The sequence below is a fragment of the Pseudomonas sp. stari2 genome (genome assembly GCF_040760005.1).
In the GTDB taxonomy this organism is placed as follows: Bacteria; Pseudomonadota; Gammaproteobacteria; order Pseudomonadales; family Pseudomonadaceae; genus Aquipseudomonas.
Window position 1 is genome coordinate 4,460,648 of sequence record NZ_CP099760.1, and the last position, 57,671, is coordinate 4,518,318.

51 protein-coding genes (2 of these 51 running past the window's edge) are annotated in these 57,671 nt (G+C 59.7%); 19 read left to right on the forward strand and 32 right to left on the reverse strand.

The genetic code is table 11. From position 1 onward, the window contains the following. Together galU and NH234_RS20335 are read left to right on the forward strand one after the other, a co-directional pair. Positions 1–285: the end of a UTP--glucose-1-phosphate uridylyltransferase GalU gene (galU, locus tag NH234_RS20330; protein ID WP_085733509.1), read on the forward strand. It extends 549 nt beyond the left edge of the window; the window shows 285 of its 834 coding nt (coding positions 550–834); its start codon lies beyond the left edge, outside the window; the stop codon is at positions 283–285. 31 nt (positions 286–316) lie between these two features. Beyond that, on the forward strand, positions 317–727 hold the full coding sequence (locus NH234_RS20335; RefSeq protein ID WP_085733508.1) for a mannose-1-phosphate guanylyltransferase: 411 nt from the start codon (positions 317–319) through the stop codon (positions 725–727). Between the two features lie 4 nt (positions 728–731). On the opposite strand, the gene NH234_RS20340 is transcribed toward NH234_RS20335, so the two are convergent. The 8 genes from NH234_RS20340 to NH234_RS20375 are packed head-to-tail and all read right to left on the reverse strand — an operon-like array spanning position 732 to position 10,215. Beyond that, positions 732–1,868: an SGNH/GDSL hydrolase family protein gene (locus NH234_RS20340; protein ID WP_367254087.1), complete on the reverse strand. Its 1,137-nt coding sequence runs from the start codon at positions 1,866–1,868 to the stop codon at positions 732–734. After that, positions 1,868–2,920, reverse strand: a complete 1,053-nt coding sequence (locus NH234_RS20345; RefSeq protein ID WP_367254089.1) for an acyltransferase family protein — start codon at positions 2,918–2,920, stop codon at positions 1,868–1,870. The genes NH234_RS20340 and NH234_RS20345 overlap by 1 nt, the downstream gene beginning before the upstream one ends. A 12-nt stretch (positions 2,921–2,932) precedes the next feature. Beyond that, complete coding sequence (locus NH234_RS20350; RefSeq protein ID WP_085733505.1) at positions 2,933–4,036, reverse strand: hypothetical protein; 1,104 nt, start codon at positions 4,034–4,036, stop codon at positions 2,933–2,935. Continuing rightward, positions 4,027–5,259: a phosphoribosylaminoimidazole carboxylase gene (locus NH234_RS20355; protein ID WP_367254091.1), complete on the reverse strand. Its 1,233-nt coding sequence runs from the start codon at positions 5,257–5,259 to the stop codon at positions 4,027–4,029. Before NH234_RS20355 ends, NH234_RS20350 begins: the two co-directional genes overlap by 10 nt. Then, positions 5,256–6,368: a polysaccharide pyruvyl transferase family protein gene (locus tag NH234_RS20360; RefSeq protein ID WP_367254093.1), complete on the reverse strand. Its 1,113-nt coding sequence runs from the start codon at positions 6,366–6,368 to the stop codon at positions 5,256–5,258. The genes NH234_RS20355 and NH234_RS20360 overlap by 4 nt, the downstream gene beginning before the upstream one ends. A gap of 14 nt (positions 6,369–6,382) precedes the next feature. Continuing rightward, positions 6,383–7,465: a glycosyltransferase gene (locus NH234_RS20365; RefSeq protein ID WP_085733502.1), complete on the reverse strand. Its 1,083-nt coding sequence runs from the start codon at positions 7,463–7,465 to the stop codon at positions 6,383–6,385. A 42-nt stretch (positions 7,466–7,507) separates the two neighbouring features. Beyond that, on the reverse strand, positions 7,508–9,736 hold the full coding sequence (locus tag NH234_RS20370; protein WP_367254096.1) for a polysaccharide biosynthesis tyrosine autokinase: 2,229 nt from the start codon (positions 9,734–9,736) through the stop codon (positions 7,508–7,510). 38 nt (positions 9,737–9,774) lie between these two features. Beyond that, positions 9,775–10,215: a low molecular weight protein-tyrosine-phosphatase gene (locus NH234_RS20375; protein WP_085733500.1), complete on the reverse strand. Its 441-nt coding sequence runs from the start codon at positions 10,213–10,215 to the stop codon at positions 9,775–9,777. Between the two features lie 303 nt (positions 10,216–10,518). Here NH234_RS20375 and NH234_RS20380 point away from each other — a divergent pair, with 303 nt between their 5' ends. Both NH234_RS20380 and tal read left to right on the forward strand, forming a co-directional pair. Continuing rightward, positions 10,519–11,463, forward strand: a complete 945-nt coding sequence (locus NH234_RS20380; RefSeq protein ID WP_367254099.1) for a glycosyl hydrolase family 5 — start codon at positions 10,519–10,521, stop codon at positions 11,461–11,463. Between the two features lie 192 nt (positions 11,464–11,655). After that, positions 11,656–12,582, forward strand: coding sequence for a transaldolase (gene tal, locus NH234_RS20385; RefSeq protein ID WP_367254100.1), 927 nt, complete (start codon positions 11,656–11,658; stop codon positions 12,580–12,582). A 72-nt stretch (positions 12,583–12,654) separates the two neighbouring features. On the opposite strand, the gene rssC is transcribed toward tal, so the two are convergent. The 3 genes from rssC to NH234_RS20400 all read right to left on the reverse strand — a co-directional run bounded on the left by rssC (position 12,655) and on the right by NH234_RS20400 (position 15,330). After that, positions 12,655–13,137, reverse strand: coding sequence for an anti-sigma factor antagonist RssC (gene rssC, locus NH234_RS20390; RefSeq protein WP_042560140.1), 483 nt, complete (start codon positions 13,135–13,137; stop codon positions 12,655–12,657). Continuing rightward, positions 13,137–14,318, reverse strand: coding sequence for a two-component system response regulator RssB (gene rssB / locus NH234_RS20395; protein WP_085713163.1), 1,182 nt, complete (start codon positions 14,316–14,318; stop codon positions 13,137–13,139). Before rssB ends, rssC begins: the two co-directional genes overlap by 1 nt. A gap of 322 nt (positions 14,319–14,640) precedes the next feature. Next, positions 14,641–15,330, reverse strand: coding sequence for a VacJ family lipoprotein (locus NH234_RS20400; protein WP_085713162.1), 690 nt, complete (start codon positions 15,328–15,330; stop codon positions 14,641–14,643). 186 nt (positions 15,331–15,516) lie between these two features. Between NH234_RS20400 and NH234_RS20405 the strand changes: the two genes are divergently transcribed. Further along, a complete protein-coding gene (locus tag NH234_RS20405; RefSeq protein WP_085733497.1) occupies positions 15,517–16,137 on the forward strand; it encodes a phosphatase in 621 nt (206 codons plus the stop codon). Positions 16,138–16,245: 108 nt separating this feature from the next. Continuing rightward, a complete protein-coding gene (locus tag NH234_RS20410; protein ID WP_085713160.1) occupies positions 16,246–16,509 on the forward strand; it encodes a DUF4404 family protein in 264 nt (87 codons plus the stop codon). A gap of 63 nt (positions 16,510–16,572) precedes the next feature. On the opposite strand, the gene queF is transcribed toward NH234_RS20410, so the two are convergent. Then, positions 16,573–17,403 carry an NADPH-dependent 7-cyano-7-deazaguanine reductase QueF gene (gene queF, locus NH234_RS20415; protein ID WP_367254102.1) on the reverse strand — a complete coding sequence of 277 codons (831 nt, stop codon included), beginning with the start codon at positions 17,401–17,403 and terminating at the stop codon, positions 16,573–16,575. Positions 17,404–17,464: 61 nt separating this feature from the next. Continuing rightward, positions 17,465–17,998, reverse strand: a complete 534-nt coding sequence (locus NH234_RS20420) for a cupredoxin family protein (RefSeq protein ID WP_085733495.1) — start codon at positions 17,996–17,998, stop codon at positions 17,465–17,467. A 155-nt stretch (positions 17,999–18,153) separates the two neighbouring features. Here NH234_RS20420 and NH234_RS20425 point away from each other — a divergent pair, with 155 nt between their 5' ends. Both NH234_RS20425 and NH234_RS20430 read left to right on the forward strand, forming a co-directional pair. Beyond that, a complete protein-coding gene (locus NH234_RS20425; protein ID WP_367254104.1) occupies positions 18,154–18,834 on the forward strand; it encodes a heavy metal response regulator transcription factor in 681 nt (226 codons plus the stop codon). After that, positions 18,834–20,174: a heavy metal sensor histidine kinase gene (locus NH234_RS20430; RefSeq protein WP_367254106.1), complete on the forward strand. Its 1,341-nt coding sequence runs from the start codon at positions 18,834–18,836 to the stop codon at positions 20,172–20,174. The genes NH234_RS20425 and NH234_RS20430 overlap by 1 nt, the downstream gene beginning before the upstream one ends. 30 nt (positions 20,175–20,204) lie before the next feature. Here NH234_RS20430 and NH234_RS20435 read toward each other — a convergent pair whose 3' ends face one another. The 3 genes from NH234_RS20435 to NH234_RS20445 form a co-directional block, all read right to left on the reverse strand. Continuing rightward, on the reverse strand, positions 20,205–21,449 hold the full coding sequence (locus NH234_RS20435) for a lipoprotein-releasing ABC transporter permease subunit (RefSeq protein WP_085713155.1): 1,245 nt from the start codon (positions 21,447–21,449) through the stop codon (positions 20,205–20,207). A gap of 63 nt (positions 21,450–21,512) precedes the next feature. Continuing rightward, positions 21,513–22,196: a lipoprotein-releasing ABC transporter ATP-binding protein LolD gene (lolD, locus tag NH234_RS20440; RefSeq protein WP_167443782.1), complete on the reverse strand. Its 684-nt coding sequence runs from the start codon at positions 22,194–22,196 to the stop codon at positions 21,513–21,515. A 7-nt stretch (positions 22,197–22,203) separates the two neighbouring features. Then, positions 22,204–23,454 (reverse strand): lipoprotein-releasing ABC transporter permease subunit, encoded by a 1,251-nt coding sequence (locus tag NH234_RS20445; protein ID WP_085733492.1) that lies wholly within the window; start codon positions 23,452–23,454, stop codon positions 22,204–22,206. Positions 23,455–23,548: 94 nt separating this feature from the next. Between NH234_RS20445 and NH234_RS20450 the strand changes: the two genes are divergently transcribed. Then, positions 23,549–24,130, forward strand: coding sequence for a PilZ domain-containing protein (locus NH234_RS20450; protein WP_085713152.1), 582 nt, complete (start codon positions 23,549–23,551; stop codon positions 24,128–24,130). A gap of 13 nt (positions 24,131–24,143) precedes the next feature. Then, positions 24,144–24,866 carry a glycerophosphodiester phosphodiesterase gene (locus NH234_RS20455; RefSeq protein ID WP_367254108.1) on the forward strand — a complete coding sequence of 241 codons (723 nt, stop codon included), beginning with the start codon at positions 24,144–24,146 and terminating at the stop codon, positions 24,864–24,866. 42 nt (positions 24,867–24,908) lie between these two features. On the opposite strand, the gene sthA is transcribed toward NH234_RS20455, so the two are convergent. Both sthA and NH234_RS20465 read right to left on the reverse strand, forming a co-directional pair. Next, positions 24,909–26,303 carry a Si-specific NAD(P)(+) transhydrogenase gene (gene sthA, locus NH234_RS20460; protein ID WP_065260713.1) on the reverse strand — a complete coding sequence of 465 codons (1,395 nt, stop codon included), beginning with the start codon at positions 26,301–26,303 and terminating at the stop codon, positions 24,909–24,911. A 201-nt stretch (positions 26,304–26,504) separates the two neighbouring features. Then, positions 26,505–27,551 (reverse strand): FAD:protein FMN transferase, encoded by a 1,047-nt coding sequence (locus NH234_RS20465; RefSeq protein ID WP_367257217.1) that lies wholly within the window; start codon positions 27,549–27,551, stop codon positions 26,505–26,507. Positions 27,552–27,626: 75 nt separating this feature from the next. Between NH234_RS20465 and NH234_RS20470 the strand changes: the two genes are divergently transcribed. Next, positions 27,627–28,919, forward strand: coding sequence for an MFS transporter (locus NH234_RS20470; protein ID WP_085733490.1), 1,293 nt, complete (start codon positions 27,627–27,629; stop codon positions 28,917–28,919). Between the two features lie 64 nt (positions 28,920–28,983). Here the strand turns inward: NH234_RS20470 and NH234_RS20475 are convergent, their stop codons facing one another. Next, complete coding sequence (locus NH234_RS20475) at positions 28,984–30,447, reverse strand: glyceraldehyde-3-phosphate dehydrogenase (RefSeq protein ID WP_085713147.1); 1,464 nt, start codon at positions 30,445–30,447, stop codon at positions 28,984–28,986. 354 nt (positions 30,448–30,801) lie between these two features. Between NH234_RS20475 and mfd the strand changes: the two genes are divergently transcribed. The 3 genes from mfd to NH234_RS20490 are packed head-to-tail and all read left to right on the forward strand — an operon-like array spanning position 30,802 to position 37,530. Beyond that, complete coding sequence (gene mfd, locus NH234_RS20480) at positions 30,802–34,251, forward strand: transcription-repair coupling factor (protein ID WP_367254110.1); 3,450 nt, start codon at positions 30,802–30,804, stop codon at positions 34,249–34,251. A gap of 10 nt (positions 34,252–34,261) precedes the next feature. After that, complete coding sequence (locus NH234_RS20485; protein WP_085733488.1) at positions 34,262–34,828, forward strand: CsiV family protein; 567 nt, start codon at positions 34,262–34,264, stop codon at positions 34,826–34,828. 11 nt (positions 34,829–34,839) lie between these two features. Beyond that, positions 34,840–37,530: an SNF2-related protein gene (locus tag NH234_RS20490; RefSeq protein ID WP_367254112.1), complete on the forward strand. Its 2,691-nt coding sequence runs from the start codon at positions 34,840–34,842 to the stop codon at positions 37,528–37,530. 41 nt (positions 37,531–37,571) lie between these two features. Here NH234_RS20490 and NH234_RS20495 read toward each other — a convergent pair whose 3' ends face one another. The 3 genes from NH234_RS20495 to NH234_RS20505 form a co-directional block, all read right to left on the reverse strand. Next, entirely contained in the window at positions 37,572–38,309 is a 738-nt protein-coding gene (locus NH234_RS20495; RefSeq protein WP_085733486.1) for an S-methyl-5'-thioinosine phosphorylase, read from the reverse strand. Positions 38,310–38,321: 12 nt separating this feature from the next. After that, on the reverse strand, positions 38,322–39,332 hold the full coding sequence (nagZ, locus tag NH234_RS20500; RefSeq protein WP_085733485.1) for a beta-N-acetylhexosaminidase: 1,011 nt from the start codon (positions 39,330–39,332) through the stop codon (positions 38,322–38,324). A 158-nt stretch (positions 39,333–39,490) separates the two neighbouring features. Then, complete coding sequence (locus NH234_RS20505) at positions 39,491–40,198, reverse strand: TetR/AcrR family transcriptional regulator (RefSeq protein WP_007953037.1); 708 nt, start codon at positions 40,196–40,198, stop codon at positions 39,491–39,493. Between the two features lie 230 nt (positions 40,199–40,428). Here NH234_RS20505 and lexA point away from each other — a divergent pair, with 230 nt between their 5' ends. Both lexA and sulA read left to right on the forward strand, forming a co-directional pair. Next, a complete protein-coding gene (lexA, locus tag NH234_RS20510; RefSeq protein ID WP_085713140.1) occupies positions 40,429–41,037 on the forward strand; it encodes a transcriptional repressor LexA in 609 nt (202 codons plus the stop codon). 10 nt (positions 41,038–41,047) lie between these two features. Continuing rightward, positions 41,048–41,521: an SOS-induced cell division inhibitor SulA gene (sulA, locus tag NH234_RS20515; protein WP_367254114.1), complete on the forward strand. Its 474-nt coding sequence runs from the start codon at positions 41,048–41,050 to the stop codon at positions 41,519–41,521. A 79-nt stretch (positions 41,522–41,600) separates the two neighbouring features. Here sulA and NH234_RS20520 read toward each other — a convergent pair whose 3' ends face one another. The 7 genes from NH234_RS20520 to NH234_RS20550 all read right to left on the reverse strand — a co-directional run bounded on the left by NH234_RS20520 (position 41,601) and on the right by NH234_RS20550 (position 50,048). Continuing rightward, complete coding sequence (locus tag NH234_RS20520) at positions 41,601–41,834, reverse strand: hypothetical protein (RefSeq protein WP_003226592.1); 234 nt, start codon at positions 41,832–41,834, stop codon at positions 41,601–41,603. 106 nt (positions 41,835–41,940) lie between these two features. Next, complete coding sequence (locus NH234_RS20525) at positions 41,941–42,465, reverse strand: DUF6586 family protein (protein ID WP_085733483.1); 525 nt, start codon at positions 42,463–42,465, stop codon at positions 41,941–41,943. A 171-nt stretch (positions 42,466–42,636) separates the two neighbouring features. After that, complete coding sequence (topA, locus tag NH234_RS20530; protein WP_085733482.1) at positions 42,637–45,267, reverse strand: type I DNA topoisomerase; 2,631 nt, start codon at positions 45,265–45,267, stop codon at positions 42,637–42,639. A gap of 114 nt (positions 45,268–45,381) precedes the next feature. Further along, positions 45,382–45,618, reverse strand: a complete 237-nt coding sequence (locus NH234_RS20535) for a DUF1653 domain-containing protein (RefSeq protein ID WP_007953059.1) — start codon at positions 45,616–45,618, stop codon at positions 45,382–45,384. A 99-nt stretch (positions 45,619–45,717) separates the two neighbouring features. Beyond that, positions 45,718–46,893: an acetyl-CoA C-acyltransferase FadA gene (fadA, locus tag NH234_RS20540; protein WP_007953060.1), complete on the reverse strand. Its 1,176-nt coding sequence runs from the start codon at positions 46,891–46,893 to the stop codon at positions 45,718–45,720. A 29-nt stretch (positions 46,894–46,922) separates the two neighbouring features. Next, the gene (gene fadB, locus NH234_RS20545) at positions 46,923–49,070 is read right to left on the reverse strand and encodes a fatty acid oxidation complex subunit alpha FadB (protein ID WP_367254117.1); all 2,148 of its coding nucleotides are present in this window, start codon (positions 49,068–49,070) and stop codon (positions 46,923–46,925) included. Between the two features lie 540 nt (positions 49,071–49,610). Then, positions 49,611–50,048, reverse strand: a complete 438-nt coding sequence (locus NH234_RS20550; protein ID WP_085733480.1) for a hypothetical protein — start codon at positions 50,046–50,048, stop codon at positions 49,611–49,613. Positions 50,049–50,166: 118 nt separating this feature from the next. Between NH234_RS20550 and NH234_RS20555 the strand changes: the two genes are divergently transcribed. Further along, a complete protein-coding gene (locus NH234_RS20555) occupies positions 50,167–50,604 on the forward strand; it encodes a universal stress protein (protein ID WP_047295289.1) in 438 nt (145 codons plus the stop codon). A 63-nt stretch (positions 50,605–50,667) separates the two neighbouring features. On the opposite strand, the gene NH234_RS20560 is transcribed toward NH234_RS20555, so the two are convergent. Beyond that, a complete protein-coding gene (locus NH234_RS20560; protein ID WP_085733479.1) occupies positions 50,668–52,590 on the reverse strand; it encodes an ATP-binding cassette domain-containing protein in 1,923 nt (640 codons plus the stop codon). Between the two features lie 213 nt (positions 52,591–52,803). Between NH234_RS20560 and NH234_RS20565 the strand changes: the two genes are divergently transcribed. Next, on the forward strand, positions 52,804–54,732 hold the full coding sequence (locus tag NH234_RS20565; protein ID WP_367254119.1) for a transglycosylase SLT domain-containing protein: 1,929 nt from the start codon (positions 52,804–52,806) through the stop codon (positions 54,730–54,732). Positions 54,733–54,812: 80 nt separating this feature from the next. Here the strand turns inward: NH234_RS20565 and NH234_RS20570 are convergent, their stop codons facing one another. Beyond that, positions 54,813–56,606 (reverse strand): ABC transporter transmembrane domain-containing protein, encoded by a 1,794-nt coding sequence (locus NH234_RS20570; protein ID WP_367254120.1) that lies wholly within the window; start codon positions 56,604–56,606, stop codon positions 54,813–54,815. 258 nt (positions 56,607–56,864) lie between these two features. Between NH234_RS20570 and NH234_RS20575 the strand changes: the two genes are divergently transcribed. After that, complete coding sequence (locus NH234_RS20575; protein ID WP_027611439.1) at positions 56,865–57,044, forward strand: PA1571 family protein; 180 nt, start codon at positions 56,865–56,867, stop codon at positions 57,042–57,044. Positions 57,045–57,101: 57 nt separating this feature from the next. On the opposite strand, the gene pdxB is transcribed toward NH234_RS20575, so the two are convergent. Then, positions 57,102–57,671, reverse strand: the 3' portion of a protein-coding gene (pdxB, locus tag NH234_RS20580; protein ID WP_085733476.1) for a 4-phosphoerythronate dehydrogenase PdxB. The gene runs 573 nt beyond the window's last position; 570 of the gene's 1,143 nt are visible here — the last part of the coding sequence; its start codon lies beyond the right edge, outside the window; the stop codon is at positions 57,102–57,104.

Sequence of the window (57,671 nt, forward strand, 5' to 3'; positions counted from 1 at the left end):
CGGGTCAATCACATGGTGGAAAAACCGGCCCCGCAAGACGCCCCATCGAACCTGGCGATCATCGGCCGCTACATCCTGACGCCCGACATCTTCGACCTGATCGCCGACACCGAGCCCGGTAAAGGCGGGGAAATCCAGATCACCGACGCCCTGATGAAACAGGCGCAGAACGGTTGCGTGCTGGCCTACAAGTTCAAGGGTCTGCGCTTTGACTGTGGCGACGCCGAGGGTTACCTCCAGGCGACCAACTTCTGCTACGAGAACGTCTACCTCAAGGGCCGTTAAACCGCCCCCGCGCACATCCGACGAGGCAACCATGAACATTGCACAACATTCGACAGACATTGAACGGGAGGTGGACAACCTCGGGGTGATGAGCTGGTTGTCTCGTCATCAGCCGTTGCCCAGCGCCAACGAATCCTGGCTCGGGACCATCCTGCTGGTGGAGCGGATCGGCATGTTTCCTTCATCCGGGGACATTCGCCGACCAGTGCGCGATCCCTATCCCCTGCTCGCCCATCTGAAATGGATCTACGGCGAACAGGCGCTGGAGGTCGATGACCGCGACGGCCTGAAAGTGATTTTCAGCGACTGGCGATTCCGGGTGCGCATCTGCTGCAACGACCCGGCGATCATCATCACTGTGGAAACCCGTTGCGTGACGCAATTGATGCCGCAAAAGACCGCAGAGCTTCTGGGTCACGTGGACAACTTCGACCAGGGCTGAGCCCTTATTCCGAGGCGGCGCCGCAGGAAACCCCGTGGTTGCCGCCGACGATCATCCGATAGAAGTAATCGGCAATCACCTTCCCTCCCGTGGCCGGCACCGGATGTATCTTGTCCGGGCCGATCATCGCCGCAGCGTAACGCTTGACGTCCGTACCGAACGCGCATTGCAGATTGGCGTAACCCAGATGCTGCTCACGAGCCCAGGGTTCCAGCACCTGCGCGTAGGCCGACATTGGATAGGCGCTGGAGCGCGTGGTGTCCTGGCGCAGGATCAGATTGACGCTCGCTGACGGCTGAATCTCGCGGATCATCCCGACCAGCCCCTGAACGTTCGTCAGGTATTGCTCGGGTTTCACCCCGAAACCCTGATCGTTGCCACCGAGCATGATCAGATAGACATCGGCCGGAATCTTCGAGACCACCGCTTTCCACTGCGCCTGCCACTGACCGTCGCCATGATAGAAATCGGCAGAGGCCGCACCCGACGCGGCCAGTTTCGACACCCGCAAACCGGCCTGTTCGTTGCTCATCCACAGGCCGAACAGGGTTGGCGCGCCCTTCACCACTTCCAGCCTGAAGGACCAGTCCGTCGCGGAGGATGTACCTGACAACGGGACTTCCTGAACACCGACACCGGTCAGCTTCAAAGGCTGCCAGGATTGCGAGGGTGCCCAGCGATAGCGCAGTTCACTGGATTCGCCGTTGCCCAGAAAAAGTAACTTTGCCTGAGTGACAGCGGTGTTTATCGCTTCACTCGGATGGGCATCGACCTGCAGCCATGCACCGAGACTTCCGGTCACGGTACGGCTGTCGGGACTAGCCACGCCGAGGTTCGACACCTTCCAGTCGCCGCCGAAGTATTTCTCGCTGCTGCGGGTGTACTTGAAATGGCTGCCGCCCAGCGCCGCGCCATGGTTGAAGCCGACATAACCGGGGCCGGCGAAACCGACCTCCCCGACCAGCCGCTGAACCAGTTTGTTCAGATAGAAATCCTGCCCGGCGCTGTAGCTGTCGCCGATCACCGAGACCGACAACACCTTCCCGGCCTTGCCTTCGCGCCACTGAGCAAAACGCTCGCGGACGTCCCCGACTTCAACCACCGACGCCGCGACCGGCGCTGCGTCATCCACTGCAACCATCAGGCACTTCCTTTAGCCGAAACCTGCGCCGGGGAGACGTTCCCCGCCGGTTTTTTCGCCGCCGCACGCTCACCCAGAAACAGCACCGAAGTGAAGTTGAACCGGCTGAAGATCGTCGACAGCAACACCGGCCCGAGCAACCCGCAAGCCACGCCGCAGAACACCAGCACACTTTCGTCCTTGATGCCCAGGCGCCCGAGCACCGAGCGCGAGGTGGCAGCGAACAACACATGAAACAGGAAAATCGCGTAAGAGTAACCACCCAGCCAGGTCAACGCCTTCGAACGCATGTCACTCGACAGCAGCGTGAAGCAGGACACGCATCCAACCGTCAGACCGATCAGGCTGCGGCGGTCGATGATCAGCTCGCGATCCAGCGACGCGATGTACAACAGCGTCAGGGAGATCAGCACAAACACCAACGGGCCAATGACTTTGAACCGTTGCTTCAACGCACTGACATTTTCCTGGCCGATCATGCCCGCCACAAAGAACGGCAACAGATAGGTCGCCCCGTTGATGCCGAACGCATCGAACTTGAACGGCGGCAACAGAAACACCGCTGCAGAAAACGCGAACAGCAGGTACAGACGCGTCGCCGAGCGCAGCCAACCACGCCATTCCAGCAGGCCGACAAACATGAAAATGATGAACACCGCCTGCAGGAACCAGAAGTGGTTCACCGGCACATAGAACGACAACAGCGCGTCGATCACACCGACGTCCTTGTTGACGCCCGGCCCCACCGCCTGCAACACCGAGAACGGCACACCCACGCAAAACAGCGGCACGATCAGGCGCCGCACCTTGCCGGTGAAGAACGCCGAAAAGTCATTGCCGCGAATCTTGTAGATGGAATAGATGTAGCCCGAGATAAAGGTGAACAGCGGCATGCGCACGTACACCATCGAATCGGCGATCACCCGGAACGGCGAGCCGATGTCGATCTTCAAACCGCCACCCAACGGGCCGATCACGTGATAGAGCACCAGCAGCAGGCACGCGAGGCCGCGCAGGGTTTCGATCTCCAGGGACTTTTTCTTGCTCGACATAAAGCACCCGCCTCAATTCAGAATTCTTGATTCGACCCGCACCGGTTTGTTCGCCCGCAGCATCAAGCCCAGGCCCACGAACAACACCGGCACCACCATCGAGAAGTGTCGGGCGAACGAGCCGAAGTCCGGTTCGAACAAGCCTTGAACCAGCAGAAACGCCAGGGGAATCGCGATCAGTTCCTTGGGTTTGGTCTGGATCGGCACGCCTTTGTAATCGGTCGAGGTGATGACTTTGAACAGCAGCAGCGCGGTCATGATCATCAACGCCACGAAGATCACCTGGCCCGGCCCGGAGAGCAGGATCAGCTCAACCGGGAACGACAGCCGGAAGAAGATGATCATCGAGTCCAGCGCCTGCGAGACGAAATCGCTGCCGCTGAGCCAAGAGACAATCAGCGACTTGGAACCCTCCTCGCCCGCTGTGCGCAGTTCGTTGTTGCTGGCGCGAATCGACGACACCGGAAAGCCCAGCGCCAACTGGATGGCCATGGCCACCGCCAGGTAGAACAGGAACAGCATCAGGAAGAAGGTCATGCGCGACACGTACTTCTTCATCATGCAGACGCCGACCCAGGACAGCGAAAACAGGATCCAGTAGGGCCGGATCAGCACGCCGTAGATCACCGCCGAGAGGAAAAACCCGCCGCGATATTTGCGCGTCAGCGAGCTGAACAGAATGCTCAGCACCGCCACCGACACAATGATTTCCTTGGTCAGGTTCTCCAGGAAGAACGAACGCACCACGCCCCACAGGCACAGAGTGCCGAAGATCGCCAGCGGCATGCGCCGGAACACCACCACGGGAATCGCCGTGAGGAAAAAGTTGCAGAACATCCCGTAGGCCCAGGCGTTGGTCAGGTTGATCCCGGTGGGCCGCAGCAGGAACGCCGAACACTCGTAGGAAGAGCGATCCGGCGAGAACGGGTTCCAGAAATTGCAGTTGTCGGCCCGGGCATAGGAAGACCACAGGGTCATCGCATCCGGGCCCGGATCGCGGGGGATCAGCAACGGCATGGCCACCGACAGAAACAGGCCGGTGAACAGGATCAGGAATGACAGTGACGAATCGAGTTTCTTGCCGCGAAACTCGATGCACGGCAGTTTCAGGCCCATGACACGACAGCCTTTTTCGCACGCGTTGCACGGGTCAGCAGCGCAATCACGCCGAGCTGCACGATGATCCCGAAGACGTTGCCCCAGGCCGCGCCATAAATCGAATAGTGCTTGATCAGCACATAGCTGACCGGTACCGAAATCAGCAGGCAAAGGGCCGAACTGGCAAAGGATACCCGGCTGTTTTTCGACGCGATCAAGCCGCCCCAGACGATGTCGCCGATGGCGCGTAGGGCGAAGGAAAAGATCAGCACGCCAAGGATTCCGTTGTCCGGACGCGGCACCGCTGCGCCGACGTAATCGAGCACGACATTGAAGAACAGATAGATCGCCACCGCGACTGCCGCTGAAACCACCAGCGAACGCGCGACCCATTTGTTCACGAACAATTGCCTGACCGTGAACGCTTGTTGATCGGCCTGATAACGCTTGGCGAGCACCGGAATGCCGACCACCGCCACCACCGCGTAGGACAACGCCTGCAAGGTGTTGGCGGCCGACCAGGCGTACACGTATTTACCGAGGCTGGCGTAGGGTTCCAGATCAATGATCAGAAAGCGCTCGGCGTACTGACTCACTGCGATCAGGCCGGTGCCCAGGTAGAACGGCAGCCCGGCTTTCCACACGGTCGCCGTCGCCAGCGTCCCCTCTTCGCGTCCACGATGGACGTTCACCACAATCAGGTAACCGGCGACGATCACCAGCACGTTGGCGATGACCCACAGCCATAGCACGCTGGCGATTCCGGACACCCAGCCGAGCATCATGCCGCCCACGGCCAGCAGTGCCCAGAGGCCGGTCTTGATGAAGAACAGCAGCGCCCCCGCCGTGGCTTTCTGCGCGGAAAACACGAACGAGTTGATCTCAAAGGACAGGTGCTCGGTCAGCAGAACCAGGGTCACACAGGCGATCAATGCCGCCGTCGCCTCGACCTGCTGGAACAGCGAATAGATCAGCACCGTCAGCACCGACAACAGCAACCCCACGGCCAGGTACAGCAGCAGAACCTTGTCGACGACTCGCTTCGAACTGCCGCCGACACTGATCAGCCGATTGATCTCGGAGCTGAAGCCGACACTGTAGAACTTCGAAGCGATCAACGACGCCGCGACCACCACGCCGTAAAACCCCAGCGCCTCGTAACCGAGGTAATGGGTAATGGCGAGCACCAGCAGGAACTTCGCACCCAGCGCTCCGCCGCGCAGCAACAAGCGGAATATCATCGAATGACGCCCTTGATGATGTCGTCCATGGCCACGGTTTTGGCTTCGATTTCACGGCAGGTGTCGGTCAGGCGCTTGCCGAAATCCGACAGCGCGTTCGGCGCAAAAACCGTGTCGATGATGGTGTCGACATTGATGTCGCCACCGTTGATGACCCAGTCCTCGACGCCCATGTCCTGATAGGCACCGAAGCCTTTGCGCTCGTAGCTGATGTGGTACGCCGGCACGCCGGAGAGCAGCGATTCGATCGCACCGTGCAGGCGCACGGAAATCACCAGGTCCGGCTGATATTTGGCAATCGTGGCCTTCAACGGCAGCAGGTCTTCGGTGATGCCCAGTTCGCGATAGAACGCTCCGTCATCGTTACCCCGCACAGCGCTCTGCACCGCGCAGACCACTTTGCTTTTGTTCTTCAGACGCTGCAGCAGCACCTTCAGGTTGGCCACGTAGGCGAGCTTCTTTTCCTTGCTCCAGGCCGGCGGTTTGCGCAGCACTACGCACACGGTGGCCGGCGTCGAGGCGCAACGGGTGAACTTGGGTTGCTGCAGGATTTTGCCGGCCAGGGCCTGCACCGCGAGATCCGGTGCGCGGTAGACATTTTCGCAGGCATCGAACAACGCCGAGGAGCGGTTATCGCGCACGAACACCGCATCGGCGCTGGCGTAGTGGCCGACGATCTTGTCGCTGTCACCGTGGAACGGCCCGATGCTCTGCGGCAGGTACACCGACGGCACTTTGCTGAGGATCGCGGTCTCCAGTTGCTTGGCGTGGCCCAGTTTCAGCTTGATGTGTTCGAAGGCGCTTTTGGAGCGCATGTAGCCGCCACCGACGCCAACGATCAGATCGGTTTTCTTCAACAGATCCGCCAACCCGGCGTAGGACTGATTGAGGAATATCGCCTGCTTGACCCGGCCCAGGCCCTTGGCGGCCATGACCGGCGCATCGAAACGCGGGTGCGGCAGGTATTTGAAGGAATCCGGATCGGAGGCCACGACGCTGATCGAAGTGTCTTCGCCAAAGTTGCGCTGCACCAGCGCAATGGCCAGATCGACCAGCAGACCATCGCCGGAATTGGAGGCACTGTAGCCATGCAAAATCGTTACGTTCATGAGCGAAGTTCTACTTAATAAGAGGGAGCGGAATACACGTCGTAGGTCTGGCGGATCATCAACGCGGCGCTGAAGCGCTCGCGGACGATGCGCCGACCTTCAAGGCCAAGGACCGACAACGCGGGTTTCTGGATCTGCTTCAGGCGATCGGCCAATGCGTGGTGGTCACCGGTGGGGAACACGTAGCCGGACACCCCATGGGTGACCAGTTCAGGCAGCGAGGTGCAGTCGCTGGCGATCACCGGCAAGCCCAGCGCCATGCCTTCCAGAGGCACCATGGCGAAGCCTTCCCAGCGACTCGGAACAATCAGCGCATCGGCCTGTTGATACAGCGCGTTGACCTCGGCGGGCGTGACCCACGGCAAGTACTGAACACCGTCCATTGGCGGGCACTCGACCGTCGCCTCGTTGACCGCACTGCCGACCACCGTCAGTTTCAGGTCGTTGCGTCCGGCCTTGGCGTAGGCCTTGAGCAGCACGTCGAAGCCTTTTTGATAGTCGAGCCGGCCGACGAAGAGCAGATGAATCGGCTGTGGATCCTCGGCTTTGCGCGCGTCATCCTTGGGGTGTATGCCGTTGTAGATCAGGCGCATGCGCTTGCGCTCGATGCCAAACGCTGCGGCTTTGTCCAACTCGTACTGGCTGACGCAAATGATCGTATCGGTGACCTTCTGCAGCACGCGCTCGATCCACGCATAGACTTTCTGCTTGATCGGCGAGCTTTCCATCAGGAACGAAAAGGCGTGCGGGCAATAGACGATTTTCGGTTTGCGCCACGGCCGCAGAAGCACGCACACGCAACGGCCGATCACCCCGGAAAACGTGCTGTGCAGGTGCACCACATCAGGTTTTTCCTTGAGCATCACTTGCATCAGTCGCCAGGCAAAACGAAGCAACGACGGCACATTGCGCCCGGTTCGCTCGAAGGTGCGGATCTGCTGCGGGGCGATGCCGTGCAGTTCCTTTTCCTGATCCTGCGGCACCAGATACACCAGCTCGTAGTTGGCTTGCTCATCGTCCGGGGACGCCGAAATCGTGCGGATCACCGTCGCGACGCCACCTTTTATCGTTTCAGCCACGTGCAGTATTTTTTTCACAACCCACCCACTTTCTTGCCTGTAAAGAACAATCGCTGAAACTCAGGATTTGTCGGACGCATATTCGTAGTTGTAATAGCCGTAGCTGCCGTTGCCGTAGTAACTGGCCGCACGCTTCTCGACGCCGTTGAACACCGCGCCTTTCAACTCGATGCCGTTCTGGGCGAAGCGACGAATCGTCAGTTCGATCTCTTTGGCCGGGTTCACCCCGAATCGCGCGACGATCAGGCTGATGCCTGCTTCGCGACCGACAATCGCCGCATCCGTCACCGCCAGCAGCGGCGGTGTGTCGATGATCACCACGTCGTAGCGCTTGCTGAGTTCCGCCAGCAGGTCGCGGAAATTGGCGTGCATCAGCAGTTCGGAAGGATTGGGCGGCACCTGGCCACGGCTGATGAAGTGCAGGTTGTCGACTTCGACCTTGTTGATCGCCTGTTCGAGGGTGCAGCGCTTGACCAGCAAATCCGACAAACCGTTGGTGATCGGTGTGTTCAGCGTCTTGTGCAGATGCCCCTTGCGCATGTCGGCATCGATCAGCACCACGCGCTGGCCGCTCTGGGCCATGACCGCCGCGAGGTTGGAAGACACGAACGTCTTGCCGACCTGCGGGCTCGGGCCGGAAATCATGATGCGGTTGTTGGTAGAGTCCAGCGCCGCGAAATGCAGGCAGGTACGCAGGCTGCGGATCGACTCGATGGACAGGTCCGTCGGATTGCGCAGGGCCAGCAGATACGCCGGTGTGTCCGCCGTGACTTTGGCGCGGACTTTCTTGGTGTCCTCTTCTTTTTGCAGGGCGCTGTAAGGGATCGATGCGTAGACCGGCAAGCCGAGTTGCTCGATGGCTTCCGGCCCCTCCAGGCCCTTGCTCAGGGATTTGCGCAACAGCACCAGGGCCACACCGACAAAGGCGCCGAGGAAGGTCGCAATCAGCACGATCAGGGCTTTTTTTGGTTTGACCGGACTGGTCAGGTCTACATCCGCCGAGTCCACCAGACGCACGTTGCCCACGGCGCCGGCGCGGATGATGTCCAGTTCCTGGGACTTGTTCAGCAACTGGGTATAGATCTGCGAAGCCACTTCAACATCGCGGGTCAGGTTGAGCAGTTCCTGTTGCGTAGCCGGCAGGTCGCCAACCTTGCCTTCCAGCGACTTCTGTTGCTGGGTCAATTCACCGATCTGGGTCATCAGTGCACGATAGGCCGGATGCTGCCTGGTGAACTTGCGATCCATTTCCGCCTGCTGCATTTTCAGCTCGGAAATCCGCGTTTCAAGGGCGACGGACTGGCCGAGCACCGATTGGGTTTCCAGGGAGATGTTCACGGTCTTGCCGCGCGTCTGGTAGGCATTGAGCGCATCGCTGGCCTTGGCCAGGTCGCGTTTGACCTGCGGCAACTGACTTTGCAGGAAGGCCAGGCTCTGCGCCGCTTCGGCCGAGGTGCGGCGTACGTTCTGGTCCACGTACAGCGAGGCGATCTTGTTGAGGATCTTCACTGCTTCAGCAGCGTCGGTGCTGGCCAGGGCCAGGCGGATGATCCCCGACTCCTTGCCCTGTTCGGAAATATCCAGCGCGTCCTGATACCCCTGAATAGTCACGATCCGTGGGTAGCGCACCACTTCAAACCGGGTGCCGGGGTTGGCCAACAGCTGCGTGATCTGCCCTTCTACGCCATCCTGTGCGAAGGCTTCACCAGCAGTGCCTTCTGCCAGCAGATTGTCGTTGTCGTCGAACAACTGAAAGCGATGCTGCTCGCCGGCGATCAGGCTGAGTTTCTTGCCCAGCAGCTCCTTGGGCAACTCGAGCCGGGCGAACTCCAACCGTTCACCGCCCCAAGCGTAGCTGCTCAGCCCGAAACGTGGCGGCGCGACGCTGAGTTCGGTTTCACCGCGATAGCGGCGGGAGAGAAAACCGCCAATCACCGGGAAAGTATTGGGGGTGACGTCGATGTCCAGGCGCAGATCGTCGACGGTCTTGCCGATCACCGCGCGGGATTTGATGATGCCGATCTCGGTCACGGACGGCGACTGACCACCCAGCATGCTGTTGAGGTCGGAGAAGCCGAGCATGTCATTCTTCTTCGGCTCGACCTGTACCAGCGCGTTGGCCAGATACACCGGCGTGGCCAGAATCGCATAGGCGACGCCGGTCATCATGAACGCGCCGGTGAAAGCGCCGATCAACCATTTCTGATCGAGCAAACTGCCAAATATGCCGAGTAGATCAATACTGTCTTGATCGTTGTCACGGGTGCCGACTACTGACGGTAACTGCATAAGTCTTTCTTACCATTCACTGTTCTGAAGAATATTCATCAATGCCCGAGGCGTTGTGCCCATGAGCCAACAGCATCTTCAATCAATGCATGGGCATGAATAAAAGCGGCCTGCCCTTGACGATACGGATCCTGTATTTCTCGTTCGTTCTGCCACTTGCCGAGAAGAAACACTTTGCCCCTGGCGTGAGAGGCAATCTTCAGTACTTGTTTTACATGCTCTTTTTCCATCACCAGAATCAGGTCTGATTCATTGACGATGTCCGCTGTCAGTTGCCGCGCCTTGAAGCCTTCGGCGCACTGCCCACGGTCTTCCAGCACCTTGCGGGCTGTTGCCTCCATGGACTCACCAACCCTTGCGGACAAGCCTGCGGAGGTGACGGTGATCGTCGAGGGCGCCAGTGCGTTGCGCAGCAACAGTTCTGCTGTGGGACTTCGGCAAATATTGCCGACGCAGACGACAAGGATCTTTCTGAACAAGGTTTACTTTCCCGTGTAATGTCAATCGGCCAACATTCCGTGTGGATTGAAATAAACCCACCAGACTTTCCCGCACTCGGAAATAGATTCGCCTGTTAGTACCGGTGCATTAAGTACCACGGGGTCCAAAAGTCACCCAACCAGAATTACCGGACTAAAAATAACTGTGATTTTCGGCGTTTTTTACACGCGGACTTTTCCGACAAAAAATAACATTTGTGCACTTTTCAACCCTTCGGACATCGGAATAGGGGTAACGAGATAACTATTGGCTAGATGTCATTTCTCATCAGGAGAGCAGACATGAAATCAGCACATCTCATTCGTCTCGGCGCCCTTTCCCTGTTAATGCTCAGTGCAGCGCCTTCGCTCCACGCCAGCGAGCTGTTCCCCGCCCTCCCCCACAAAACGGTCGGCGTTCAGGTCAAAGTCCAGAATTTTTCCGCCGCTGATGCCGCGCAGATCAAGGCAGCGGGTTTCAGCTTCGTGCGCCTGGGCGCGTGGAGCGACAGCCTGGGCGACAAGACCTATCAGAAACAGCTCGGCGATGCGTTTGCCGCCGCCGGATCCGCCGGCTTGCCAGTGCTGATGACGGTACGCGCCATCAAACCGCTGTCGGCAGACCCGGCCACCGCCGGCACGGCGTTTGCCAGCGCGGTCGCCCGCCTTGAGCAGACCTACGGCTCTCAACTGGTCGCGATTGAAATCTGGAATGAACCGGATCTGGACACGTACTGGCCCACGGGCAATTTCAGCACCACGTTTGCGCCTTTCATGAGCGCGATGTGCAAGGCGCTGCAAGACAATCCCACCACCACTCCCGTGATCGGTTTCGGCTTCGCCCGGCCACCAAGCGCCGGTTCGGCCTCGACCGTAGCGCTGAACAGCATTCTCGGTACGTATCCCAAGTGTTTGAGCGCCATTTCCTACCACCCCTATGGCATGACGGCGACGCAGATCAGCAATGCGCAGACCTTCATCCAGCAGAACTTCCACCTGCCTGGCGTCATCAGTGAATGGGGGATTTCAGCACTTGCCTCCAACGGTGGTCCCGACGGACAGGCCACCAAGATCGCAGCGTTCATTGCCGATGTGAAACGACTGCAGATTCCGCTGACTTCGATCTACGAATGGAAAAACAGTGATTCGGGGAGCAATGACCGAGAGAAGAATTTCGGCTTGCAGACCTCGAACGGGCAACCGAAGCCCGCAGAAGCGGCCGTCAGAACGCAGCTGGAGTCCGAATAGGTCGCACATTCATCAGTCAGTTGCTTTGAACCTGTGCCGCGATTTGGCATCGTATCTATCGATACCGCGCCTCGCCCTTTCAAACAGCCGTTTTCAGGTTGTTGCCTGCGGGGCTATCGATACATCCACATGCCCTTGAGTGGCTGTCAGCGCTCGGGTAATGTCGTCAGACCCATAGGACAGAGCACGCTCATGACTTCCAAGCTGGAACAACTCAAACAGTTCACCACCGTGGTTGCCGACACCGGCGACTTCGAAGCGATTTCCCGGGTCAAGCCGGTCGACGCCACCACCAACCCTTCCCTGCTGCTCAAGGCGGCGGCCATTCCGGCCTATGCCGAGCTGCTGAACGCCGCCGTTCGCGACTGCAAGGGCGATGTCGGCCTGGCCAGTGACCGCTTTGGCGTCGCGGTGGGTCAGGAAATCCTCAAAGTGATTCCGGGCCGCATTTCCACCGAAGTGGATGCGCGCCTGTCGTTCGACAAGGACGCGATGCTCAAGCGTGCGCATCGCCTGATCGAGCTGTACGACAAGGCCGGCGTCGGCCGCGACCGCGTACTGATCAAGATCGCTTCGACCTGGGAAGGCATCCGGGCCGCCGAAGTACTGGAGAAGGAAGGCATCCAGACCAACCTGACCCTGCTGTTCTCCTTCGCTCAGGCCGCTGCTTGCGCCGACGCCGGCGTGTTCCTGATTTCGCCGTTCGTGGGTCGCATCTACGACTGGTACAAGAAGGCCAACGGCAACGACTATACCGGCGCCGATGATCCGGGCGTACAGTCCGTGACGCGCATCTACAACTACTACAAGGCCAATGACTACAAGACCGTGGTCATGGGCGCGAGCTTCCGCAACCTCAACCAGATCGAGCAACTGGCCGGCTGCGACCGCCTGACCATCAGTCCGGACCTGATCGACAAGCTGGCAGCAGACACCGGCAAACTGGAGCGCAAACTGGCCCCCGGTCACGCCGGCGAAGCACGTCTGAGCCTCAACGAATCGCAATTCCGCTGGTTGTCCAACGAAGATGCGATGGCCACCGAGAAACTGGCCGAAGGCATTCGTCAGTTTGCCCGCGACCAGGAAAAACTCGAGGCGCTGCTGCAAGCCAAGCTGTAACGGGCTGACGACAAACGCAAAAAGGGCGAACCCTCACAGGTTCGCCCTTTTTTGTGCCTGATGGCTGGGGAATCAATGCCTTTCGAGGGCATTCACCAGATCATGGAAGGCTTCGCGGTTGGAGTCGTTCAGGCCCATGAGGATCTTGTGCGCTTCCAGCACCTTGATCCGCACGACTTCCTCAGACTGATCCTGATCCGGCAGGTCATCGAGGCATTCCGGGCAAGGCACGGGATGGTTGACGATATTGAACACCTGCTCGAAACCCATCGATTGCAGCAGACGGGTGATGTCGTCGTGGGTGGTGACCACGGTCGGCAGCAGGCCGACCTTTTGCCGCGACAGGATCGACAGCTTGGCCAGCAGACCCAGCGTGGTGCTGTCGATGCTCCGGGTTTCGGTCAGATCGATCACGATCGCGTTGAAATTCAGCGCGGTGAAGATCTTTTCAATAGTCGCATCCAACGCCGAACACAGGGTCAGGCGAACTTCACCGACGAACTTCAGGACGAAGGTGCCGTCCTGCTCGGCGAACTGGATTCTACCGGTACTCATTAAAGATTCCTGCTCAACACCAACAAGGCGATATCATCCGGCATCTCCCCTAGCGTGGCCAATCCAAAAACCTGCCGCAGGCCATCCAGGCTGCCGCCCGCCGACTTGACCCGTTGGGGCAAGGCAGCTTCTTTCTCTTTGAGTGTGGGTTCTGGCAAAAGATCCAGAATGCCATCAGACATCAGCGTCAGGCTGAACGTCGGTGGCAGCTCGAGCACGTGGTCTTCGTAGGTGGCTTCGTTGAAAAGCCCCACGGGCAGGCCGCGCCCTTCGAGGTAGCGAACACTGTCAGGCGTGTACAACACAGGCAACGGCAGATGGCCGCCGATGCTATAGGTCAACAAACCGGTCTCCTCGTCGATGACTCCACCGACCATTGTGACGTGTTTACCCAGCTTACAACTGATCAGCCCCCGGTTGATATGACCAAGGACTTCCGAAGGCTTGAATTCCGGCAAGGTGCCGTTGCGCTTGGACTCGAACAACAGGCGCGTGGTCATGAACTTCAGCAGTACGGTGACGAACGCCGAAGAGGCGCCATGGCCCGACACATCCGCCAGATAGAACGCGACCCGACGCTCGTCCACCCGGAAATAATCGACAAAATCACCCGACAGGTACAACGACGGGATGATCTGGTGGGCGAATTTGAACGCGTCGATGGTCCAGGGGCTTTCCGGCAGCATGTTCATCTGCACCTGGCGACCGGCGTTCTGGTCTTCCTGAAGCAGATTCAGGCTGGCTTCGAGCTCACGGTTGGCCTTTTCCAGCTTCTCGCGGTAGCGCTGGTTTTCCAGCAGCAGACGCGCACGATCCAGAGCCCGGCGCACGGAGTGCTCGAGCACGGCCAGATCTTCGAGAGGCTTGATCAGGTAATCCGCCGCGCCCAGGCGCAGGGCCTCGACCGCGTCGTTCATCACGCCGGCACCCGAAACCACGATCACAGGCGTCTGTGGTGACCGCTCGGTGACCTGACGAATGAGTTCGAGACCGCCCATCTGCGGCATGCGCAGATCGCAGATGACCAAGTCGGGCTTGTCTTGCTCGAATACCTGAAGACCCTGCTGGCCGTTACTGGCCTGCAAGACGCTGAAACCACTGTCTTCCAAATAGGCCGCGAGGCTCGCGCGCACTACTTCGTCATCATCGATTATCAGCAGCGTGGCACTGGTTTTTGGCATGTGGGCAAACGGCGCCAGAATTAGGTTGGCGTAGCAGGCGGGGCAAAGGCCCGGCGCAGACTACTGGATTCGCTTTCTAGCCTCTCTGCTGCACCGTTTCAGAGCGTTTGCCCTGTACACGGTTGCACCAGAGGTGCCCTTCTAAGGCGCAGACGGTACTCCCATCCTTCGAGCGTTTCAAGCATGCGCCGATGGTCGCTTGGAGACTTTGTTTGTCAAATCACTCGCAGTTATAAGAACGGCTTCAACCGTAACCCAATCATTGGATGCGCCCACAAAAAAGGCGACCTCGCGGTCGCCCCTTCATGTCGATCAATCGAGATCAAAAATCGTCTTCGACGTGGCCGTCCTTGACCTTGAACTCGCGGTTCTGCAGGTAGGCATTGCGGATGAAAGTGTACTTGTCGCCGCTGATCAGCTTCTCGCTGGACAGCAGGCTGGCGCGGGTGTCGACGATGTTCAGGCCGTAGATGGTGTTGCGCGCCGGGATGTCGTTCATGTAGCGGTACGGTGCGGTGTAGGTGTCTACGTACTTGGACGGCGCATCACGCAGGGTGCTCGGGCCGAGCAACGGCAGCATCACGTACGGACCGCTGCTGACGCCCCAGTAGCCGAGGGTCTGGCCGAAGTCTTCATCACTACGCTGCAGGCCCATCTTGGTGCCCACATCGAAGAAGCCCAGCAGGCCGAAGGTGGTGTTGAAGATCAAACGCGCGGTGTCGACACCGGCGGCGGCCGGTTTGGCCTGCAGGATGTTGTTCGCCAGGTTGGTGATATCGCCGACGTTGCGGAACATGTTGTGGATGCCGTCTTCCAGGAATTGCGGCGTTACATATTCATAGCCCTGCGCCAGAGGTTTCAGCGCGTAAGTGTCGACGAAGTCGTTGAACTGGAAGATCGGACGGTTGACGCTTTCCCAAGGGTCTTCTTCCGTTGCCGCCTGGGCAACGAACGGAACCAGCATCACGCTGGCGCATACACAAAGCTGAGCGAGAGGGTTGCTCCAGCGCATAGAAAAACTCCTTGGATTGTACATACGCGGCATGCGGGCCACGGTCATAAGAGGTGCAGTATAAGACGGAAACAAGGTTTTAGGCATTTCTGGCGTGAACACCTCTGTAGGACGCATCGTCACGCACTTGTCATCCAACTGTCACCGGCAATGCTTAGCCTGACTTCTATTTCAGGGATGTTTTCCATGCCTCAAGCCGAAGCCTTGCCCCTGTCCGCCCCCAACCTGACGGCCGTGCTGTTCGGGCTCAGCGGTTGCCTGGTGGACTTCGGCGCCCGTGCCCGCGATCACGCCAGCCCCGGCACAGAGCACGCCGACGCCACGCCAGGCGCGCTCGACAGCCTGCGCAGCTTGCAGCGCCAACTGATCCCCTGCGCCTGGCTCGATGACTTGCCCCCTGCCCTCTCCCAAGTACTTGCATCCGGGTTGCCTGACTGGATCAAACCTTCGCAACATTCGGCAACACACAATCCATGGCCGGCACCGAATGCCTGCTGGCAAGCCCTGATGACGTTGAATGTCGATCGCCTGGACGGCTGCGTGTTGGTCAGTGGCGAACCGCGTTTACTGCAATCGGGCCTGAATGCCGGGCTGTGGACCATTGGCCTGGCGTCCTGCGGCTCACTCTGCGGCCTGACCCCGAGCGAATGGCAAGACCTCAGTCAGAAAGAACGCGAACAACTGCGCGGCAAGGCCACGGTGCAACTATTCGGCCTGGGCGTGCACTCGGTGATCGATCATCTGGGCGAACTCGACACCTGCCTGGCGGACATCAGTCTGCGCCGCCTCAAAGGCGAAAAGCCCTGACCGGGATCATGCAGGTTCATCGAGAGTGGATTAGTCTTAAGGAGAGCCATAGACCTTTGGCGCACGGCTGCGGTCTATGCCAGTGCCTCTCGATAAAAGGAAAACACCATGCCCGCCCGCGAACTGCAAGAACAGCTCAACACCCTGCGCGAGCAACTGGATCAGAATCCGCCGCTGTCGGAAGCCGAGCGCGCAGACCTGCACGCACTGATGCAACAGATCGAACTGGAACTTGAACTGGAAACCAAAACCCAGGATTCCAATCTCGCCGATGGCGTGAACCTGGCCGTCGAACGCTTCGAACTCGAACACCCCACCATCGCCGGTACCCTGCGCAACATCGTGAATTCCCTGGTCAGCATGGGAATCTGAAGCTCGCGAATACAAAAAAGCCCTGCCAGTGATGGCAGGGCTTTTTCATGTGCGCATTGCGGGTTACTGACGAACCAGGCGATGGTTCGGCAACTGCACACTTTCCGTGCTGCGGTACGGGTTGATATCCAGCCCGCCCCGGCGCACGTAACGTGCGAACACCGTCAGTTTTTCCGGTTTCAGCAAACGCTGCAGGTCGAGGAAAATCCGCTCAACGCATTGCTCATGGAAGTCCGAGTGCTGGCGGAAGCTGACGATGTATTCCAACAGACTGGCGTGATCCAGCGCCGCGCCCCGATATTCCACCACCACACTGCCCCAGTCCGGCTGGCTGGTCACCGGGCAGTTGGATTTGAGCAGATGACTGTGCACGCTCTCCTCCACCACGCGCGAATCGTCGCAGCGCAGCAGTTCGGGACGCGGATGTTCGTAGTTGCTGACGCTGATATCCAGGTCATCAATGCACACACCCGGCAGCGCGACCACGCCTTCGGCTTCGACCTCTTTCAGGCTGCGAACCCGCACCCCCACCGGCTTGCCGGCAGCGGCGGACAAGTCCTTGACCAGCGTTGCCTCCAGGCTCTCTGTATCGGCGAACGGGGTCTGGTTCAACGAGTTCAGGTACAGCTTGAAGGACTTGGATTCGATGATGTTCGGCGAGTCCGCCGGAATGCTGAATTCGCCGATCGCCACCACCGGTTTTCCCGACGGCAGCAGCCACGACAGTTCGAAGCAGTTCCAGAAATCCACACCTTTATACGGTAGGGTTTCGGCGGTCAGGCCCAGCTCCGCCCACTTCGCGGTGCGCGGAATCGGGAACAGCAAGGACGGTGTGTAAGTGGCGATGTATTCGCTGGACTTGCCCAGCGGCGAATGTTCGGCTGCGGGATGCATGGCGGAAACCTGACTGAAGAATCAGCGGATTCTATCAGCCTTTGCTCCCGCCTTTGAGTGCTTACTGACTGACAGTCAGTTTGCCGACCATTCCGGCCTGGTAGTGCCCGGGAATATTGCAGGCAAACTCCAGGCTGGTCGCCTTGTTGAAGGTCCAGGTCAACTCGGCGGTCTTGCCGGGCTCGACCAGCACGCTGTTAGGGTCGTCGTGCTTCATGACGTGCCCCATCGAACCATGATCCATGCCCGCCATATCGTGGGACATTTCCTTCATGCCGGTCGGCGTCAGCATGCCGCTTTGCTGCATCTGCAACATTTCCTGCTGATGTTTGGCATGCATCGCTGCATCGCCGAGGTTGAATTCGTGCAGCAACTGGCCTTTATTCACCAAAACAAAACGAATGGTCTCACCGGCCTTGATGTCGATGGCCTTCGGATCGAACGACATGTCGCCCATCACCACTTTAATGCTACGACTGGCCTTGGCGGCCGGCGCCGACTGGCCGAAGTCATACGTGTGCGCAGGGTCGGCCCAGACGGATGAACTCAGCGCCAGCAAACAGGCGGCGACGGCCAGAGGGTTGCGCAAAAACATAGTCATACTCCAACAAGAAAAGGTTCAGCCTGTGGGAAACTTTAGTCCGCCCGCGCTGGCAGCTACCTGACAGGCAGATTACAACTTTGTCAGCTTGGCGCTTGTGACAACGTCCCACGGTATAAAGCTTTCGATCCTACAACCCCGAGTTGCCCATGAAACTGCTGATCGTCGAAGACCAACCGAAAACCGGCCACTACCTGCGCCAGGGACTGACCGAGGCCGGTTTCAATACTGAACTGGTGGCCGACGGCAACACCGGGCAACAACTGGCGTTGAGCGGTGACTACGCCCTGCTGATCCTCGACGTGATGCTGCCCGGGCGCAATGGCTGGCAGATTCTGCAAGCGGTACGCAGTGCCGGGCTGGAAACGCCGATCCTGTTTCTGACGGCCAAGGACACCGTGGAAGACCGGGTTCACGGCCTGGAACTCGGTGCCGACGATTATCTGGTCAAACCCTTCGCCTTCTCCGAACTGTTGGCCCGGGTGCGCAGCCTATTAAGACGTGGCAGCGCCACACCGCAGGAAACCTGCCTGCAACTGGCCGATCTGCGCCTGGACCTGATTCGCCGCCGGGTCGAACGCGGTGGTCAACGCATCGATCTGACGGCGAAAGAGTTTGCCCTGCTGGAAATGCTCCTGCGACGCCAAGGCGAAGTGCTGCCCAAATCCCTGATCGCCTCCCAGGTCTGGGACATGAACTTCGACAGCGACACCAACGTGATCGAAGTGGCGATTCGCCGTCTGCGCCTGAAGATCGATGATGACTTTCCCGACAAACTGATCCACACCGTGCGCGGCATGGGGTACGTGCTTGAAGAGCGTCCTGTCTGATGCGCCGCCTGTCACTCGGCAGTCGGCTGGCGTTGCTGTTCGCCGCGTGCACCGCGACGGTTTCGCTGGTGGCGGGCGTGGTCTTCAATCGGGCCAGCGAGGCGCACTTCATTGAACTCGACCGGCAATTGCTCGAAAGCAAGCTGATCAATGTGCGTCAGACGTTGCTGAGTGGCAGCGACGCCGCACATATCACCGATGAGTTGAGCCAACAGGGCGATGTCACCCTGCGCATCAGCGGCCCCGAGGGCCAGCGCTGGTTCGGCCGTTCCCTGCAAATGCCGGCGAACCTGCCACAGCAGCACGGCCTGGCCACCGTCAACGATAGCGGCACGGATTACCGTCTGCTCAATGCTCCGCTTTACCCGGAACAACCCGACTCGCCACAGTTGACCCTGCTGCTGGACATCACCCACCACCAGCACTTCCTGCAACGCATGCAGCATCTGATCTGGCTGACCGTCGGTCTTTCGGCGCTGGCGACCGCGCTGCTCGGCGCCTGGGCAGCCCGTAGCGGTCTTCGTCCATTACGCCGAATGAGCGCAGTCGCTCGTGGGATTTCGGCCCAATCGCTGAACGCACGACTCCCGGAAGCGCAAATGCCTGCAGAACTCACGGAACTGGCCCACAGCTTCAACGCCATGCTCGGACGTCTCGATGATTCTTTTCAGCGACTTTCGGCGTTCTCCGCCGACATCGCCCATGAACTGCGCACCCCGCTGTCGAACCTGCTGACCCACACACAGGTCACCCTCACCCGCCCTCGTCCACTCGAAGATTATCGCGAGGCCCTGCACAGCAACCTCGAAGAGCTGCAATGGATGGCGCAACTGGTCAACGACATGCTTTATCTGGCCAAGGCTGACCACGGATTGCTGGTGCCCAAGCGTGAACCCCTGGAGCTGGCGGAAGAAACCGATGCGTTGCTGGAGTTTTTTGCGCCGCTGGCCGAAGACGCTCAGGTCAGCCTGAGCCGTGACGGTAAGGGTCGGTTTGAAGGTGACCGCGCGATGCTGCGCCGGGCGCTGTCGAATCTGCTGGATAACGCATTGCGCTTCACGCCGTCAGCAGGCGATGTGCGCGTGCGCATCGCTGAACAGGCGAAATCCTTGAGAGTGACCGTGGAGAACAGTGGCGAGGGGATTTCTTCGGAGTTGTTGCCGCGTTTGTTCGACCGCTTTTACCGGGCTGATCCGGCGCGCCAGGAAGGCAGCAGCGAACACGCCGGATTGGGACTGGCGATCACTCAGTCGATCATCCGGGCCCATGGCGGGCAGATTCATTGCGAATCCGCTCAGGGCTGGACGCGGTTTGTGATTGAGTTGCCGCAAAACGATTGAGGCCGGCAATGCCGGCCTCAATGGGGGAGCTTAGGAGTAACGCAACGCGTGCGCCGGCTCGATCTTCGCCGCCCGCCACGCCGGGTAGACGGTGGCCAGGAAGCTGAGAATGAAGCCCGCCGAGCAGATCAGTAGCACGTCGCCGCCCTGCAATTCCGAGGGCAGGTTGCTGACGAAATACACGTCGGAACTGAAGATGTGCTGCCCGGTCACTCGCTCGACCCAGCCCACCATCTCACTGACATTCAGCGCGGCAATCACGCCCAACACGCCACCAATGATGGTGCCGACGATGCCGATCACCGTGCCCTGCACCATGAAGATCGCCATGATCTGCCGTGGCGTGGCGCCGATGGTGCGCAGGATCGCAATGTCCGCGCCCTTGTCGTTCACCACCATGATCAAAGTCGCGATGATGTTGAACGCCGCCACCGCGACGATCATCAACAGCAACAGACCGATCATGGTCTTTTCCATTTTCATCGCGCTGAACAGGCTACCCTGGGTGTGGGTCCAGTCGTCAGCCTTGAAATCAGTGCCAAGGCCGGTGGCGATGTCGGACGAAACCTTCGGTGCGGCATACAGGTCTTTCACCGCCAGACGCACGCTCTGCACCTGATTCGGCTCCCAGTGCTGCATGGTCGCTGCATCGGCCACATGGATCAGGCCCATGGAACCGTCCAGCTCGGCGCCGACCTTGAAGATGCCGACCACATTCAGACGCTGCATACGCGGGGTAATGCCGCCGGGTGCAGTGCTGACTTCCGGCACAATCAGGGTGATCTTGTCGCCGACGTTCAGGCGGAAACGCCGGGCCGTGATTTCACCCAGCACCACACCGAATTCGCCCGGCTTCAAGGCATCGAGACGGCCCTGAACGATATGCTGGGCCACGATCGACACCTTGCCTTCCTGGGCCGGGTCGACGCCACTGATCTGGATCGGCTGCATCATGCCCTTGTAGGACAGCATACCTTCCATCTCGGTGAACGGCACGGCGGCCGTGACTTCAGGATTCTTCAGGGCAGCAGCAGCCACCGGCTGCCAGTCGTCAATCGGCTTGACACCGACGATGGTCGCGTGAGGCACCATGCCGAGAATGCGCGAGCTCATTTCACGCTGGAAGCCGTTCATCACCGACAGCACTACGATCATCGCCAGCACGCCGAGGGCGAGACCGATCATCGAGGTCATCGAAATGAATGAAACAAAGCGATTGCGGCGCTTGGCGCGGGTATAGCGCGTGCCGATAAAGATCGATAACGGTCTGAACATTCGCTGGGGCACCGTATAAAAATAAAAGACCCGACGCCTTTTCAGGCATCGGGTTTCAAGCCGTCAGATGGGGGTCAGGCAACCTTCCTGCAACTGCAGGACGCGGTCCATCTGGCGAGCCAGGTTCATGTCGTGAGTCACCACCAGGAACGCCGTGCGCATCGAAGTGCTGAGTTCCAGCATCAGGTCCTGAATGCCTTCGGCGGTGTGGGAGTCGAGGTTGCCGGTCGGCTCGTCGAGCATCACCAGGCCCGGGTTGTTCACCAGTGCACGGGCAATGGCCACGCGCTGGCGTTCGCCACCGGACAACTCGGCCGGTTTGTGTTCCAGGCGATGGCCCAGACCCACTCGTTCCAGCAACGCCGTGGCCCGCTGACGCGCTTCCGGGATCGCAGTCTTGCCGATCAGCAGCGGCATGCAGACGTTTTCCAGCGCGGTGAACTCCGGCAGCAGGTGGTGGAACTGGTACACGAAGCCGAGGGCACGGTTACGCAGCAGGCCACGCTTCTTCTCGCTCAGCGCCGAGAGCTCTTCACCGTCGAGCCAGACACTGCCCTTGGTCGGCGTATCGAGACCGCCCAGAAGGTTGAGCAAGGTACTTTTGCCCGAACCGGACTTGCCGACGATCGCCACTCGCTCGCCCGGGTGCAACTCCAGTTGCAGGTTGGCCAGTACTTCCACCGACTCCGGGCCTTCCTCGTAGGACTTGCCCAGGTTGCGGCAGCTCAGGATTGCTTTTTCACTCATGCCCGACTCACTCATAACGTAGCGCCTCCGCCGGCTGGGTGCGCGCGGCACGCCAGGCTGGATACAGGGTGGCGAGGAAACTCAGGACCAATGCAGCAGCGCAGACCATGATCACGTCCTGGCTCTGCACCTGCGATGGCAGGTAATCGATGAAATACACGTCGGCGTTGAGGAACTTGTGCCCGATCAAGCCTTCGAGTGCCGAAATCGCGGCGCTGACGTTGAGCGCCGCCAGGATTCCGACCACGGCGCCGATGGCCGTACCGACCACGCCGATCACCGTGCCCTGCACCATGAACGTGCGCATGATCGTGCCCGGCGTGGCGCCCAGCGTGCGCAGGATGGCGATGTCGCCTTTCTTGTCGTTCACCACCATCACCAGCGTTGAAATGATATTGAACGCGGCAACCGCGACAATCAGCAGCAACAGCAGGCCGATCATGGCTTTTTCCATGCGGATCGCCTGATACAGGTTGCCGTGGGTTCGGGTCCAGTCGCGAGCGTAGTAATGGTCTTCGCCGAGGCGCTGGGCGATGTTCCACGCCTCGCGCGGTGCCTGGAACAGATCGTCGAATTTCAGGCGCAGGCCCTGCACCTGATCCGGCTTCCAGCGGTGCATCTTCGCCAGATCCTGCAGGTTGGTGACGCCCAGGTAACCGTCCAGCTCGCCGGCGCCGACATGGAAGATGCCGACCACGGTGAAGCGTTTCATGCGCGGGAACATCCCGGCCGGGGTCACGCTGACCTCCGGCGCGACGAAGGTGATCTTGTCACCGAGGCCCACGCCAAGCTTGGTCGCGGCCTTGTCGCCGATCACGATGCCGAAACTGCCGGGCGTCAAATCGTCGAGTTTGCCCTGCTTCATGAAGTTGTCGATGATCGAGACGTTGCGCTCCAGCGCCGGATCGATGGCATTGAGCAACACCTTGGACACCTGGCCGTTGTTGGTCAGCAGGCCCTGCATCTGGGTGAACGGCGCGACGGCCGCCACCTGCGGGTTCTGCTTGACCTTGGCGGCCAGGCTCGGCCAGTCGCTGATGGCTTCACCGGATTCGATGGTCGCGTGGGGCACCATGCCCAGCACGCGGGTGCGCATCTCATGATCGAAGCCGTTCATCACTGACAACACCACGATCATCACGACCACGCCAAGGGCGAGCCCGATCATCGAAGTCAGGGAAATGAACGACACAAAATGATTGCGACGCTTTGCACGGGTGTAACGCGTGCCGATAAATACGAAGAGAGGTCTGAACATGTCGGGGCTTGTTCGGAGGGAAAAGGAACGTCCTTGTGGCGGGGGTCGATAACCAGCTTTACACTCAGACCACCGCCGCTACCATGGGTTCGCCATGTCGACATTAGATGAAGAAGATCGCCGCGAATACTACCGTATCGAGGATTCGATCGCACTGGAAATTCGGCCCCTGTCCGCTGCCGAAGCCGCAGGCCAGGAAGTGTTGCAGGATGCTTCCCCGTTATTCAACGTGCTCAGTGAACTGCACCTGAGCGAATTCGAATCACAACACCTGTTGCGACAGATCAACGAACGCGACCGTGCCATCGCGGCATTCCTGAAATCCCAGAACAAGCGCATCGACCTGCTCAGTCAGGTCATCGCCCTGACCGCACTGGGGCAGATCGGCGAGCCGCAACCGGTGATCATTTCCGAGGGCGGTGTCGACTTCCAGAACCCGACCCCGATAGCCGCCGGCTCACGCCTGTCGGTAAAAATGGTGTTGATGCCACAGGCCCACGGCCTGCTGCTGCGCGCCCGGGTCACCCATTGCGACCGCAAGGGCGACGGTTACGACATCGGCACCGAGTTCGAACACTTGACCGACGCCCAGCGCCAGTTGCTCGCCCGCTATATTTTGCAAAAGCAGGCACAGGAAAGACGTCTGGCCCGCGAACAGAACGAATCAGGCATTTAATTAAGGAAGAACCGTGACCCTTATCTACGGCCACCGCGGCGCCAAGGGCGAAGCACCGGAAAACACCCTGACCAGTTTTCAGGAATGTCTCAAGCACGGCGTACGCCGTTGCGAACTGGACCTGCACCTGTCCAAGGACGGCGAGTTGATGGTCATCCACGACCCGACCCTCAAGCGCACTACCGAGCGCCGTGGCAAGGTGGTCGAGCACTCCGCCGCCGATCTGGTGACCTACGACGCCCGCAAGGGTGGCCCAGGCTGGATCAAGCCGTGCCCGATTCCGACGCTGGAAGAACTGTTCGAGAAATGTGATTTCGATCACTGGCAGCTCGAAGTCAAAAGCGCCTCGCGCACCCGCGCCGCCACCACCGTTCTGGCCATTCGTGAAATGGCGGTCAGGCACGGGCTGCTCGACAAGGTGACGATCACTTCGAGTTCGCGGGAAGTATTGAAAGCGGCGCTGGATCTGGTACCGGACGTGTCACGGGGCCTGGTGGCCGAGTATGCCTGGCTCGATCCGCTGAAGGTCGCCGCAAGCTACGGCTGTGAAATTCTGGCCTTGAACTGGACGCTGTGTACGCCGGAACGCCTGCAGAAGGCGCAGCGTCAGGGGCTGCATGTGTCGGTGTGGACCGTCAACGAGCCTGCGCTGATGCGCAGACTCGCCGACTTCGGCGTTGACAGCCTGATTACAGACTTTCCCGGTTTGGCCACTGCCACCCTTGGGAATAGCTGAAATCGGTCTCCCCGGCCGGCTCAGGCCACCGGCCGGAGCCCGTCAAAAAAGCCGGTTGAGGCCATCGTACGCCGCTACCCGATAGGCTTCGGCCATGGTCGGGTAGTTGAACGTGGTGTTGACGAAGTACTTCAAGGTATTGAGCTCGCCCGGCTGGTTCATGATCGCCTGACCGATGTGCACGATCTCCGACGCCTGATAACCGAAGCAGTGAACGCCCAGCACCTGCAGGGTTTCACGGTGGAACAGGATCTTCAGCATGCCTTGCGGCTCGCCGGCGATCTGCGCCCGCGCCATGCTCTTGAAGAACGCCTTGCCCACTTCGTACGGCACCTTGGCCTGGGTCAGTTCCTGCTCGTTCTTGCCGATCGAGCTGATCTCCGGAATGGTGTAGATGCCGGTCGGCACGTCATTCACGAAACGCCAGCTGCCATTGTCGACGATGCTGCCGGCTGCCGAACGACCCTGGTCGTGGGCGGCGCTGGCCAGGCTTGGCCAGCCGATCACATCACCGGCGCCATAGATGTTCTGCACGCAGGTGCGGTAATTCTCGTCGACTTCGATCTGGCCACGGCTGTTGACTTTGACACCGATGTTTTCCAGCCCCAACTGATCGGTGTTGCCGGTACGGCCGTTGCACCAGAGCAAGGCGTCGGCCTTGATCTTCTTGCCGGACTTCAGATGCAGGATCACACCGTTGTCCACGCCTTCAACGCGGTCATACTCTTCGTTATGACGCACGGTGATGTTGTTGTTGCTGAAGTGATAGCTCAACGCCTGGGAGATTTCCGAGTCGAGGAAGCTCAGCAATTGCCCGCGGTTGTCCACCAGCTCGACCAGCACGCCCAGACCACTGAAGATCGAAGCATATTCGCAACCGATCACGCCGGCGCCGTAAACGATCAGTTTGCGCGGGGTGTGGCCGAGGCTGAGGATGGTGTCGCTATCGTAGATGCGTGGGTGGTGGAAATCGATGTCCGCCGGGCGATAAGGACGCGAACCGGTGGCGATGATGATGTGCTTGGCCACCAGCTTCTCGACCACGCCGTTGGCGCAGACCACTTCGATGGTCTGCTCGTCGGCGAAGCTGCCGGTGCCGAAGAACACGTCGACGCGGTTACGGGCGTAGTAGCCGGTACGCGAAGCGACTTGCTTGGAGATGACTTTCTCGGCGCTTTTCAACACGTCCGGGAAGGAGAACCAGCGCGGCTCACCGATCGCACGGAACATCGGGTTGGTGTTGAACTGCATGATCTGCCGCACCGAATGACGCAGGGCCTTGGACGGGATGGTGCCCAGGTGGGTGCAGTTACCGCCGACCTGGCGACGGCTGTCGACCATCGCCACCTTGCGCCCTGCTTTGGCGGCGTTCATTGCCGCGCCTTCTCCCGCCGGGCCGGAACCCAGCACCACCACGTCGTAGTTGTAGACAGCCATGCGTACTCCTCAGAACAGGCCGCGGTGCCAGCAGCACCGGCGGCTAAATCACGCCGAACAACGGCGCGAAGGAACAATTGGGGGCCAGTTGAAAACCCGGACATAGTCTATAGAAGCGTCAACGCCGCGCACATTAACCCTTGGTCGCGTCGTAGGCTACTTTTGCCTGCACTACAACACCAGCTTTCGCATTGCCCCGGGTCAATTTTTTGCGCCACTGAGGCGTTCGAACGCCGGACTGGCGCGGGTGACGAAACCTGTATCGGCACGAATCACAAAGAATGCACCAATGTCGTGTTTTTCGGCATAGTCCCAGGCCTTTTCCGGACCGAGAATCAGCAACAGTGTCGATAGTCCATCGGCCATCAAGGCTGAAGGATGTATCACCGTGACTGACGCCAGGTCATGTAGGACGGGCGACCCGGTGCGGGCATCGAAGGTGTGGGAATAGCGCCGGCCATCCTGCTGAAAATAGTTGCGGTAGTCGCCGGACGTGGAAAGGCCATAACCATCGACGTTAATGACGCGTTCCGCCACCTGCTGATCGTCACGGGGCTCTTCCAGCGCGACGCGCCATGGCGAGCCATCGAGTTTCTTGCCGGACGCCTTGAGCTCGCCCGTCGCTTCGGCGAGGTAATCATGAATGCCCATGGCGTCGAGCCGCGCGGCAATGGTGTCGACCGCGTAACCGGCAGCGATGCTGTTGAAATCGACTTCGACCGCCGCGTCCTTGCATAACTGGTCGCCATCGACACGTAAATGCCGGTAGCCCACCCGTTTCTCCACCTCGGCCAGCGCATCGGCGCTCGGTACTTTTTCTTCACGCCCCTGGGGACCGAAACCCCAGAGATTGAGCAGCGGCTCTACGGTCAGGTCGTAGGAACCTTCGCTTTGTTGTGACAGCTGCTCGCCAACCCGCACCAGTTCGAGGATCGGTGCGGACATGGTCTGACAGCGATCGGCGGGTAATGCGTTGAAACGCGAAATATCGGAGTCGGCGCGGTAGGTGGACATTTGTTGATCCACGTCGGCGAGAATCTTCTCCACTTCGATGCGGACATCCTGCGGTGCAGGCAGATTGGCCCGGCGTACGTACTTGATCGAATAAGTGCTGCCCATGGTCGGGCCGCCGAAGCTCTCCAAGGAGTCGCCGTTGCCGCATCCGGACAAAATGCCGAGCAGACCCACGAAAACCACAAACCGTCCAGTTAACAATTCTTCATCTCCGAGCAAAACCGCGCCGGCCATTATGGCCACAGAGCCCGCTCGCTCCCAAACGGCTGCACCGCTTTCATACAAAATCAAAAAAGTGAGTACCTGAACATGTCCTCCTCCACGGGCAAAGGCAAAGCGATTTTTCGCGTTGTCAGCGGCAACTTTCTCGAGATGTTCGACTTCATGGTCTACGGCTTCTACGCCACGGCCATCGCCAAGACCTTCTTCCCTACCGATAGCGCTTTCGCCTCCCTGATGCTTTCGCTCGCCACCTTCGGCGCAGGCTTTTTGATGCGTCCTTTGGGCGCGATCTTCCTTGGAGCCTACATTGACCGACACGGGCGACGTCAGGGCCTGATCATTACCCTCGCACTGATGGCGGCCGGTACCGTGCTGATTGCCTGCGTGCCGGGCTATGCCACGCTCGGTGTCGCCGCGCCGCTGATCGTGCTGTTCGGCCGGTTGCTGCAAGGCTTCTCGGCCGGCGTGGAACTGGGCGGCGTGTCGGTGTATCTGGCGGAAATCGCCACACCAGGGCGCAAGGGCTTCTTTGTCAGCTGGCAGTCCGCCAGCCAGCAAGCAGCTGTGGTGTTCGCCGGACTGTTGGGCGTTGGCCTCAACCACTGGCTGAGCCCGGACCAGATGGGCGAATGGGGCTGGCGCGTGCCGTTCCTGATCGGCTGCATGATCGTTCCGGTGATCTTCGTCATTCGTCGCTCGCTGGAGGAAACCCCGGAGTTCCAGGCGCGTAAACATCGCCCTACCTTGCAGGAAATCGTCCGCTCGATCGGTCAGAACTTCGGCATTGTCCTTGCCGGCATGGCACTGGTGGTGATGACCACCGTGTCGTTCTACCTGATCACCGCCTACACCCCGACCTTCGGCAAGGCGGAACTGCACCTGTCGGACTTCGATGCATTGCTGGTAACGGTGTGCATCGGCCTGTCGAACTTCTTCTGGCTGCCGGTAATGGGTGCACTTTCCGACAAGATCGGACGTAAACCCCTGCTGCTGGGGGCGACGATCCTGGCGATCCTGACCGCCTATCCGGCGCTTTCGTGGCTGGTGGCAAACCCGAGCTTCAGCCATCTGCTGATCGTCGAGTTGTGGCTGTCGTTCCTGTACGGTTCGTACAACGGCGCGATGGTGGTGGCGCTGACCGAAATCATGCCGGTGGAAGTGCGTACAACCGGTTTCTCGCTGGCCTACAGCCTGGCCACAGCGACCTTCGGTGGCTTCACGCCAGCTGCCTGCACTTACCTGATCCATGTGCTGGACAACAAGGCGGCACCGGGGATCTGGCTCAGTGGCGCAGCCGTATTGGGCCTGGTCGCAACCCTGGTGCTGTTCCGGGGCAACAAGCACGAACTGCGCACGGCACAAGCAGCCATCCCCCGCTGACACAAATCGCGCACAAACAAAAACGCCCCGACAATGTCGGGGCGTTTTCATTTGCAGCTAAGGCTTAGCGCGGGAATGCTGGCGGGTTTACACCGGCCATGTCTTCCATCACGCGAACCACCTGGCAGCTGTAACCGAACTCGTTGTCATACCAGACGTACAGAACAACGCGGTTGTCCTGAGTGATGGTTGCCTCGGCATCCACGACACCAGCGTGACGCGAGCCCACGAAGTCAGTGGAAACCACTTCCTGCGAGCTGACGTAATCGATCTGCTTGTGCAGATCCGAGTGCATGGCCATCTGGCGCAGGTACTCGTTGATTTCTTCGCGAGTGGTGGCCTTTTCCAGGTTCAGGTTCAAAATGGCCATCGACACGTTCGGCGTAGGTACGCGAATCGCGTTGCCGGTCAGCTTGCCCTTGAGCACTGGCAGCGCCTTGGCAGCGGCAGTGGCGGCACCGGTCTCGGTGATAACCATGTTCAGCGGCGCGGCGCGGCCACGACGGCTGCCCTTGTGGAAGTTGTCGATCAGGTTCTGGTCGTTGGTGAACGAGTGAACGGTTTCGACATGGCCATTGACGATGCCGTACTGATCGTTGACGGCCTTGAGCACCGGTACGATGGCGTTGGTGGTGCAGGACGCCGCCGAGATGATCTTGTCGTCAGCGGTGATGTCGCCGTGGTTGATGCCGTGAACGATGTTCTTCAGCGCGCCCTTACCCGGTGCGGTGAGAATCACGCGGGCAGCGCCCGGGCAGGCCAGGTGCTGACCCAGACCGTCGGCATCACGCCATACACCGGTATTGTCTACGATCAGCGCGTTTTCGATGCCGTACTGGGTGTAGTCGACTTCGCTCGGGCTCTTGGCGTAGATCACCTGAATCAGGTTGCCGTTGGCGGTGATGGTGTTGTTTTCTTCGTCGATGGTGATAGTGCCATCGAACGGGCCGTGTACCGAGTCACGACGCAGCAGGCTGGCACGCTTGACCAGATCGTTCTCGGCGCCTTTGCGCACGACGATGGCGCGCAGACGCAAGCCGTCGCCACCACCGGTTTTTTCGATCAGGATGCGCGCCAGCAGACGGCCGATACGACCGAAGCCGTACAGCACGACATCAGTGCCTTTACGCGCGGAGGCGTTTTGCTGACCCACAACATCGGCCAACTCTTCGCGAACGAATTGTTCGGCCGTGCGGCCATTGCCTTCAGCGCGGAATTTGAATGCCAACTTGCCCAGATCCACCGAAGCCGCGCCGAGCTTGAGCTCGCTCATGGCCTTCAGCAGAGGGAATGTTTCGTGGACGGAGAGTTCGCTATCGTCGGAAGAACGATGGCGAGCAAAGCGATGAGCTTTGAGAATCGCGATGACAGACTGGTTGATCAGGCTGCGGCCATAGATCGAGCTCACCACGTTGTTATTGCGGTAGAGCTGACCGATAAGCGGAATCATCGCTTCTGCGAGTGCTTCACGGTCGATCCATTCACCAAGACACTGGTCGGGCTTCTGAGTCACGGGAACCTTCCACATGTAGGGGCAGAAAAAAGGGGCTACATTATGCCGCCGAGAACCTCTCGTAGCAATGCGCGCTTGTCGCGCAAACGGTAACAAAATTCCGTCCAAAAAAATAACGCCCTCCGCAAGCCCAGTAAAACCGGGGCTTTCAGCGCAGTCAGTTTTTCGACGACTGTTAGACGATGTCTGTAACCCTCCGTAACACCTCCCACTTTCGGCACTACATAATCGTCAAAAAAGTGCTGGTTTTTATGGTTACCACTACATTTCGCTGAAACAGCGCAGATAGACGCAGTCTGCAACTGACAGGCGGCACCGGACGCCGCTACAATTACCGACTTTGTCGCAACGCCTGGAGCTCAACCTTCCGTGCCTGTTCTGCGTCTACCGCTTCTCCCTGCCGCGGCAGGTAAACAGCACTGGGGCAATCTCCCCGGTGCCGCCCTGAGCCTGGCGATTGCCGAGGCTGCCAGCGCTGCCAAGCGCTTCACGTTACTGCTGACCGCCGACAGCCAGAGTGCCGAACGGCTGGAGCAGGAGCTGAGTTTCTTCGCCCCGGATTTGCCGGTGTTGCATTTCCCCGACTGGGAAACCCTGCCCTACGACCTGTTCTCACCGCACCAGGACATCATCTCCCAGCGCATCGCCAGCCTTTATAGACTGCCGGAGCTGGAGCATGGCGTGCTGGTGGTGCCGATCACTACCGCCCTGCATCGCCTGGCGCCGACCAAGTTCCTGCTCGGCAGCAGCCTGGTGCTGGATGTCGGTCAGAAGCTCGACGTCGAGCAAATGCGCTCGCGGCTCGAAGCCAGCGGCTATCGCTACGTCGACACGGTTTATGAACACGGCGAGTTCACGGTGCGTGGCGCGTTGATCGACCTGTTCCCGATGGGCAGCAAACTTCCCTATCGCATCGATCTGTTCGACGACGAAATCGAAACCCTGCGCACCTTCGACCCGGAAAACCAGCGTTCCATCGACAAGGTCGATTCGGTCAAGCTGCTGCCGGCCAAGGAGTTCCCGCTACAAAAGGATGCGGTGACCCGCTTCAAGGCGCGCTTTCGCGAGCGCTTCGACGTCGATTTCCGCCGCTGCCCGATCTTCCAGGACCTGAGCAGCGGCATCACGCCGGCCGGCATTGAGTACTACCTGCCGCTGTTCTTCGAAGAAACCTCGACCCTGTTCGATTACCTGCCCCAGGACACCCAGGTGTTCTCGTTGCCAGGCATCGAGCAAGCGGCGGAAAACTTCTGGAACGATGTGCGCAATCGTTATGAAGAACGCCGCGTCGATCCATCGCGTCCTTTACTGCCGCCGGCCGAACTGTTCTTGCCGGTGGAGGACTGTTTCGCCCGCCTGAAGAACTGGCCCCGAGTGGTCGCCAGTCAACAGGACGTGGAAACCGGTGCCGGCCGCGAACGCTTCCCGGCGCAGGCATTACCGAATCTGGCAATCGAAGCCAAGGCTACGCAACCGCTGGCCGCGCTTTCCGCCTTCCTCGACGAATTCCCGGGGCGCGTGCTGTTCACCGCCGAATCCGCCGGCCGTCGCGAAGTGCTGCTGGAATTGCTGGAACGCCTGAAGCTGCGGCCGAAAACCGTCGACAGTTGGCCTGACTTCGTCGCGAGCAAGGATCGCCTGGCGATTACCATCGCCCCGCTCGACGAAGGCTTGATGCTGGATGACCCGGCGCTGGCACTGGTCGCGGAAAGTCCGCTGTTCGGCCAACGGGTGATGCAGCGTCGCCGTCGCGAAAAACGCGCCGATGCCAACAACGATGCCGTGATCAAGAACCTCACCGAGCTGCGCGAAGGCGCGCCAGTGGTGCATATTGACCACGGCGTCGGTCGTTATCTTGGCCTGACGATTCTGGAAATCGACAATCAGGCTGCCGAATTCCTGACCCTCGAATACGCCGAGAACGCCAAGCTCTACGTGCCCGTAGCCAACCTGCACCTGATCGCCCGTTACACCGGTAGCGACGATGCGCTGGCCCCACTGCACCGCCTCGGCTCCGAAACCTGGCAGAAAGCCAAGCGCAAGGCTGCCGAACAGGTGCGCGACGTGGCTGCCGAACTGCTCGACATCTATGCCCGTCGCGCCGCCCGCGAAGGTTATGCGTTTGCCGATCCGAAGGCCGATTACGCAACGTTCAGCGCCGGCTTCCCGTTTGAGGAAACCCCGGATCAGCAATCCACCATCGAAGCCGTGCGCGAAGACATGCTCGCGCCGAAACCGATGGATCGCCTTGTCTGCGGCGACGTGGGTTTTGGCAAGACCGAGGTGGCCATGCGTGCCGCGTTCATTGCCGTGCACGGCGGCAAGCAAGTGGCGATCCTGGTGCCGACCACCCTGCTCGCCCAGCAGCACTACAACAGCTTCCGTGACCGCTTCGCCGACTGGCCGGTGACCGTGGAAGTGATGAGCCGCTTCAAGTCGGCCAAGGAAGTGAACGCTGCGGTGGCCGAACTGGCCGAAGGCAACATCGACATCGTAATCGGCACCCATAAACTGCTGCAGGACGACGTCAAAATCAAAAACCTCGGGCTGGTGATCATCGACGAAGAGCACCGTTTCGGTGTCCGTCAGAAGGAGCAGCTCAAGGCCCTGCGCAGCGAAGTCGACATTCTTACGCTGACTGCCACGCCGATTCCGCGCACGCTGAACATGGCGGTGTCGGGCATGCGCGATCTGTCGATCATCGCCACACCGCCGGCGCGACGCCTGTCGGTGCGCACTTTCGTCATGGAGCAGAACAAGAGCACGGTCAAAGAGGCCTTGCTGCGTGAGCTGCTGCGCGGAGGGCAGGTTTACTACCTGCACAACGATGTGAAGACCATCGAGAAGTGCGCCGCCGAACTGGCCGAACTGGTGCCGGAAGCGCGGATCGGCATCGGCCACGGGCAGATGCGCGAACGCGAACTCGAACAGGTGATGAGCGACTTCTACCACAAGCGTTTCAACGTGCTGATCGCCTCGACCATCATCGAGACCGGCATCGACGTGCCGAGCGCCAACACCATCATCATCGAGCGCGCCGACAAGTTTGGCCTGGCGCAGTTGCACCAGTTGCGCGGGCGCGTCGGACGTAGTCACCACCAGGCCTACGCCTACCTGCTGACTCCGCCACGCCAGCAGATTACCGGCGATGCGGAAAAACGTCTGGAAGCGATTGCCAATACTCAGGATCTGGGTGCGGGCTTCGTGCTGGCCACCAACGACCTGGAAATCCGTGGCGCCGGTGAATTGCTGGGCGATGGTCAGAGCGGACAGATCCAGGCAGTCGGCTTCACGCTGTACATGGAAATGCTCGAGCGCGCGGTGAAGTCGATCCGCAAGGGCGAACAACCGAACCTCGACCAGCCGCTCGGCGGTGGCCCGGAAGTCAATCTGCGAGTGCCGGCGCTGATTCCGGAAGATTATCTGCCGGACGTTCACGCACGCCTGATCCTGTACAAGCGCATCGCCTCGGCCACCGACGAGGAAGGCCTGAAGGATCTGCAGGTGGAGATGATCGACCGCTTCGGGCTGCTGCCGGAACCAACCAAGAATCTGGTGCGCATCACTGCGTTGAAATTGCAGGCCGAACAGCTGGGTATCAAGAAAGTCGATGGCGGCCCGCAAGGCGGACGCATCGAGTTCGCGGCGCAAACGCCGGTCGACCCGATGACTCTGATCAAACTGATCCAGAGTCAGCCAAAACGCTACAAATTCGAAGGCGCCACGATGTTCAAGTTCCAGGTGCCGATGGAGCGTCCGGAAGAACGCTTTAATACTGTAGAGGCGCTGTTCGAGCGCCTCCTCCCGAAAACTGTTTGAAGGACGCCGCATGCGCCTGTTTCGCTCATTGACCTTGCTACTGACTCTGGTAGCACCGACGGCGTTTGCCGACGACCTGTATCAGGTCGAAATGATTCTGGTACGCCAGAACGCCGTGCCGGCCATCGTCAGCCGCGCCGCGCCGGAAGACTGGGCCGCCGGTGCCCAACGCCTGGGCGATGACAGCAAGCGCACCACCGCGCTGAACGACGTCGCCACCAAACTCACCGCCAGCGGCGAGTACAGCGTGCTGATGCACAAGGCCTGGCAGCAGACACTTGGCGAGACGCCGGCGAAGGTCGCGGTCAGCGAAGGTCAGGAGCAGTTCGGCCAGTTCCCGATCGAGGGCACGATCGAAATGAAGCTCGGCCGCTTCACCGACGTGAACGCCGACTTCTGGGTCAACCAGATCGACGCCAACGGTATGGTCACCGCCAGCGAACGCCTGAAACAGGAAAGCCACACCAAGAACGGCCAGCTCAACTACCTGGACAACGGCCACTTGGCCCTGCTGATCAAGATCACTTCACTGACGGCGCCTGCGCCTCGGGAAGCGCCTGAAGTCGTACCGGACTGATTGAAGTCCTTATGTCCCCGCCTCTGAGTAAACCGCTGGCCTCTTCCTGGGTCAGCCGATTCAAGGAACAAAGCCTGGAGCGTGGCCGCCGCTACGCGCTGGAGAACCGGGTGCGGATCGTGCAGGTCGGCGATGCGACCATTACCGCCAGTTGCGAAGGCTCTGGCGGCAACATTTATCGTCAGACGATTCATCTGCGCGAGTCGGCCAAAGGCACACTGCTGATGGTCGACGCCACGTGCACCTGCCCGGTCCACAGCAACTGCAAACACTGTGCGGCGGTCTTGCTGCAGGTGCAGGAAACTCTCGAATACCCTGCCGCTGCCAAAGACGCCGAACTGCTGGAAAAACTCCAGGCTGCTCTGGAAAACCGCAGCCCCAAGGCGCCGCCACAAGTGCTGGTGGACAATGTGCAGCCGGTGCCGCGCCTGTGGCTGGCCAGCGTCGAGTTCAGCGCGTTCGAGCCGCGCAACGGCAAGATGCAGCGCTATATCCAGCATCGTGCGGCGCTGTCTTTCAGCTACCTCGACGAATACGTCAGCGGCCAGAAAAACAGCGACATCCTGATTCGCCAGGAAGCACAGACTCTGCGTGTCAAACGCCATCCTGACGTAGAGCAAAGCTACCGCGAACAATTGCGGATTCTCGGCTTCCGCATCGCCACGAGACAGAGTAAAGCCCTGCCGGAAAGCGCCGGTGAACTCTATGAGATGGTCAACGACAGCGCGTGGCTGACATTCACTCTCAACGATCTGCCAAAGCTGCGCACCCAAGGTTGGGAATTGCAGATCGACGAAGAATTCGGCTTCGATCTGACGGCCGTCGACGACTGGTACGCCACCGTCGAACAAACCCCGGAACGCGACTGGTTCGATCTTGAGTTGGGCATCATCGTCAATGGCGAGCGCCTGAGCCTGCTGCCGATCCTGCTCAACCTGATGCGCTCGCACACTGAAATCCTCAACCCCGAACGCCTTGCCCGGCGACGGGATGACGAGTTGATTCTGGTGAACATCCCGCAACGCAACAGCGAGCATGGCCCCTTGCAGGTCGCCCTACCCCTCGGCCGGTTGAAACCGGTGCTGGCAACGTTGGGCGAGTTCTATCTGCAAGAGCCGGGCGAAACCACCCTGCGCCTGAGCAAGGCTGACGCCACCCGTCTCAACACGCTGGAAGGCATCCCCCTGCTATGGGAGGGCGGCGAGCAGATTCGCAGTTTCGCCCAACGCCTGCGCGATATCCGCGACTACAGCGCCGAGGCGCCGGAAGGACTGAACGCGACACTGCGGCCTTATCAGCTCGAAGGCTTGAGCTGGATGCAGTCGCTGCGGCAACTTGAGGTCGGCGGGATTCTTGCGGACGACATGGGACTGGGCAAAACCCTACAGACCCTGGCGCACATTCTCAGCGAGAAAAACGCCGGACGCCTGGACCGGCCGTGCATGGTGGTGATGCCCACCAGCCTGATCCCCAATTGGCTGGACGAAGCGGCGCACTTCACGCCCCAGCTCAAAGTGATTGCTCTGTACGGTGCCAGCCGCAAAAAGCATTTTGAGCATCTGGCCGATTACGACCTGATCCTCACGACCTATGCGCTGCTACCCAAGGATGTCGAGCGCCTGGCAAAGCAGCCATTGCATGTATTGGTGCTGGATGAGGCACAGTACATCAAGAACCCGAACAGCAAAGCCGCCCAGGCGGCTCGTGAACTGAACGCCCGCCAACGTCTGTGCCTCAGCGGTACGCCGCTGGAAAACCACCTGGGCGAACTGTGGTCACTGTTTCACTTCCTGCTGCCCGGCTGGCTCGGCGACGTTAAAAGTTTCAACGCCGATTACCGTGTGCCGATCGAAAAACGCGCCAGCGAAGTCAGACTTCAGCACCTCAACGGTCGGATCAAACCGTTTCTGCTGCGCCGCACCAAGGAACAGGTCGCGACCGAGCTGCCGCCGAAAACCGAGATCATCCACTGGGTCGATCTCAACGAGGCCCAGCGCGACATGTACGAAACCATGCGCCTGGCCATGGACAAGAAGGTTCGCGACGAGATCACCCGCAAAGGCGTGGCACGCAGTCAGATCATCATTCTCGAAGCGCTGCTCAAGCTGCGTCAGGTCTGCTGCGATCTGCGTCTGGTCAATGACGCCACCCTGCCCGCGCGCGGCAGCACCTCGGGCAAACTCGACAGCCTGATGGAAATGCTCGAGGAGCTGTTTGAGGAGGGGCGACGGATCCTGCTGTTTTCGCAGTTCACTTCGATGCTGTCACTGATCGAGGATGAACTGAAAAAGCGCAATGTCCCCTATGCGTTGCTGACCGGGCAAACCCGGGATCGGCGCACACCGGTGAAGGAATTCCAGAGCGGCAAACGTCAGATCTTTCTCATCAGCCTGAAGGCCGGTGGCGTTGGTCTGAACCTGACGGAAGCGGATACCGTGATTCACTACGATCCATGGTGGAACCCGGCGACCGAAAATCAGGCAACCGACCGTGCGTATCGCATTGGTCAGGAGAAGCCGGTATTCGTCTACAAGATGATTGCCCGGGGCACGGTTGAAGAGAAAATTCAGCTTCTGCAACGGGAAAAATCCGACCTGGCGGCCGGTGTGCTAGATGGGCGCAAGGCCGGGGACTGGAAGTTGCAGAGTGATGATATCGAGGCGCTGTTTGCGCCGTTGCCGGACAAGTTTGAAAAGCGCTGAGATCCTCAGCGCTTATTCGTACGAGTCATTCGGAGCCAGACTCAGCCCTTGAGTACCCGCGCCAACGTCGATTTCACCTTGCCCATGCCGTCATGCAGCGCCTGCTCGATCTCGGCCATGGTGATCACCGCCGTGGTCTTGCCCGCCGCCGGGTTCACCACCAGCGACAGACAGGCGTAATCCAGATCCAGCTCGCGGGCCAGCGCCGCTTCCGGCATGCCGGTCATGCCGACGATGTCGCAGCCATCACGCTCCAGGCGCACGATCTCAGCCACGGTTTCCAGACGCGGGCCCTGGGTGCAAGCGTAAACGCCTTGATCGCTGTACTCGCAACCTTCGGCAGCCAGCGCAGCAATCAGTTGCTGACGCAGTGGCTCGCTGTAGGGAAAGCTGAAGTCGATGTGTGTGACATGCTCCAAGTCATCGGCGAAATAGGTGTGTTCGCGACCGCTGGTGTAGTCCACGATCTGATGCGGCACGCAGAAATGTCCGGTGCCCATTGCAGGATGAATCCCACCCACGGCGTTGACCGCGATGATCGCTTCGGCCCCAGCCTGCTTCAACGCCCACAGGTTGGCGCGGTAGTTGACCTTGTGTGGCGGAAAGCGATGCGGATGACCGTGACGAGCAAGAAACAGCACTTCCTTGCCGGCGTATTCGCCAATCTGTACTTCGGCCGATGGCGCACCGTAAGGCGTATCCACCGCCAGCGACTGACGAATGCTCAGGCCTTCCAGCTGAGTCAGACCGGTGCCACCGATGATTGCGTAAACCGTCATAGCGAAAAATCCTTAATCGATCAGTTGAGCGTCTTTGAGCGCGCCGACAGCGGTCAGCCAGCGCGGATCCTGACGGTATTCGGTGCTAGCGAACGCCTGACCGCGCATCCGCGCGATGCGCTGTGATGGCTTCACCTTCATGCGCTGCGCGGCGCTCAGGGCCAGCTCGGCGGCCGCCCGGTCGTTGCACACCAGGCCCATGTCGCAACCGGCGCTGAGTGCGGCTTCGATGCGGCTGGCGGCATCGCCTACGACATGCGCACCGGCCATCGACAGGTCATCACTGAAGATCACGCCGTCGAACTGCAACTCACCGCGCAGGATGTCCTGCAGCCAGCGGCGGGAGAACCCGGCTGGCTGCGCATCGACTTGCGGATAAATCACGTGGGCCGGCATGACGGCGGCCAATTGCTTACTCAGTTTGGCGAACGGCACCAAGTCGTTGGCGCGAATCTCCTCCAGGCTGCGCTCGTCGCTGGGGATTGCGACGTGAGAGTCGGCCTCCGCCCAGCCGTGGCCAGGGAAATGCTTGCCGGTGGCAGCCATGCCGGCGCTGTTCATACCTTTGATGAAAGCCCCGGCGAGCAGTGCTGCACGCTCCGGATCGCCTTCGAACGAACGAGTGCCAACCACGGCGCTGCGCTGGTAATCCAGGTCCAGCACCGGGGCAAAACTCAGATCGAGGCCGACAGCCAGCACTTCAGTGGCCATGATCCAGCCGCATTGCTCGGCCAGATACTCGGCATTCGGGTTGTCAGCGATGGCACGCATGGCCGGTAGACGCACAAAGCCCTGACGCAGGCGCTGGACGCGACCGCCTTCCTGATCCACCGCCAGCAGCAGGTCCGGGCGAATGGCACGGATCGCCGCGCTCAGCTCACGCACCTGGCGCGGATGCTCGATGTTGCGGGCAAAAATGATCAGGCCACCCACTTCGGGCTGGCGCAACAATTGGCGATCTTCGGCCGTCAGCCAGGTACCGGCGACGTCCACCATCAACGAGCCTTGCAGGCCAGCAGTCATAGAGATTCCTTGAAAACGAAAAACCCGTTGCTCACGAAACCACCACCGGGGGCATTTTCCGGCAGGTCGGTGATTTCAATGAGAAACGGGTTCAGAACGAGAGTCGGCATGGGCGGCTAGCTTAGCGGATGTCAGCTGCCGCGCCCACCCATGGACAGTTAAACCTTGGCCGGTGCCGGCGCTGATTTGCTGCGTGGTCGCAGCTGCGCGGTGGCCATCGCGGTATCGGTGACGCCGGTTTCGGCACGCATGCCGGCCGCGAGAAACGGCACCATCAGGCGCATCACCTGTTCGATGGAGGTGTTGACGCCGAAATCAGTCTCGGCAATCGCGCGCAACGCCTTGATACCCGACATGCTGAACGCCGCGGCTCCAAGCATGAAGTGCACACGCCAGAACAGTTCGATAGGAGGAATACGTGGTGCAGCTTCGTTCACCAGCAACATGTAGCGGCGGAACACCTTGCCGTACATGTCTTCCAGATAGCGCCGCAAGTGACCCTGACTCTGGCTGAATGCGAGACCCAGCAAGCGCATGAAAATCGACAGGTCGTTGCCACTACGTGGCTGTACCACCAGTGCTTGCTCGACAAGGATTTCCAGCAGCTCTTCGAGCGAAGGCTTGTTCTCTGGCTTGGCCTGGCGGCGCTCCAGCTCTTTGTCGAGGCTGATGCAGAACGGACCGAGGAAGCGCGAGAATACCGCCTGGATCAGCGCCTTCTTCGAACCGAAGTGATAGTTCACCGCAGCGAGGTTGACCCCTGCCTTGCTGGTGATCAGACGCAATGAGGTTTCAGCGAAACCTTTTTCCGCGAACAGCTGTTCTGCAGCATCAAGAATGCGTTCAACGGTTTCCGACTGGGCCATGGCTACTCCGCCTGACAAACACTTGTTTGAAACATACGTTTCAGCCTATGCCTTGTCAAGCCTGCCAGTTCGTTTTGGGAATGGTCGGTCAGATATTTAACCACAACAAGGACGCCACATTAATCAGCGTCGTCACTGACCGTCCGGCGGCATGGCAAAAAAGGATCATTGCCAAGCCCGCTTCACTGTATATAATCCCAGTCACTGTATAAAAAGACAGAGCGATCAATATGCTTAAGCTGACGCCACGCCAAGCCGAGATTCTGGCCTTTATCAAACGCTGCCTCGAAGACAACGGCTACCCGCCGACCCGCGCGGAAATCGCTCAGGAACTGGGGTTCAAATCCCCTAACGCCGCCGAAGAGCACCTCAAGGCGCTCGCCCGCAAAGGCGCGATCGAGATGACCCCGGGGGCCTCTCGCGGCATTCGAATCCCTGGCTTCGAAGCGAAGGTCGACGAGTCAACGCTTCCGATCATTGGTCGCGTGGCCGCCGGTGCACCGATTCTCGCCCAGCAGCACATCGAAGAGTCCTGCAACATCAACCCGGCCTTCTTCCACCCTCGCGCCGACTACCTTTTGCGCGTCCACGGGATGAGCATGAAGGACATCGGTATTTTCGACGGCGACCTGCTGGCCGTTCACACGACCCGAGAAGCCCGCAACGGTCAGATCGTGGTTGCCCGGATCGGCGACGAAGTGACTGTCAAACGCTTCAAGCGCGATGGCAGCAAGGTCTGGCTGATCGCCGAAAACCCTGAGTTCGCCCCTATCGAAGTCGACCTGAAAGATCAGGAACTGGTGATCGAAGGCTTGAGTGTCGGCGTCATCCGCCGCTAAAGGAGGCTTTATGCAGTTCCCACACGCACCTCAGCAAACACAACTGCCGTTGTTCGAGGCATTTCTGGCGCAACCACTGGCCCCCATCCTCAAGGATGTAGCCGAGCGACCATGGAATGTCGAACCCGAAGCGTTCAGTGAGCTGTCGCTGCGCGGCGCGGCCGGGAACTGCTTGAACCTGCTGGCGCCGATTCTTCGCGAATTGAGCGAGGATCAGGACGCGCGCTGGCTGACCCTGATCGCTCCACCTGCGAGCCTGACCCAAACCTGGTTGCGGGATGCTGGATTGAATCGTGAACGCATCCTGCTGTTGCAACCGCGCGGCACTCAGAGCGCTCAGCAATTGGCTTGCGAAGCCCTGCGCCTGGGTCGTAGTCATACGGTGGTGACATGGTTGAACCCGCTCGCCTCAGGTTCACGCCAACAACTGATCAACGCCGCCCGCACCGGGGACGCTCAAAGCCTGAATATTCGACTGGGCTGACTGCATGCGCGCTAATTCGAGCGCGGGGCTTCTCAAGGGATAGAGAAGCCGAACCGAAGCGATAATCGACGGGCGGTGCTCAATGAAGAACCCGCGGTCCCTCTTCCTTATCAAACTCGCCTTCAACCATACGACCGGCCATTTGCACGCCGACGCTCAGCATCGCCTTGGCAATTTCAACGTGTTGGCCCTGCAGAAATGCCTTGGCATCCTCGGAGAAATCAAGAGTCACCAGGGAACCCTCGTCCTCGGCCCTGCGCAGTTCGATTCGGCCGTCTGGTAGCTCGACAATTTCTAGAAAGGACGTTGGCATATAGGTCTGTTCTCCACGAAAGGCAGGGATTATATAGACATCATTCAGGATTCGCTCAGGATCTTGACCAGCAGCATGCATCTCGTCGCCACCAGCCAAGAAGCCATCAGCACTCGTTCAAGCCTTCACGGAAACGGATAGCCAGACCCTTCAGATTCTGCCGCCAGCTCTCCAGCTCTTCACGACTCAACTCTTCCGGGGCTTGCTCTTCATCCAGATTGACCGCCTGAATCAGCGGCTGGGTCACATCGCCTTTTGGCTTGTGTGGCACTCGCGGCGGCTGAAACAGCGCCGAATGCGCGGCCAGCAATTTAGCCAGCCAGGTTTCCGGATTACCCGCCAACTCAACCATCTCGGCCAACTCGGGGATCGCAATCGACTCAAGCACTTCGCGGGTCAACAGCGTTTCCGCCCGCGGCGCGTTAGCCTGTGGCAGCCTGTAGAACCCGGCAATTTCGTGACACAACCCCAGCAACGCACCATAGAGATGAAACAGTGCGGACTCGCGCCCGGCCTGAATCAGCGCCAGCGAATTCATCGCCCGCCCCTCTTCGGCCCTGGCCAGCGCTTCCAGCGACAAACCCGCGAAATAGATCTTCTGATTGGTACGGGTATAGAGTTCGTGGGCCATGTCGTCACTCTCCACAACGAAATAATTGCTTCACACAGGCCGGACAGTGTCATGGATCAGCCGATCCGACCGCAAGCATTAAACAAAAAGGCCGCATGAAAACCAGAAGGTTGTCATGCGGCCTTTTGTGTTGAAGATGCCTGATCAGCGCACCTTCAGTTCAGCGTTCGCTCAAGCCTTGGCTTTTGCCGGACGCTTGTCTTCGACCGTCCACTTGCCACCATCGAAGAACGCTTTCCAGCCTGTTGGCTTGCCGTCGACTTCGGTCTGAACATATTGCTCCTTGGTCTTGCGGCTGTAGCGGATCACTGCCGGCAGACCATCTGGATCCTTCTGCGGCGCTTCGCACAGGAAGTGGTACTTCGGATCGATCTCGTCCTTGTGCGGCAGAATCTCGACCACCAGCGGAGCACGGGTCTCGCGGTTTTTCGGGAACTGGCTGGCCGCCAGGAACAGGCCTGAAGCACCGTCGCGCAGGATATAGGTGTCGTTGACCTTTTCGCATTTCAGCTCAGGCATTTTCACCGGATCCATCTTCGGCGGCGCCGCGTCACCGCTCTTCAGCAGCTTGCGGGTGTTCTTGCAGGTCGGATTGGTACAACCGAAGAACTTGCCGAAACGACCGGTCTTGAGCTGCATCTCGCTGCCACACTTGTCGCATTCCAGGCTCGGACCTTCGTAACCCTTGATGCGGTAGCTGCCCTCTTCGATTTCGTAGCCGGCGCAATCCGGGTTGTTACCGCAGATATGCAGCTTGCGCTTTTCGTCGAGCAGGTAAGCGTCCATCGCCGTGCTGCAGATCGGGCAGCGATGCTTGCCGCGCAGCACCAGGGATTCCGATTCACCCTCGTCGTCCGCAGCGATTTCATCGCCCGGCACCAGGTTGACGGTGGCCTTGCAGCGCTCTTTCGGCGGCAGGCTGTAGCCCGAGCAACCGAGGAAGACGCCGGTCGAAGCAGTACGAATCTGCATCGGACGACCGCAAGTGGTGCACGGAATATCGGTCATCACCGGCTGGTTGGCACGCATGCCGGCTTCCGGATTCTCGGCTACTTCAAGTTTCTTTTTGAAGTCACCGTAGAACTCATCCAGCACGTTCTTCCAGTCGCGCTCGCCCTGGGCCACGTCATCGAGGTTCTCTTCCATGCCGGCGGTGAAGCCGTAGTCCATGAGGTTCGAGAAGCTCTCGGACAGACGTTCAGTGACGATGTCACCCATCTTTTCCGAATAGAAACGACGGTTGTGCAGGGTCACGTAACCGCGATCCTGAATGGTCGAAATGATCGCCGCGTAGGTCGAAGGACGGCCAATGCCGCGCTTTTCCATTTCCTTCACCAGGCTGGCTTCCGAGTAACGGGCCGGTGGCTTGGTGAAATGCTGGGTTGGATCAAGCTTGATCAGCTTCATCACGTCGCCCTGCGCCATGTCCGGCAGGACATCGTCATCGCCAGGCTTGGTGATTTGCGGCAGGACGCGGGTGTAGCCGTCGAACTTCAGAATACGGCCCTTGGCGCGCAGCTCGAAGTCGCCAGCGGCCACGCTGACGGTGGTCGACAAGTATTGCGCCGGCAGCATCTGGCAAGCCAGAAACTGGCGCCAGATGAGCTCGTAGAGGCGCTCAGCGTCACGCTCCATGCCAGCGAGCTTGCTTGGCGTGGTGTTCGCGTCGGAAGGACGAATCGCTTCGTGAGCCTCTTGTGCGCCTTCCTTGCTGCTGTAGACGTTCGGCGTTTCCGGCAGGTACTTCTTGCCGAACTCGTCTTCGATATAAGTACGCGCCATCGCCACGGCATCGACCGAGAGGTTGGTCGAGTCGGTACGCATATAAGTGATGTAGCCGGCTTCGTACAGACGCTGGGCCATCATCATGGTTTTCTTCACGCCGAAGCCCAGGCGGTTACTCGCGGCCTGCTGCAGCGTGGAGGTGATGAACGGCGCCGACGGTTTGCTGCTGGTCGGCTTGTCTTCACGCTTGACGATGCTGTAGCTGGAGGACTTCAGCTTCTCCAGGGCCGCCATGGCCTGCGCTTCATTGAGCGGCTTGAAAGCTTCACCCTTTTCACGGGCCACTTCGAAACGAACGGTCGAGCCCTTGGTGGTGCCGAGGTCGGCATGCACTTCCCAGTACTCTTCCGGGATGAACGCACGAATTTCACGCTCACGCTCAACCACCAGCTTCACGGCTACCGATTGCACACGACCGGCGGACAGACCGCGAGCGATCTTTGCCCACAGCAGCGGAGAAACCATGTAACCCACGACGCGGTCGAGGAAACGACGGGCCTGCTGCGCGTTCACTCGATCGATATCGAGCTCGCCCGGCTCCGAGAAGGCTTCCTGAATCGCCTTCTTGGTGATTTCGTTGAACACCACGCGCTTGTAGCGGCTGTCGTCACCACCGATGGCTTCGCGCAGGTGCCAGGCAATGGCTTCCCCCTCGCGATCCAAGTCGGTTGCGAGATAGATGGTGTCAGCATCCTTGGCGAGCCGGCGCAGCTCTTCGATGACCTTTTCCTTGCCCGGGAGGATCTCGTACTTGGCTTTCCAGCCATGATCCGGATCGACCCCCATGCGCGAGACCAGCTGCTTGCGCGCCTTCTCTTTAGGCGACAGCGCTGGCGCTTCGCCCGCAGCAGCCTTGCCGCGCTTGGCGGCAGGCTCCTTGCTGGCGCTAGCCGAACCGCTGGTGGGCAGGTCTCGGATATGGCCGATACTCGACTTCACCACGTATTGGTTGCCCAGATACTTGTTGATGGTCTTGGCCTTAGCCGGGGATTCCACAATGACCAGCGATTTGCCCATGGATCAGAAAATTCCTGAATTCTAGAAGTGAAAGGCGGTTGGCGCCTGACGCGGCACCGCTATATATAGTGGCTACAAGGTGAGGTCAAGCGCAGGGTTTTGCGCGCCCTCGCCTTATGGCTTCGAAAAAAGGCTTGGTTCGGCTTGCACCAAAGCAAAGCGCGGGACCTGCTCGCCGTCAACTTCGACGGACTCCAGGAACATGCTCAAGGGACGTACCCAAAAGCCGTAATCGCCATACAGGGCTTGGTAAAAGACCACTTCTTCTTCAGTCTCGGAATGCCGCGCAACACTGAATACGCGGTACTGCGGACCTTTGTAATGTTGGTAGAGCCCAGGTTGTATCGGCACGCTTCGGCCCTCACTCAAATTTTTTCATAATAAATACAAAAATAAATCCGCAAAAACAAAAACCGGGGCACTTGGCCCCGGCTTCCATCGACGAGACGCTTAAACGCGTTCGAAGACGGTGGAGATGCCTTGGCCAAGGCCAATGCACATGGTGGCCACCCCGAAGGTGCCGCCATTCTGCTTCATCACGTTCAGCAAGGTGCCGGAAATACGGGCACCGGAGCAACCGAACGGGTGACCCAGGGCGATCGCGCCGCCGTGCAGGTTAACCTTCTCGTTCATCTTGTCGAGCACTTTCAGATCTTTCAGCACAGGCAAGGCCTGCGCTGCGAACGCTTCGTTGAGCTCGAAGAAGTCGATATCGTTGATACCCAGGCCGGCACGCTTCAGTGCTTTCTGCGTAGCCGGTACCGGACCATAGCCCATGATCGCCGGATCCACACCTGCCACTGCCATCGAACGAATCACGGCCAGCGGCTGAATGCCCAGGTCCTGTGCACGCTGCGCCGACATCACGATCATGCACGAAGCACCATCGGTGATCTGCGACGACGTACCGGCAGTCACGGTGCCGCCCTTTGGATTGAACGCCGGCTTCAGAGCCGCCAGGCTTTCCAGGGTGGTTTCCGGACGAATGGTTTCGTCGTAGTCGAAGGTTTTCAGGAAACCATTCTCGTCATAGCCCTGCATCGGGATGATCTCGTCCTTGAACTTGCCTTCCACAGTCGCCTTGTGGGCGAGCTGGTGGGAACGCACGCCAAAGGCGTCCTGCTGTTCGCGAGTGATGCCGTGCATTTTGCCCAGCATTTCAGCGGTCAGGCCCATCATGCCCGAGGCTTTCGCCGCGTACAGGGACATGTGCGGGTTCGGATCGACACCGTGCATCATGCTCACATGACCCATATGCTCGACGCCGCCAACCACGAATACGTCACCGTTGCCGGTCATGATCGCTTGCGCAGCGGTGTGCAGCGCGCTCATCGACGAGCCGCACAGACGGCTGACGGTCTGGCCGGCCGAAGTGTGCGGGATCTGGGTCATCAGCGACGCCATGCGCGCGATGTTCCAGCCCTGCTCCAGGGTCTGGTTGACGCAGCCCCAGATCACATCCTCGACTTCGGCAGGATCGACCTTGGTATTGCGTTCCAGCAGTTTGCTGATCAGGTGCGCCGACATGTCTTCGGCGCGGGTGTTACGGTGCATGCCGCCCTTGGAGCGGCCCATCGGAGTACGACCGAAGTCGACAATCACGACGTCTCTAGGATTCAAGCTCATAAGTTCACTCTCACTCTAGTTGGGGGCGCTTAACCGAAGAAGCTCTGGCCGTTCTTGGCCATTTCGCGCAGCTTCGCGGTCGGGTGGTACAGCGCGCCCAAATCAGCGTACTGGTCGGCCAGGGCAACGAACTCGGCAACACCGATCGAATCGATGTAGCGCAGCGCACCGCCACGGAATGGAGGGAAACCAATACCGTAGACCAGACCCATGTCGGCTTCGGCGGCGGTTTCGACAATGCCGTCTTCCAGGCAACGCACGGTTTCCAGGCACAGCGGGATCATCATCCAGTTGATGATGTCTTCGTCAGTGACTTCACGCTGCTCGTAGACGATCGGCTTGAGCACTTCCAGTACCGACGGGTCGGCGACTTTCTTCTGCTTGCCTTTCTTGTCGGCCTCGTAGGCGTAGAAGCCCTTGCCGTTTTTCTGACCCAGACGCTTGGCTTCGTAAAGCACGTCGATGGCCGAACGACGGTCGTCCTTCATGCGGTCCGGGAAGCCTTCAGCCATCACGTCACGACCGTGGTGACCGGTGTCGATGCCGACCACGTCCATCAGGTATGCCGGGCCCATCGGCCAGCCGAATTTTTCCATGATCTTGTCGATACGGACGAAGTCCACACCCGCGCTGACCAGCTTGGCGAAGCCGCCGAAGTACGGGAACAGTACGCGGTTGACCAGGAAGCCCGGGCAATCGTTGACGACGATCGGGTTCTTGCCCATTTTCTTGGCGTAGGCAACGGTGGTGGCAATCGCCAGCTCGCTGGACTTCTCGCCACGGATCACTTCCACCAGCGGCATCATGTGCACCGGGTTGAAGAAGTGCATGCCGACGAAGTTTTCCGGCCGCTTGAGCGCTTTGGCCAGCAGGCTGATGGAAATGGTCGAGGTGTTGGACGCGAGGATGGTGTCTTCTTTGACCTTCTCTTCGACTTCCGCCAGAACGGCTTGCTTGACCTTCGGATTCTCGACCACGGCTTCAACAACCAGGTCGACGTGCCCGAAATCGCCGTAGGACAGGGTCGGACGAATGCCGTTGAGCACTTCAGCCATTTTCGCGGCGGTCATGCGGCCTTTATCAACGCGACCAACCAGCAGCTTGGCGGCTTCAGCCAGACCTTGCTCGATGCCGTGCTCGTTGATGTCCTTCATCAGGATCGGCGTACCTTTGGAAGCCGACTGATAGGCGATACCGCCACCCATGATGCCGGCGCCCAGTACGGCAGCCTGCTTCACGTCCTTGGCGATTTCGTCGTAGGCCTTGGCCTTTTTCTTCAGTTCCTGATCGTTCAGGAACAGACCGATCAAGCTCTGCGCGGCAGAGGTCTTGGCCAGTTTCACGAAACCTGCGGCTTCGACTTCCAGCGCCTTGTCACGGCCGAAGTTCGCGGCTTTCTGGATGGTCTTGATCGCTTCGACCGGGGCCGGGTAGTTCGGGCCGGCCTGGCCAGCCACGAAACCTTTGGCGGTTTCGAAAGCCATCATTTGTTCAATGGCGTTCAGCTTCAGCTTTTCCAGCTTCGGCTGACGCTTGGCCTTGTAGTCGAACTCGCCGGAGATGGCGCGCTTGATCAGCTCAAGGGCAGCATCCTGCAGCTTCTCGGGAGCAACCACTGCATCGACGGCGCCGACCTTCAGCGCGTCCTCAGGACGGTTTTCCTTGCCGGCGGCAATCCACTCGATGGCGTTGTCGGCACCGATCAGGCGCGGCAGACGCACGGTACCACCGAAGCCCGGGTAGATGCCCAGTTTGACTTCCGGCAGACCGATCTTGGCCTTGGTGGACATGACGCGGTAGTCCGCTGCCAGGCACATTTCCAGACCGCCACCCAGGGCGATGCCGTTGATCGCGGCGACGGTCGGAACGTTGAGGTCTTCGAAATCGCTGAAGATCTTGTTGGCTTCGAGATTGCCAGCAACCAGCTCGGCATCCGGCAGCTTGAAGTTGTCGACAAATTCGGTGATGTCGGCGCCGACGATGAACACGTCCTTGCCACTGCTGACGATCACGCCCTTGATCGAAGCATCTGCCTTGATGGTGTCTACGACCTGACGCAGTTCGTTCAGGGTAAGACGGTTGAACTTGTTGACGGACTCACCCTTGAGGTCGAATTTCAATTCGACGATGCCACTTTCAAGAGCTTTAACCGTGATGGCTTTACCTTCGTAAATCATCAACTGATCTCCACGATATGGAAGCTGAACAGTACACGTCGGACGCAGGCGAATGGCTCGGCAGGACGCTTTTTCGTCAATGCTGACACCAATCCACCCGGCACACCCGCCAACGCGATAGTCGGGATTCTGTAGGAGCAGTCTGCAATACAAACGCTCAATTCATACGCCCGTTTGATTTGGGTACGCCACCTTCACGGAATTTCCGACAATTGTCAATCGCCCTAAATACGGGTTGAAATGCGACTTTGCGGTCATTTCTGTAAGACGCAGCCCGTCCACACATGCTTGCATGTCAGGGCATTCATAAGATTAATAGTTAGAAAAGTCGCCCTAATTCACCGCAAGCCTTGTTTAACAGGCTACGCTGGCTGGACTACGAAGGAAAACAGGCGCACTTTTGCTGACCGAATCACTCCGGTTCAACGCCAAAAAGAATTTCCGGCCTGCCTGGCCAACCCCGCCCGATGAATCATGTCGGGCTTTTTATTGCTCGTCTGCCGGACGTTTCGCACCATTGCAGCGCGAAAAGTCCGAGAGTCATGCCAGCGCTTTCAGCGTGGCATCAATTTCCAGCAAAACCGTCGCTTCGCCCTTCTCGCCCCAATAGAGCGCGATCATCTGCTTGTCGGCTTCAACCTTGAAAACGTTGCCCGGCAATTTCTCGAAATGATTCAACAGAAGCGGATCCTCACAGGCTTCCTGCCACTGATTGACCCACACGCCCGGGGATTTCTGCCAGTACGTCCAGCACACAGGCTGCTTGCTGCGCCGTGGCCGATGGTATTGCGCACATGGGTTTGGCGGCTCCTGAGACAACCAGTGCGGCCACTCCTGAGGTGCCAACTGCATGGCCAGTCCGATGCGCCGGGCCTCGGTGCGCAAGGCTATGCGGCCACTCTGTGCACGGGACGGGCGCAGCCACGCCAGGGGGCTCAACACCACCAGCAGGATTGACACCACCAGCCAGACCGTCATATCTCTACTCCCGTTTTTAAATGCGCCCATTTTGAATAAGCCCATTGCGTCACTTTGGAACCAATGCGCTTGAAACCAGCCATACTTAACAATATTGATCCCTCACGAGGAGCACCTCATGCCCTACCACCATATCCTGGTCGCCGTAGATCTGACCGAAGAGTGCGACCCTGTGATCCACCGCGCCCGAGAGCTGTCGGTGAGCAATGGCGCCAAGCTGTCGCTGGTGCATATCGTCGAACCGATGGCCATGGCCTTCGGGGGTGACGTGCCGATGGATCTGTCACAACTGCAACAACAGCAGTTCGATCAGGCCAAGGAGCGCCTCGAGCGCCTGAAGCACAAATACACCGAACTGGAAGGCTCCAACTGCCACCTGACCTATGGTCAACCACGCCAGGAAATCCACCACTTCGCCAAGGATCAGGAATGCGACCTGATCGTGGTCGGCAGCCATGGCCGACATGGTCTGGCGCTGCTATTGGGCTCGACCGCCAACGATGTCCTGCATGGCGCACCTTGCGATGTGCTGGCGGTGCACTTGGTCAAACGCTGATTCCACCTGTGAAAAGCCCGGCGTCCATCACTGGACGCCGGGCTTTTTCATGACCGGAAGCTATCAGGCGTCCAGTTCGGCCCAACGCTCTACCAAGGTGTCCAGCTCAGCCTGCAATTGCTCCAGCGAAGCAATGACTTTGGCCGTCTCGGCCGGCGGACGCTGGTAGAAACCGGCCTCTGCCATTTCAGCCTCGACAGCAGCGATCTGCTGTTCCTTTGCGTCGATGTCGCCCGGCAACGCTTCCAGCTCGCGCTGAAGCTTGTAGCTCAGTTTCTTCTTCGCAGCCGGGGCCGCAGCAACAGGTGCGGCGACCGGAGCCGGCTCGGCAGTAACCACCGCCGAATTCAGGTCAGCCTTGCCGGATTTGCTTTCAGTCACGCCCAACAGACGTGGCGAACCGCCCTGGCGGATCCAGTCCTGATAGCCGCCGACGTATTCGCGAACCTTGCCTTCACCTTCGAAGACCAGGGTGCTGGTGACCACGTTGTCGAGGAATGCCCGGTCGTGGCTGACCATCAACACTGTGCCGTTGAAGGTCAACAGCACTTCTTCGAGCAGTTCGAGGGTTTCCACGTCGAGGTCGTTGGTCGGTTCGTCGAGCACCAGCAGGTTCGCAGGCTTGCTGAACAGTTTGGCCAGCAGCAGACGTGCACGCTCACCACCGGACAGCGCCTTAACCGGCGTGCGGGCACGCTGCGGGCTGAACAGGAAATCGCCGAGGTAGCTCAGCACGTGGCGGCTCTGGCCATTGATATCGATGAAATCGCGACCTTCGGCGACGTTGTCGACCACGGTCTTTTCCAGATCCAGCTGATGGCGCAACTGGTCGAAATAGGCCACGTCGATCTTGGTGCCCTCTTCCACCTTGCCGCTGGTCGGTTGTAGACCGCTGAGCATCAGTTTCAGCAGGGTCGTCTTGCCGGTACCGTTGGCGCCGAGCAGGCCGATACGATCGCCGCGCTGCAGCACCATGGAGAAATCGCGGATCAGGAACGGACCGCCCGGGTGCGCGAAACTCACGTTATCCAGCACCATTACCTGCTTGCCGGACTTCTCCGCTGTTTCCAGCTGGATGTTGGCCTTGCCGGTGCGCTCACGACGTTCGCTGCGCTCGACACGCAGGGCCTTCAAAGCACGCACGCGGCCTTCGTTACGGGTACGACGGGCCTTGATGCCCTGACGAATCCACACTTCTTCCTGAGCCAGACGCTTGTCGAACAGAGCGTTGGCGGTTTCTTCAGCGGCCAGCTCGGCTTCTTTGTGGACCAGGAAACTGGCGTAGTCGCCGTTCCAGTCGATCAGACCACCGCGATCCAGTTCGAGGATGCGGGTGGCGAGATTCTGCAGGAAGGAACGGTCGTGCGTGATGAACAGCACGGCGCCCTGGAAATCCTTCAGTGCTTCTTCGAGCCAGGCAATCGCACCGATGTCCAGATGGTTGGTCGGTTCGTCGAGCAGCAGCAGATCCGGCTCGGACACCAGCGCCTGCGCCAGCAACACACGACGACGCCAGCCGCCGGACAACTCGGCGAGGGTCTTGTCGGCCGGCAATTGCAGGCGGCTCAGGGTGCTGTCGACCAGGGTCTGCAAGCGCCAGCCATCACGAGCTTCAAGGTCGTGCTGAACGTGCATCAACTTGTCCAGATCGGCATCGGTGACGATGTTCTGGCTCAAGTGATGATACTCGGCGAGCAAGGCGCCAACGCCGTCGAGGCCTTCAGCCACCACGTCGAACACTGTCCGCTCGTCGGCCACCGGCAATTCCTGCGGCAATTCACCGATTTTCAGACCGGGGGCACGCCACACGGCGCCGTCGTCAGGCTTCTGGTCGCCCTTGACCAGTTTCATCATGCTGGACTTGCCAGTGCCGTTGCGGCCGATGATGCACACCCGCTCACCACGGGCGATCTGCCAGGACACCTTGTCCAACAACGGCATCGCGCCGAATGCAAGGGACACATCGCTGAATTTGAGCAGGGTCATGAGCTTCTCCAAAAACCGGGCGCGCATTCTACCTGAATCGGGACCCGAGCAGGCCGGCAATTTCACCGCTGACGCACTCTGCACAACAATTGTTGCGAACTTGTGCCGCAAGGCCCGCAAAGCTTTCGCCGGCTGCTGGCAAAAGGCTAAGCTACAGACAATTCAGTGCCGCCACTGTCGGCACTTGTCATGATTTCTCTGCCCGGATGTCTCATGCGCAGTCGCCTTTTCAGTGTTTTGTCCTGTTTGCTACTCACCGCCGCTGCTGCCCAATCCGCCCAGGCGGTGGATCTGTCCACCCAGCGCCAGTATTACGATGAGGCCAAACGTGCCCTGGCCAAGGGTGACACCGGCCCGTATTTTCGCTACAGCCAGGCCCTCGCCGATTATCCGCTGGAGCCGTATCTGGCCTACGACGAGTTGACCGCCCGCCTGAAGACTGCCAGCAACGCGGAAATCGAGAAATTCCTCGCCGAACACGGTGACCTGCCCCAGGCCAACTGGATGAAGCTGCGCTGGTTGCGTTGGCTGGCCGACCGTGGCGAATGGGCGACCTTCGTCAAGTATTACGACCCGAAACTCAACTTCACCGAACTGGACTGCCTGAATGCCCAGTACCAGATCAGCAGCGGCCACAAGGCCGAGGGTTACGCCAATGCCGACAAACTGTGGCTGACCGGCAAATCCCAACCGGCGGCGTGTGATGCGCTGTTCGGGATCTGGGCCGCCGACGGCCAGTTGACCGAGCAAAAACGCTGGGAGCGCACCAAGCTCGCCGCTCAGACACGCAACTATCCGCTGGCCAACAGTCTGGTCAACGGCCTGACCACCTTGGCCCCGCGCGGGCGTCTGCTGGTGGACGTGGCGCAGAAACCTGAACTGCTCAACCAGCCGTCGCGCTTCACCCCGGCCGACGAGCCAATGTCGGATATTGTCAGCCTCGGCCTGCGCCGTCTTGCCCGTCAGGATCCGGACAAGGCCATGGAGTTGCTCGACGGGTACGCCAGCAGCATGCATTTCTCCCGCGATGAAAAAGTCGCGATCGCCCGGGAAATCGGCCTGACCCTCGCCCGTCGCTTCGACAGCCGCGCGCTGGACGTGATGACCAAATATGACCCGGAACTGCGCGACAACACTGTGTCCGAATGGCGTCTGCGCCTGCTGCTGCGTCTGGCGCGCTGGGACGATGCCTATCAGTTGACCCGCCGCCTGCCGCAGGATCTGGCCACCACCAATCGCTGGCGTTACTGGCAGGCCCGCAGCCTGGAACTGGCACAACCGCAGAACCCTGAAGCACAGACGTTGTACAAGAGCCTCGCACGGGAGCGGGATTTCTACGGTTTCCTGGCTGCCGATCGTTCACAGCTGCCCTATTCGCTGGTCAACAAACCGCTGGTACTCAGCCAGGCCACCATCAACAAGGTGCGCAACACCCCCGGCGTTCGCCGCGCGCTGGAATTCCACGCCCGCGGGCAGATCGTCGATGGCCGCCGCGAGTGGTACCACGTCAGCCGTCACTTCAACCGCGACGAGATGGTCGCCCAGGCCAAACTGGCTTACGACCTGAAATGGTATTTCCCGGCAATCCGCACCATCAGCCAGGCGCAATACTGGGACGACCTGGACATCCGCTTCCCAATGGCCCACCGCGACACCCTCGTGCGTGAAGCCAAGGTCCGCGGCCTCCATTCGAGCTGGGTATTCGCCATCACCCGTCAGGAAAGTGCCTTCATGGACGACGCCCGCTCCGGCGTCGGCGCCAGCGGCCTTATGCAACTGATGCCCGGCACCGCCAAGGAAACAGCGCGCAAGTTCAGCATCCCTCTGGCCTCGCCGCAGCAGGTGCTCGATCCGGACAAGAACATCCAGCTCGGCGCCGCCTACCTGAGCCAGGTGCACAGCCAGTTCAACGGCAACCGCGTACTCGCCTCCGCCGCCTACAACGCCGGCCCCGGCCGCGTGCGCCAGTGGCTGCGCGGCGCCGATCACCTGAGCTTCGACGTGTGGGTTGAAAGCATTCCGTTCGACGAAACCCGTCAGTACGTGCAGAACGTGCTGTCCTACTCGGTGATCTACGGCCAGAAACTCAACTCGCCGCAACCGCTGGTGGACTGGCATGAGCGGTACTTTGACGATCAGTGATCGTACAAGGATCGACGTAAACAAAAATGCCCGCATCGAAAGATGCGGGCATTTTTTTGGCGTTCTACTAGGTCAGTTACTTAGTCGGTTACTTGGTCGGTCGAAGCCAGATGCCCATCACTGAACTGCAACGCCGCCAACCGCGCATACAGCGGATTGCTCGCGATCAGCTCCTGATGCGTACCGATCGCCACCAGTTTGCCCTGGTCCATCACCGCAATCCGGTCGGCGTTTTTCACCGTGGCCAAGCGGTGGGCGATTACCAGCGTGGTGCGGTTTTGCATCAGGCTGGGCAGGGCTTGCTGGATCAGGTGTTCGCTCTGGGCGTCGAGGGCGCTGGTGGCTTCGTCCAGCAGCAGGATCGGCGCGTCGACCAACAACGCCCGGGCGATGGCCAGACGCTGGCGTTGTCCGCCTGACAGGCCAAGACCGCCATCGCCCAGGTGGGTCTGGTAGCCGTCGGGCATTTGCTCGATGAAGTCGTGGGCGTGGGCGATTTTCGCGGCTTCCCGCACCTGCTCCAAGGTGGCGGTCGGGCAGCCGTAGCGAATGTTTTCTTCAACGCTGCCGAAGAACAGCGCCGGAGTCTGCGAAACCAGTGCAAAGCAGCGGCGCAGGTCAAGCGGATCAAGGCTTGTAAGCGGCACGCCATCAATCAGGATTTGCCCTTCGCGCGGATCGTAGAAGCGCAGCAGCAAGTCATACACCGTGGACTTGCCCGCACCGGACGGACCTACAAGCGCGAGGGTTTCGCCCGCGTTGACTGTCAGACTCAAGCCGTCAACGGCAAAGCTTTGGGGACGCGAAGGGTAGGAAAAGCGCACGTCCTGCAACGCCAGCTCGCCTTTGATCCGCTCCGGCAAGGTCACCAATCCGTCTTTCGGCGGCTGGATAATGTTCTCCGAACGCAGTAGTTCGGCGATGCGCTCGGCGGCACCGGCAGCACGCTGCAATTCTCCGATCACTTCGCTCAACGTGCCAAAGGCACTGCCGACGATCAGGCTGTAGAACACGAACGCCGCCAGCTCACCGGCAGAAATCCGCCCGGCAATCACGTCCATGCCGCCGACCCACAACATTACCGCGACAGCACCGAGCACCAGCACGATCACCAGCGTAATCAGCCAGGCCCGTTGGAAAATTCTTTTTCGCGCAGTCTCGAACGCCTGCTCGACCGTCGAGGCAAATCGCTGTTCGTCCTGCACCTGATGGTTATAGGCCTGAACGGTCTTGATCTGACCGAGGGTTTCCGAGACATAGCTGCCAATGTCGGCGATCCGGTCCTGACTCAGCCGCGAGAGATTACGCACGCGGCGTCCGAAAATCAGGATCGGCGCAATCACCAGTGGCAGCGCAATCACCACGATACTGGTGAGCTTGGCATTGGTGATGAACAGCAGCACGACGCCGCCGATGACCATCAGCAGATTGCGCAGGAACAGAGACAGCGACGAACCGATCACCGATTGCAGCAACGTCGTGTCAGCGGTCAGGCGCGACTGGATTTCCGAACTGCGATTGTCCTCGTAGAACCCGGGATGCAGGTACACCAGATGGTTGAACACCTGCCGACGGATGTCAGCCACCACCCGCTCGCCGATCCATGACACCAGATAGAACCGGGCAAAAGTGCCGACCGCGAGCCCCAGCACCAAGAGCATGAACAGGCCAATGGACTGGTTGAGCAGATGCGGCGACTGGGTCATGAAGCCCTGATCGACCAGCAGCTTGATGCCCTGCCCCATCGACAAGGTGATGCCGGCCGTGACGATCAGCGCGAGCAACGCACCGAAGGCCGGCCAGCGATAGGGCGCAAGAAAATGACTGGTCAGGCGCAGGGCCCGGCGATGTCGCGAGGAAAGCATCGGGATCATTCAGGTTCACGTCGTGTGCTGATTAATGGGGCCAGCCTGGACACTCAATGGGGTGGAACTCTGCAAATCACAATGAGTCAGGTTAATTATGACCGGCCAGACTACCCCCTAGATGCTATCGGTCTAATGTCCGGGTTGAGACGAACGGTCAATTCTGCTTGAGTGAAGATACCGTTCCGGAAAGATCGAAGGGAGTTGTCACAGCCTGGTCACCTGACGGTTTTATTGTGCTTACACAACCTGATGAGGAGACAGGCCATGTCCTTGCAACACAGCAGCGACGACAAGATTCAAGTGATCCGCACCAAGCCCGGCCAACCTCTGGGTTGCTCGATTATCGATAAGGATGGGCGCGAAGTGCCAATCACTGAAGACATGATCCAGGACGCTTGCCGCGAACTGGAGAAGCGATTGGTCAAGCCTGCCGAACAAAAGTGATGTAGCCACCGTCTTCCTGACCCGGCCCCTGTAGGCCGGGTTTTTTCTGCCCGCGGTTTATACGGCCAAAGCGCCCAGTGCCGTCACGATCTGCTGCAACGCTGGCGAATCACCGTCGATCCGCACTTTCAGCCCTTCGATCTCGCGACGTGCCGGATATTGTTTGCGCAATACATCGAAAGCCGCACGTTGCTCACCGACGCTACCCAACAGGGTGCGACGGAAATCTGCATCATCCCGGCGCGGGTCGTACACGCCACGGCACAACATCGCCAATACCCAGGCCGGATCGCTGTCGGCATGCAGCGAAACTTCCGACAACCACGGTGCGGGCAACAGATCGCCGAGCTGAATGCTGGCCGGTTGGCCGATGAAGTCACAGTACGCCTGATAGATCTGCGCCGTGCCGCGTTGCTTGCCATCGAGGCTGTAACCGGCGATATGCGGGGTCGCCAGCACACAGAGTTCGGCCAGCGCCACATCGACTTCAGGCTCGGCTTCCCACACATCGAGGACCGCTTGCAGGTCTTCACGCTCCAGCAGCACTTCGCGCAACGCGGCGTTATCCACCACCGGACCACGGGCGGCATTGATCAGCCAGGCGCCGGGCTTGAGTTGCTGCAAACG

Bases quoted from the DNA above. Each gene is read 5' to 3' on its own strand.
- NH234_RS20450 (WP_085713152.1), top strand. From the start codon at position 23,549: ATGTCGACATTAGATGAAGAAGATCGCCGCGAATACTACCGTATCGAG.
- queF (WP_367254102.1), bottom strand. From the start codon at position 17,403: ATGCATCCCGCAGCCGAACATTCGCCGCTGGGCAAGTCCAGCGAATAC.
- NH234_RS20370 (WP_367254096.1), bottom strand. From the start codon at position 9,736: ATGCAGTTACCGTCAGTAGTCGGCACCCGTGACAACGATCAAGACAGT.
- NH234_RS20420 (WP_085733495.1), bottom strand. From the start codon at position 17,998: ATGTTTTTGCGCAACCCTCTGGCCGTCGCCGCCTGTTTGCTGGCGCTG.
- NH234_RS20335 (WP_085733508.1), top strand. From the start codon at position 317: ATGAACATTGCACAACATTCGACAGACATTGAACGGGAGGTGGACAAC.
- sulA (WP_367254114.1), top strand. From the start codon at position 41,048: ATGCAGTTCCCACACGCACCTCAGCAAACACAACTGCCGTTGTTCGAG.
- nagZ (WP_085733485.1), bottom strand. From the start codon at position 39,332: ATGACTGCTGGCCTGCAAGGCTCGTTGATGGTGGACGTCGCCGGTACC.
- NH234_RS20505 (WP_007953037.1), bottom strand. From the start codon at position 40,198: ATGGCCCAGTCGGAAACCGTTGAACGCATTCTTGATGCTGCAGAACAG.
- lexA (WP_085713140.1), top strand. From the start codon at position 40,429: ATGCTTAAGCTGACGCCACGCCAAGCCGAGATTCTGGCCTTTATCAAA.
- sthA (WP_065260713.1), bottom strand. From the start codon at position 26,303: ATGGCTGTCTACAACTACGACGTGGTGGTGCTGGGTTCCGGCCCGGCG.
- lolD (WP_167443782.1), bottom strand. From the start codon at position 22,196: ATGAGTGAAAAAGCAATCCTGAGCTGCCGCAACCTGGGCAAGTCCTAC.
- tal (WP_367254100.1), top strand. From the start codon at position 11,656: ATGACTTCCAAGCTGGAACAACTCAAACAGTTCACCACCGTGGTTGCC.
- NH234_RS20430 (WP_367254106.1), top strand. From the start codon at position 18,834: ATGCGCCGCCTGTCACTCGGCAGTCGGCTGGCGTTGCTGTTCGCCGCG.
- rssC (WP_042560140.1), bottom strand. From the start codon at position 13,137: ATGAGTACCGGTAGAATCCAGTTCGCCGAGCAGGACGGCACCTTCGTC.
- NH234_RS20575 (WP_027611439.1), top strand. From the start codon at position 56,865: ATGTCCTTGCAACACAGCAGCGACGACAAGATTCAAGTGATCCGCACC.
- NH234_RS20355 (WP_367254091.1), bottom strand. From the start codon at position 5,259: ATGATATTCCGCTTGTTGCTGCGCGGCGGAGCGCTGGGTGCGAAGTTC.
- fadA (WP_007953060.1), bottom strand. From the start codon at position 46,893: ATGAGCTTGAATCCTAGAGACGTCGTGATTGTCGACTTCGGTCGTACT.
- NH234_RS20490 (WP_367254112.1), top strand. From the start codon at position 34,840: ATGTCCCCGCCTCTGAGTAAACCGCTGGCCTCTTCCTGGGTCAGCCGA.
- NH234_RS20345 (WP_367254089.1), bottom strand. From the start codon at position 2,920: ATGTCGAGCAAGAAAAAGTCCCTGGAGATCGAAACCCTGCGCGGCCTC.
- NH234_RS20560 (WP_085733479.1), bottom strand. From the start codon at position 52,590: ATGACCCTGCTCAAATTCAGCGATGTGTCCCTTGCATTCGGCGCGATG.
- NH234_RS20570 (WP_367254120.1), bottom strand. From the start codon at position 56,606: ATGATCCCGATGCTTTCCTCGCGACATCGCCGGGCCCTGCGCCTGACC.
- topA (WP_085733482.1), bottom strand. From the start codon at position 45,267: ATGGGCAAATCGCTGGTCATTGTGGAATCCCCGGCTAAGGCCAAGACC.
- NH234_RS20475 (WP_085713147.1), bottom strand. From the start codon at position 30,447: ATGTGGAAGGTTCCCGTGACTCAGAAGCCCGACCAGTGTCTTGGTGAA.
- NH234_RS20405 (WP_085733497.1), top strand. From the start codon at position 15,517: ATGCCTCAAGCCGAAGCCTTGCCCCTGTCCGCCCCCAACCTGACGGCC.
- NH234_RS20360 (WP_367254093.1), bottom strand. From the start codon at position 6,368: ATGAACGTAACGATTTTGCATGGCTACAGTGCCTCCAATTCCGGCGAT.
- NH234_RS20520 (WP_003226592.1), bottom strand. From the start codon at position 41,834: ATGCCAACGTCCTTTCTAGAAATTGTCGAGCTACCAGACGGCCGAATC.
- rssB (WP_085713163.1), bottom strand. From the start codon at position 14,318: ATGCCAAAAACCAGTGCCACGCTGCTGATAATCGATGATGACGAAGTA.
- NH234_RS20495 (WP_085733486.1), bottom strand. From the start codon at position 38,309: ATGACGGTTTACGCAATCATCGGTGGCACCGGTCTGACTCAGCTGGAA.
- NH234_RS20555 (WP_047295289.1), top strand. From the start codon at position 50,167: ATGCCCTACCACCATATCCTGGTCGCCGTAGATCTGACCGAAGAGTGC.
- NH234_RS20445 (WP_085733492.1), bottom strand. From the start codon at position 23,454: ATGTTCAGACCTCTCTTCGTATTTATCGGCACGCGTTACACCCGTGCA.
- NH234_RS20380 (WP_367254099.1), top strand. From the start codon at position 10,519: ATGAAATCAGCACATCTCATTCGTCTCGGCGCCCTTTCCCTGTTAATG.
- NH234_RS20435 (WP_085713155.1), bottom strand. From the start codon at position 21,449: ATGTTCAGACCGTTATCGATCTTTATCGGCACGCGCTATACCCGCGCC.
- NH234_RS20525 (WP_085733483.1), bottom strand. From the start codon at position 42,465: ATGGCCCACGAACTCTATACCCGTACCAATCAGAAGATCTATTTCGCG.
- NH234_RS20465 (WP_367257217.1), bottom strand. From the start codon at position 27,551: ATGGCCGGCGCGGTTTTGCTCGGAGATGAAGAATTGTTAACTGGACGG.
- fadB (WP_367254117.1), bottom strand. From the start codon at position 49,070: ATGATTTACGAAGGTAAAGCCATCACGGTTAAAGCTCTTGAAAGTGGC.
- NH234_RS20565 (WP_367254119.1), top strand. From the start codon at position 52,804: ATGCGCAGTCGCCTTTTCAGTGTTTTGTCCTGTTTGCTACTCACCGCC.
- NH234_RS20400 (WP_085713162.1), bottom strand. From the start codon at position 15,330: ATGCGCTGGAGCAACCCTCTCGCTCAGCTTTGTGTATGCGCCAGCGTG.
- NH234_RS20485 (WP_085733488.1), top strand. From the start codon at position 34,262: ATGCGCCTGTTTCGCTCATTGACCTTGCTACTGACTCTGGTAGCACCG.
- NH234_RS20550 (WP_085733480.1), bottom strand. From the start codon at position 50,048: ATGACGGTCTGGCTGGTGGTGTCAATCCTGCTGGTGGTGTTGAGCCCC.
- NH234_RS20410 (WP_085713160.1), top strand. From the start codon at position 16,246: ATGCCCGCCCGCGAACTGCAAGAACAGCTCAACACCCTGCGCGAGCAA.
- NH234_RS20350 (WP_085733505.1), bottom strand. From the start codon at position 4,036: ATGGGCCTGAAACTGCCGTGCATCGAGTTTCGCGGCAAGAAACTCGAT.
- NH234_RS20425 (WP_367254104.1), top strand. From the start codon at position 18,154: ATGAAACTGCTGATCGTCGAAGACCAACCGAAAACCGGCCACTACCTG.
- NH234_RS20470 (WP_085733490.1), top strand. From the start codon at position 27,627: ATGTCCTCCTCCACGGGCAAAGGCAAAGCGATTTTTCGCGTTGTCAGC.
- NH234_RS20340 (WP_367254087.1), bottom strand. From the start codon at position 1,868: ATGGTTGCAGTGGATGACGCAGCGCCGGTCGCGGCGTCGGTGGTTGAA.